This is a genomic window from Streptomyces poonensis (assembly GCF_014650915.1).
GTDB lineage: Bacteria > Actinomycetota > Actinomycetes > Streptomycetales > Streptomycetaceae > Streptomyces > Streptomyces poonensis.
This window is the reverse complement of record NZ_BMVW01000024.1, coordinates 1-57,671: the sequence shown is the minus strand read 5'-3', so window position 1 is coordinate 57,671 and position 57,671 is coordinate 1. Positions and strand designations below refer to the sequence as shown.

The 57,671-nt window shown below is 68.7% G+C and carries 40 protein-coding genes (1 of these 40 running past the window's edge); 31 read left to right on the top strand and 9 right to left on the bottom strand.

Annotated features, from left to right (window positions below; genetic code table 11):
- From IE242_RS34920 to IE242_RS39000, 7 genes are all read left to right on the top strand, one after another.
- A protein-coding gene (locus IE242_RS34920) for a VirB4 family type IV secretion system protein (protein WP_189866680.1) crosses the window boundary here: on the top strand, nt 1-861 show its 3' portion. The gene continues 654 nt to the left of window position 1, outside the view; only the last 861 of its 1,515 coding nucleotides appear in the window; its start codon lies off the left edge, out of view; the stop codon is at nt 859-861.
- A gap of 288 nt (nt 862-1,149) precedes the next feature.
- Nucleotides 1,150-1,608, top strand: coding sequence for a hypothetical protein (locus tag IE242_RS34915; protein WP_189866679.1), 459 nt, complete (start codon nt 1,150-1,152; stop codon nt 1,606-1,608).
- Nucleotides 1,605-2,012, top strand: a complete 408-nt coding sequence (locus tag IE242_RS34910; RefSeq protein WP_189866677.1) for a hypothetical protein — start codon at nt 1,605-1,607, stop codon at nt 2,010-2,012. Before IE242_RS34915 ends, IE242_RS34910 begins: the two co-directional genes overlap by 4 nt.
- Before the next feature lie 13 nt (nt 2,013-2,025).
- On the top strand, nt 2,026-2,280 hold the full coding sequence (locus IE242_RS34905; RefSeq protein WP_189866675.1) for a hypothetical protein: 255 nt from the start codon (nt 2,026-2,028) through the stop codon (nt 2,278-2,280).
- A 65-nt stretch (nt 2,281-2,345) separates the two neighbouring features.
- Nucleotides 2,346-2,795, top strand: coding sequence for a hypothetical protein (locus IE242_RS34900; RefSeq protein WP_189866728.1), 450 nt, complete (start codon nt 2,346-2,348; stop codon nt 2,793-2,795).
- Nucleotides 2,796-2,896: 101 nt separating this feature from the next.
- Nucleotides 2,897-3,334, top strand: a complete 438-nt coding sequence (locus IE242_RS34895; protein WP_189866673.1) for a hypothetical protein — start codon at nt 2,897-2,899, stop codon at nt 3,332-3,334.
- A gap of 805 nt (nt 3,335-4,139) precedes the next feature.
- A complete protein-coding gene (locus IE242_RS39000; RefSeq protein WP_308436810.1) occupies nt 4,140-5,537 on the top strand; it encodes a hypothetical protein in 1,398 nt (465 codons plus the stop codon).
- 38 nt (nt 5,538-5,575) lie between these two features.
- On the opposite strand, the gene IE242_RS34880 is transcribed toward IE242_RS39000, so the two are convergent.
- Complete coding sequence (locus tag IE242_RS34880; protein WP_189866669.1) at nt 5,576-5,980, bottom strand: nucleoside 2-deoxyribosyltransferase domain-containing protein; 405 nt, start codon at nt 5,978-5,980, stop codon at nt 5,576-5,578.
- Nucleotides 5,981-6,336: 356 nt separating this feature from the next.
- Here IE242_RS34880 and IE242_RS34875 point away from each other — a divergent pair, with 356 nt between their 5' ends.
- The 22 genes from IE242_RS34875 (at nt 6,337) to IE242_RS38315 (ending at nt 41,798) form a co-directional block, all read left to right on the top strand.
- Nucleotides 6,337-6,723 (top strand): hypothetical protein, encoded by a 387-nt coding sequence (locus tag IE242_RS34875; RefSeq protein WP_189866667.1) that lies wholly within the window; start codon nt 6,337-6,339, stop codon nt 6,721-6,723.
- On the top strand, nt 6,720-7,523 hold the full coding sequence (locus tag IE242_RS34870; RefSeq protein WP_189866666.1) for an SPDY domain-containing protein: 804 nt from the start codon (nt 6,720-6,722) through the stop codon (nt 7,521-7,523). Before IE242_RS34875 ends, IE242_RS34870 begins: the two co-directional genes overlap by 4 nt.
- 33 nt (nt 7,524-7,556) lie before the next feature.
- The gene (locus tag IE242_RS34865) at nt 7,557-7,901 is read left to right on the top strand and encodes a hypothetical protein (RefSeq protein WP_229859871.1); all 345 of its coding nucleotides are present in this window, start codon (nt 7,557-7,559) and stop codon (nt 7,899-7,901) included.
- Complete coding sequence (locus tag IE242_RS34860; RefSeq protein ID WP_189866662.1) at nt 7,892-8,716, top strand: SPDY domain-containing protein; 825 nt, start codon at nt 7,892-7,894, stop codon at nt 8,714-8,716. Before IE242_RS34865 ends, IE242_RS34860 begins: the two co-directional genes overlap by 10 nt.
- Nucleotides 8,717-9,002: 286 nt before the next feature.
- Entirely contained in the window at nt 9,003-9,314 is a 312-nt protein-coding gene (locus tag IE242_RS38325) for a hypothetical protein (RefSeq protein WP_229859862.1), read from the top strand.
- A 132-nt stretch (nt 9,315-9,446) separates the two neighbouring features.
- Complete coding sequence (locus IE242_RS38320; RefSeq protein WP_229859861.1) at nt 9,447-9,770, top strand: SPDY domain-containing protein; 324 nt, start codon at nt 9,447-9,449, stop codon at nt 9,768-9,770.
- Nucleotides 9,771-10,109: 339 nt separating this feature from the next.
- Nucleotides 10,110-11,897 carry a type IV secretory system conjugative DNA transfer family protein gene (locus IE242_RS34845; RefSeq protein WP_189866724.1) on the top strand — a complete coding sequence of 596 codons (1,788 nt, stop codon included), beginning with the start codon at nt 10,110-10,112 and terminating at the stop codon, nt 11,895-11,897.
- 130 nt (nt 11,898-12,027) lie between these two features.
- The gene (locus tag IE242_RS34840; RefSeq protein ID WP_229859869.1) at nt 12,028-13,299 is read left to right on the top strand and encodes a DNA cytosine methyltransferase; all 1,272 of its coding nucleotides are present in this window, start codon (nt 12,028-12,030) and stop codon (nt 13,297-13,299) included.
- Complete coding sequence (locus IE242_RS34835) at nt 13,299-14,426, top strand: DnaB-like helicase N-terminal domain-containing protein (protein WP_189866658.1); 1,128 nt, start codon at nt 13,299-13,301, stop codon at nt 14,424-14,426. The genes IE242_RS34840 and IE242_RS34835 overlap by 1 nt, the downstream gene beginning before the upstream one ends.
- 125 nt (nt 14,427-14,551) lie before the next feature.
- Entirely contained in the window at nt 14,552-14,938 is a 387-nt protein-coding gene (locus tag IE242_RS34830; protein ID WP_189866656.1) for a hypothetical protein, read from the top strand.
- Between the two features lie 36 nt (nt 14,939-14,974).
- Nucleotides 14,975-16,522, top strand: coding sequence for a hypothetical protein (locus IE242_RS34825; protein ID WP_189866654.1), 1,548 nt, complete (start codon nt 14,975-14,977; stop codon nt 16,520-16,522).
- Nucleotides 16,519-17,343: a hypothetical protein gene (locus IE242_RS34820; RefSeq protein WP_145870778.1), complete on the top strand. Its 825-nt coding sequence runs from the start codon at nt 16,519-16,521 to the stop codon at nt 17,341-17,343. The genes IE242_RS34825 and IE242_RS34820 overlap by 4 nt, the downstream gene beginning before the upstream one ends.
- Before the next feature lie 11 nt (nt 17,344-17,354).
- A complete protein-coding gene (locus IE242_RS34815; RefSeq protein WP_189866652.1) occupies nt 17,355-21,815 on the top strand; it encodes a coiled-coil domain-containing protein in 4,461 nt (1,486 codons plus the stop codon).
- On the top strand, nt 21,812-22,873 hold the full coding sequence (locus tag IE242_RS34810; protein WP_229859859.1) for a Wadjet anti-phage system protein JetD domain-containing protein: 1,062 nt from the start codon (nt 21,812-21,814) through the stop codon (nt 22,871-22,873). The genes IE242_RS34815 and IE242_RS34810 overlap by 4 nt, the downstream gene beginning before the upstream one ends.
- A gap of 339 nt (nt 22,874-23,212) precedes the next feature.
- Nucleotides 23,213-26,446, top strand: coding sequence for a DISARM system SNF2-like helicase DrmD (drmD, locus tag IE242_RS34805; protein ID WP_229859857.1), 3,234 nt, complete (start codon nt 23,213-23,215; stop codon nt 26,444-26,446).
- A complete protein-coding gene (locus IE242_RS34800; RefSeq protein WP_189866650.1) occupies nt 26,443-30,489 on the top strand; it encodes an Eco57I restriction-modification methylase domain-containing protein in 4,047 nt (1,348 codons plus the stop codon). The genes drmD and IE242_RS34800 overlap by 4 nt, the downstream gene beginning before the upstream one ends.
- Complete coding sequence (gene drmA, locus IE242_RS34795; protein WP_189866648.1) at nt 30,486-34,232, top strand: DISARM system helicase DrmA; 3,747 nt, start codon at nt 30,486-30,488, stop codon at nt 34,230-34,232. The genes IE242_RS34800 and drmA overlap by 4 nt, the downstream gene beginning before the upstream one ends.
- A complete protein-coding gene (drmB, locus tag IE242_RS34790) occupies nt 34,229-36,262 on the top strand; it encodes an MrfA Zn-binding domain-containing protein (RefSeq protein WP_189866646.1) in 2,034 nt (677 codons plus the stop codon). The genes drmA and drmB overlap by 4 nt, the downstream gene beginning before the upstream one ends.
- Entirely contained in the window at nt 36,255-36,989 is a 735-nt protein-coding gene (gene drmC / locus IE242_RS34785) for a DISARM system phospholipase D-like protein DrmC (RefSeq protein ID WP_189866644.1), read from the top strand. The genes drmB and drmC overlap by 8 nt, the downstream gene beginning before the upstream one ends.
- A 211-nt stretch (nt 36,990-37,200) precedes the next feature.
- Nucleotides 37,201-37,575 (top strand): hypothetical protein, encoded by a 375-nt coding sequence (locus tag IE242_RS34780; protein ID WP_145870772.1) that lies wholly within the window; start codon nt 37,201-37,203, stop codon nt 37,573-37,575.
- A gap of 220 nt (nt 37,576-37,795) precedes the next feature.
- On the top strand, nt 37,796-41,227 hold the full coding sequence (locus IE242_RS34775; RefSeq protein WP_189866642.1) for a type ISP restriction/modification enzyme: 3,432 nt from the start codon (nt 37,796-37,798) through the stop codon (nt 41,225-41,227).
- 388 nt (nt 41,228-41,615) lie between these two features.
- Nucleotides 41,616-41,798 (top strand): hypothetical protein, encoded by a 183-nt coding sequence (locus tag IE242_RS38315; RefSeq protein WP_229859855.1) that lies wholly within the window; start codon nt 41,616-41,618, stop codon nt 41,796-41,798.
- A gap of 150 nt (nt 41,799-41,948) precedes the next feature.
- Here the strand turns inward: IE242_RS38315 and IE242_RS34765 are convergent, their stop codons facing one another.
- Together IE242_RS34765 and IE242_RS34760 are read right to left on the bottom strand one after the other, a co-directional pair.
- Nucleotides 41,949-43,409, bottom strand: coding sequence for a hypothetical protein (locus tag IE242_RS34765; protein ID WP_229859854.1), 1,461 nt, complete (start codon nt 43,407-43,409; stop codon nt 41,949-41,951).
- 436 nt (nt 43,410-43,845) lie between these two features.
- Nucleotides 43,846-44,493, bottom strand: coding sequence for a hypothetical protein (locus IE242_RS34760; protein WP_189866640.1), 648 nt, complete (start codon nt 44,491-44,493; stop codon nt 43,846-43,848).
- A gap of 365 nt (nt 44,494-44,858) precedes the next feature.
- On the opposite strand from IE242_RS34760, the gene IE242_RS34755 reads away from it, so the two are divergent.
- Nucleotides 44,859-45,679, top strand: a protein-coding gene (locus IE242_RS34755) for an IS5 family transposase (RefSeq protein ID WP_373299667.1) whose coding sequence is annotated in 2 segments (ribosomal slippage) — nt 44,859-45,201 and nt 45,201-45,679 — 822 coding nt in all. Because the reading frame shifts where the segments join, the coding sequence is not laid out codon by codon here.
- Here IE242_RS34755 and IE242_RS34750 read toward each other — a convergent pair.
- The 4 genes from IE242_RS34750 to IE242_RS34735 all read right to left on the bottom strand — a co-directional run bounded on the left by IE242_RS34750 (nt 45,676) and on the right by IE242_RS34735 (nt 54,234).
- Nucleotides 45,676-47,187 carry an oxidoreductase gene (locus IE242_RS34750; protein ID WP_189866637.1) on the bottom strand — a complete coding sequence of 504 codons (1,512 nt, stop codon included), beginning with the start codon at nt 47,185-47,187 and terminating at the stop codon, nt 45,676-45,678. The two genes, IE242_RS34755 and IE242_RS34750, sit on opposite strands and share 4 nt — an antisense overlap.
- A gap of 137 nt (nt 47,188-47,324) precedes the next feature.
- On the bottom strand, nt 47,325-48,008 hold the full coding sequence (locus IE242_RS34745; RefSeq protein WP_189866635.1) for a DUF6308 family protein: 684 nt from the start codon (nt 48,006-48,008) through the stop codon (nt 47,325-47,327).
- 349 nt (nt 48,009-48,357) lie between these two features.
- Nucleotides 48,358-48,699 (bottom strand): hypothetical protein, encoded by a 342-nt coding sequence (locus IE242_RS34740; protein WP_145870761.1) that lies wholly within the window; start codon nt 48,697-48,699, stop codon nt 48,358-48,360.
- A 249-nt stretch (nt 48,700-48,948) separates the two neighbouring features.
- On the bottom strand, nt 48,949-54,234 hold the full coding sequence (locus tag IE242_RS34735) for a sacsin N-terminal ATP-binding-like domain-containing protein (RefSeq protein WP_189866633.1): 5,286 nt from the start codon (nt 54,232-54,234) through the stop codon (nt 48,949-48,951).
- A gap of 513 nt (nt 54,235-54,747) precedes the next feature.
- On the opposite strand from IE242_RS34735, the gene IE242_RS34730 reads away from it, so the two are divergent.
- Entirely contained in the window at nt 54,748-55,020 is a 273-nt protein-coding gene (locus tag IE242_RS34730; RefSeq protein WP_189866631.1) for a helix-turn-helix domain-containing protein, read from the top strand.
- A gap of 432 nt (nt 55,021-55,452) precedes the next feature.
- On the opposite strand, the gene IE242_RS38310 is transcribed toward IE242_RS34730, so the two are convergent.
- Together IE242_RS38310 and IE242_RS38305 are read right to left on the bottom strand one after the other, a co-directional pair.
- Complete coding sequence (locus IE242_RS38310) at nt 55,453-56,721, bottom strand: hypothetical protein (RefSeq protein ID WP_229859853.1); 1,269 nt, start codon at nt 56,719-56,721, stop codon at nt 55,453-55,455.
- A 3-nt stretch (nt 56,722-56,724) separates the two neighbouring features.
- Nucleotides 56,725-56,925, bottom strand: coding sequence for a hypothetical protein (locus IE242_RS38305; protein WP_229859852.1), 201 nt, complete (start codon nt 56,923-56,925; stop codon nt 56,725-56,727).
- Nucleotides 56,926-57,671: the final 746 nt, after the last annotated feature.

Here is a 57,671-nt window from a genome sequence, read left to right as displayed (position 1 = left end):
GTCGGCGAGATCCGCAAGCGTCGCCTGCTGCTGCTCGGCTCGCTCGCCCGTACCGTCCTGGGGCGGGACCTGCTGCCGATGGAGCACACCGCCCTTGACGTCGCCCTCGACGCCGCGGTCACCAGCACCGCCGCCAGCGGCCGCACCCCACTCCTCGGCGACGTCGCCACCGTCCTGAACGACCCCACCGCGCTCGACGAAGCCGCCGGAATGATGTCCGGCCGCCTCGGCGACGCGGCCCGCGACCTTGCGCACGCCATGCGCCGCCTGGTCCACGGCGACCTCGCCGGCATGTTCGACGCCCCCTCCACCGTGCGCTTCGATCCCAGCGTCCCCATGCTCACGATCGACCTGTCACGCCTGGGCGGCTCCGGCGACGACACCGCCCTCGTCCTCGCCATGGCCTGCGCTGCCGCCTGGATGGAATCCGCCCTCACCGACCCCCACGGCGGCCGACGGTGGATCGTCTACGACGAGGCATGGCGCCTGATGCGCCACGTAGGCCTGCTCCAACGCATGCAGGCCCAGTGGAAGCTCTCCCGCGGTCTGGGCATCGCCAACCTCATGGTCATCCACCGGCTGTCCGACCTGCTCACCGCCGGCGACGCCGGCTCCCAGGGCCGCGCCCTCGCCGAGGGCCTCCTGGCCGACTGCTCCACCCGCATCATCTACCGGCAGGAAACCGACCAGCTCCACGCTGCGGCCTCCCTGCTCGGCCTGACCTCTGTGGAGGTGGAGGCCATCGCGCACCTCAACCGCGGACGCGGACTGTGGAAGGTAGCCGGACGATCTTTCATCGTCCAACACCTGCTCCACTCGTATGAACTGGCGCTCTTCGATACAGATGCCCGCATGCATTGAAGAAGCGCCGAATTCACGAAAACTGAAGCGCCTTTGCTGCCGCTCCGGCTCCGTGAGGTGCAGTGATGAGTGCAGGTGAGGTCCTGGGTTCCTGTCAGCTGCTGCCCGGCGTCGCCTTCGGGGTCGGCTTGTGAGAGGACCAGGGTGTAGCGCATAGCCGCGCCGATTCCGATGGCCCCGCGCTCCGCCCTGCCCATCACGGCGCCGGCCCCAGCTGTGCCATCTCACCGGCAGGCCCCACACCCCACCGCTGACCTGCGGCGCCCCCACCATCAGGAGAACCGCTCTTTGGACCCTGGCACTCAATTCGCTTTCGGCACCCATCCCCAGCACGGCTTCGTCGCGGCCTTCACGTCCTCCATGCCGGTGCACCTGGCCCACTGGTTCCTCACCCGGGAGCAGTTCGAGCCCGTCCCCGGCACGCCGGGCCTGTTCCGGCTCACCGAGCCCGAGCGCGACGGGCCGCGCCGTACCCGCCAGGCCGTCCAAGACCTGCGCCGCCTCGGTTTCGCCGTCCAGGCAGATGTAGCCCTGGACCTGACGCCTTCAGCGCGTCCGCCGCGCCCTGCCTCCTCCGACAGGCTGCTGCAACGGCACAGTCGGATCGCGCAGGCCGCCGCCGCCCGGTCTACCCAACGCGGTGGGGCGCCCACCACCGCAGCACCGCCCGCACAGCCGGTACCCCCCAAGCCCACCTACGCGCCGACCGTACACCTCACCGCCTCCGCGACCGGGCGGTCCCGGTGAAGCCCACAACCGAGCCGATCACCATCACCCGGGGACAGGGCGGCCAGGTCGAAGTGGAAGGTGTGCTCGATTCCTTCGCCGCAGAGGTCCTGCGCCGTGCCGGGTTCCTGTTCGAGCCCACGCTGCGCGGGCACTGGATTCGGCTCCCGTTCGACCTGGGGCGCGACTGGGAGAACGAACACGCGACCTGGGCAGCAGGCATGCTCACCGCCGCCCGCTACCCGGTGCGTCTCGACCCCGACCTGCGCGCCGACGTCCCCGAGCAGGCCCCACCGCCCGGAGCCTCACGGCCGCCGGCCATGACCGCGCTCCTCCCTGGCGCCGCACAGGCCGCTGATCCACACTCCAGGAGAAGCGACTACCCACATCCCTACGGCCAACGAACTCGCCCGCCAAGCCGGTGACCCCCGCCTGCGCATGGCCGTCATCGACCACGAGAACGAGGCGGCGCTCGACGCCACCCGGGACCGCTACGGACGAACCATCCGCCGCCAGGCCGCCGCAGCCGCCATCGCCTGCTGGAACAACCCCTCCGCCGAGGCATACGCCACCTACCTCGCCGAACACGCCGGCCACCTGCTGGACGCGGCCCGCGCCCTGTCCTGGACACCACATCGCCGGCGGCCCCGCCGGGCACTGCCGCGGCAGTGCGCCGCCCCTAATGCCCCCTGATTCAAGGAGATTCATCTTTGGCTGTCCGTACACAGTGGAGCGTCCTCCACTCCTGTGGACACGAGATCACCCATGACCTGTCCGACCGCGCCGCAGACAAGCGTGCCGGGTTCACACGCTGGCTCGCTACCAAGGCCTGCACCGACTGCTGGAAGGCCACCCGTGACGCCGACTCCGAGTCCAAGGAGCAGTGGCTCGCCGCCAAGCGCGCCAAGGAGCAGCAGGCCGCAGCCGAGTGGGCCGCCCAGTTCGATATGCCGCCGCTGGAGGGCCCGGAGCGGGCCCTGGACTGGGGCGAGCGCTCCCGCCACCAACTGATGGTGGCTGCGCACACCGCACTCGTCGCCGAAGGCACCTGGGACGAGGCGGACTGGGCTCAGCTGGAGGAGAAGGTCCGCACCATCACCCGGGCCGGATGGTGGATCGACCAGCGGGATGCAGACGGCGCTGACCTGCTCGAACTCCTCGAAGCAGCCACCGAGGCGGATCGCGGGACGGAGAACCCCTTCCGCTGACATCGGCGGAACATAGCCGCCGATCGCCGGTTACCCAAACCGGCGATCCTGCGGACCATTGTTCCTCCCACCGCCACTCCGCCCCGCCTGGAAGGACCCGCATGCTCCCGCCGTCCTGGACCCCTGCGAATACCCCGGCGCTCAAGCCAATACCCGACCCGCTCACACTCGAGCGGGACATCACCCACCAGCACTTCGAGACCGGCGATCAGGTCGTCGTCCTCAAGGGCGTGGTCGGCGGCGACCTGTGGGGCGATGCCATGCAGGTGGTGACCCCCTCCTGGCACACCCCGACCGACGAGGACGGCTGGCGCCTGCGGGACCCGGACGGCGGTCGACAGACATACATCACCGCTCACCCCCGCTACCTGGTCCACCTCTCCCGCCGCTGCCCGGACTGCATCATCTACATGCGGGCGCTGAGCGACTACCTGCTGCCGAAGTTCCCCGCCACGGATGAGGTGACCGACTGCGGCTGGTACACCACTACCGCCTTGAACCAGCTCGTGCACATTTCCGACTCCCGGAGCGACCGGTGATCCCAGCGTCAACGAGCGCACCCGCATCCCGCACGACCCGCTCAGCGAGGCACTGGGATGCCCGGGGACACCGGAGGAAGGACTGACCGAGCACACGGTCATCGCCCACTGGCCGGGCTTGGACGGCTACACCCTGGACGACGAGCAGGCGACACGGACATCCCTGCAGTGAGCCGAGCACCTCGAAGATCCCCTTCGGCCCACCCGTTTTCACTGCCGGCCCCGGCGGGGACCGACGGACGATCTCCACCTCGACGCGCGGCTTCACCCCGACGACCGTGACCTATTCCCTGCAGAATGGGCCGAGGTCGCCCACCGCCTCCGCCTCCCCGCGCCGCCGGCTTCGAGATCCCCTGCGACGAGGACGGCTGCTCCTGGATCGCAGGCCAGAGGCAGCCGGGAGGACTCGCCCTGATCGTCAACCTCGTCCGGCTCGACGGCGCCTGGCAGCAGCCGCCCGCCGGCCTCCTACGGCGGATCTCCGACGAGGCCCACCGCATCGAGCAGGACCTGCGCCTCATCCCCGTATCCGCCGCGCCCAGGCAACCGACTGCTATCCCGGCCCGCGCCGACAGCGTCTACGCAGCTCGAGGCAGCCCTGGCGCAGCTCGCCGACGAGCACACCGGCCCACTCGCAGCGGCGCAGCGGACTCGTCGACCTCCGGTCGCCCCGGCATCGGCCGCCGCGCGGCACACCGCACGACGATCACTGTAGGAGAAACGTCCCTTTGCCCCTGGCCGACCGCTTCCTGACCATCCGCCGCGATCCCCACTCCCAGGAGGTCCTGGCCACGGCGGCGACACGGTGGCCCACAGCGTCCTCCAGCGCACCGGCTTCATCCCGGTAGTCCGCGTCCACAACGCGTACCACCGCGCCCCGACCGGCCTCGGCGAGGACGACGAAATCGCCCTCGCCACCGAGGCCGTGGCCCGATTGCGGGCCGTGGGATACCACGTCGACTGCGACGAGGACTTCGACACCAAGTACCGCCCGGTCCGCGACCTGCCGCTAGGCGCCTCGGTCACCCACCTCGCCGAGCGCATCCGCCAAGCCACCACCACCGAAGAGGTGGCCGCCGCCCTCACCGAGCTGACGGCCTCCCACGACGGCATCCTCGCAGCCATCAGGGAAGTGATCGTCGCGACAGCCGAGTTCCACGACAGTCTCGGCGCCACGACCGCCCCGTGCACCGCCCGCCGCCTGCGCTACCTCGCCGACGAGTACCTCCACATCGTCCAGACCGACCTCGCCCACACCCGCAACGCGATCGCCGACCGGCACGCCCCGCACCCCAGCCGCAGCACCTGCACCCAAGTAGTCCCGCCACTGAACGGGAACGGTCGGCCGTCTGCGCCTGCCCACCGCCTGCGCGCACGGTGCCGGCACCTCCCCCGGCCGTTGCCGGGCTGCGCCGCTGACCCCCTGATCCCGCCCAAGGAAACCATGCACGACCACGTTGACAAAGAGCGTCTCGTCTCCTTCGCCGACGTCCTCGCCGGCGAACTGCCCGACACCTGGGCCAGCGCCTACCACTCATTCGAGCACAAGGACGACCTCGCCGAACTCACCGACCGCATCTGGGACCTGGACCTCGTCGCCGAGTCCCTCGCCCAGCACCCGCTGCAGCACGCGGCCGTCCTGACCCGCAAGGACGGCGCCCAGCTCGCCATCCTCGACCGGCACGACGAGCGGGACGGATTCCTCATCGCGGCCGTCGCCCCCCGCAGCCTGTCCGCCGAGGCGTACCGCGGCATAGCCGAGCCAAACGGCATCGCCCTGAGCGACGATCCCTTCCTCGGCGCCGAGCTGGTCACCGGCGACCTGCTGGCGCGCTACGACGCAGCGCTTGCCCAGGCCCGCTACAACGCAGCCGCGACCGTCCATCCCTCCCATCCGGACCGGGTCGTCCTGACCTGGCAGTCCGACGGCAGCCTCGCTGCCGTCAACGTCGGTGACACCGCCTCGGCCGTGCTGACCCGTAACGGCTTCGTCCACGACGAACAGACCGGCATCTACCGCCTGATGGGCATCGACACCTTCGAGCAGGCCCGCGCCGTTCGAGAAGTGGGTCGGCAGCTCACCGCCCAGGGCATCGACGTCGCGCTCCAGCACCCCTCGGGCCGCATCGCGCCCACCGTCACCCCGTCGGCGGCACCACCGACCCCGGTCACAGTCCGGAGCACAGCCGCCAGGAGCCGGTGAGTCAGACCACGGAGCCGTGAGCCGCAGGAGGGGGCTGATCACTGCTGCTCGGCGGAATACGGATTGTCTTCCGCAGCGTCCACGGCCGTGTCGAGAACTGCCCGCACCTGGTGGATGGTGTCCTCCAGCCTGCTCTGCACCGTCAGGCCCGGCCGCGCAAGGCTGAGCTGGACCACGAGGTTGTTGCGTCGGACATACGCTGGGCCGACGCCGACAGCGAGCGGCGTCGGCTCGGCAGCCATCATGCCCAGCTCGTACGGGGCGATCAGCTGATGCGATTCCGACTCGGGAAACCAGAACAGCACCAGGGAAGCGCGGTGCACGTGCCGGTGCTCCCACCGCACCTGCTGCGCCTCCGCGTTCGGGTCCTCCACCAGGAAGCTGGAGCCACGCGGGGTGAGAACGGCCACCTCCGGGTCGGCGAAGCCAAGGGCCGCCAGCACACCGTCAGCCTGGCCCCCCCGGCCGGCCCGCCTGCGCATGCCTTCGTCCGGACCACAATCTCCTCATTCCTCAACGCCATGGAACGGCACGCCGGCGAGTCGATGCCCCGACACCTGGTGACCGTTCCAACCCCTCTCTGTCTTCTGGGAGTTCCCGTAACACCGCACACACCTCCGCCCATCTCCGGTCACCGCAAGCCCCGTCTTGCCGTCCTCCTCTTCCGCCGCTACCTGCGCGCCTGCGTGGTCACGGGCCCAGATCGCGTCGTCCCCTTGGCTGGCGGTCGCCCCGGGGCCGCCCTTGACGAGTCCCGGCGCCTCGCCCATCACCTCTGACCTTCCTCACCAGGAGGACCATGACCCTTCCCCCTCCGTACGCAGTCCGCCTCGCCGACGAGATCGCCCGTCAGCTTCAAGCGCTCAGCCATCACCTGGCTGAGCTTCCCACCGGCCAGGCAGCGCAAGTCCTTGGTCGCGTCCTGGACGCTGAGGACGGCCTCCTGGGCCGTGTTACCGCTCTGGTGATCACCGGTTCGCACTTCGCCAAGGACCAGGCCGAGCGCGGCGCCCTGCCCGCCGAGGTGTGGCTCGCGCTGGGCCGGGCTGCCAACCAGCTGGACGACATCGGTCTGGACCTCGACGAGCACGCGGACACCATCAGAGCGGTCGGCACAGGGCCGACCACCGGTCCGGCGGAGTCGCAACCGGCTGCCTCCGCGCTGGTGGTACGGCGCCGCCGGTGAAGGAGAAGCAGTGGACCGGCTGGGGGCCAGGCGAGCAGGCCGAGCAGCACTATCTGGTCGAGCCCCGAGCCCTTGCTGGCGGCGGCGATCTGCGTCACGTATCCGCGTTCCTGCGGGCGTCCGGGTGGAAGGACCAGTCCAAGTCCGGCGGCCCCCTGTCCCTGCAGAGCCCTGACCGCAAGATCCGCATCACCTACGATCCCTACACCCTGCCGGGCGGGTGGACCATCCACGGTCAGGCGAGCGGACACCAGGACGAGTGGTGGGTGACCCTGGGCCGGCAGACGCCGGTGGAGATCGTCGCCGGGCTGACCGACGCCCTCACCCGCCCCCGCTCCGCACACGCCCCCAACGTATGGACACCGCTCCACGAGCAGCGGTGGCGCACACAGCCCGACGCTGGGCACGTCACCGCGGTGAGTCCGGACGGATCGGCGTGGATGCAGTTCCAGCAGGACTCGAACGGCCGCGCGATGTGGTGGTCCGGCGCAGAGGACGAGCAGGGCCACGGCTGGACCGCAAGCTTCACCGCCACCACCCCGATGCACCTCGTGCAGAGCTTTTCCGCCGCGCTCGCCAGTCCGGAGCCCGCGATGCGTCCACGCGGACGCGTGCCGTACAGCGCGCGCATCCGGACCACCTCCGTGTCCGTCCTGCCCTCCCAGCTCAGCGCCTGGCAGCAGGCCCGCATCGCCGCAGCCCGCGCCGCTGCCTGGGCCCACAGCTCCGTTCGAAACAGTCGGCCTTACACCACCGCCCGTCCCCGTACCACCGTCGCCAGCGCCCGCTCCCGCCGCTGACCGACGCCACCGTCCTCAAGGAGACCCTTGACCGTGCTGACCGCGAACGACGTTCGCACCGCCACCGACATCTTGTCCCGGCTCACCGAGTACTTGCGCGACACGCCGGATCCCGGCCAGGTGCTCACCCTGATGGAGCCCCTGCTCGACGAGTACACGGGCCTACCCATCCAGCTCGGCGACACCCTGCGCGCCTTCGCCCGCGCCGTCCTCGACCACCCGGACACCCCCCACAGCGCCGCCCTGCACACCCTGATAGCGGAGCTGCGCACCGCCGCCTGGCAGCAGACCGATCAGTACGACCTGCACTACACCCTCGACGAGCTGAAGGCCCTCCTGGCCACGGCGCCCGAGCCGGAGGGCTGCTCGTGCCGGTGAGCGAACGGCAGCTCACCGCCTTCGCCGACACGCACGCCTGGCGGATCCCGTTCGACACCACCCCGCGCCACCTCGCCGGCCCCGGAGACGCCCGCCACGTCACCCATGGCCTGGCCGCTGCCGGATGGACCCGCACCTCCGATCCGCTGAGCCCCGAGATCGTCCTGCGCAGCCCCGACCACCGGTACACCCTCCAGTTCGACCCGCAGTCCGCCACCTCCGCCTGGTGGCGGCTGCGGGCCGAGCCCACCGGCACCGAGCCGGGCTGGCACGCCGAATTCGGCGCACTGGTGCCCGCCGAACTCATCGGTCAACTGACCGATAACCTGCTCGGCTCCGTGCCGACCGCGCAGCCGGATGTCCTCCAGGTGCTGCACGCGGCGAACTGGGAGACCGACGAGCAGGGCACAGCTCACTCCCCTGACGGCATGTGCCGCCTTGAGCTGCGGCACCTCGGCCGCCATGAGGCCCCGTCGCGGTGTATTGAGACCCGCGAGCGCGGACACGGCGGCCATGACGGGCCACTGATCTGGCGCGCCTATCTCGACGGCCGCACCCCGACCCACCTGGTGAACGCCTTCGTCACCGCGCTCGCCGACGGCGCCCCGCTCCAGCGCGGGATACACGACCCCACCGCCCACCACAGCGTCGTTCAGCAGCCCAGCCCGCTGACACCGCAGGAGGTCGTCGCGGCACACACCGCCCGGCTCCGCGCGATCCGCGCCCAGGCCCGCGCCGCCCGCCGGCGTCAACGGCTCACCACCACCGCCGCGGCGACGGCCGCGAGCAACCCCCGTCCGGCCGCACGTCGCTGACCCGAGAGGACCTCCGCCCATCTCCTTCGCCCCGCTTGCACACCGCGATTCCCTGCAGCACCTCGACGGCTACATTCGCAACAGCAAGAAGATCCTCGACGCCTGGGACGCCTACTCCGACGAGCACACCGACCTGGACGGCTGGCCGTACGACGACCACGCCTACGGACGGCGTCAGAGCCAGCGCGACACCGACACCGCCGCCGCGTTCGAAACCGTCCACGCCGGCGCCCATCACCTCCTCGCCACGGCCGACATCCAGCTGGCCGCCCTGCCGCCGTCCTCGGTGCAGACCCGCTGGGTGTACCAGCTCGGCGTCCTACGAGGCGCGATCGAGAAGCTGGACGCCCTGCACGAGGAGTGGCTGCGCACGCGCGACAGTCTCCCTGCCGACGCCAAACCCGGAACCCCCGCATTCGACGACGCCCTCGCCGCGCACTACGCCGAGTGCTGGAGCTACCTCGACGACTGGGCCATCCACGGCCATGCCCTGCAGGAGATCAACGCCGCTGCCCGGCACGCCCCTTCACCCCTGGCGCCGCACCCGACCACGCGGGCAACCCTCGCGGCAGGCCCGACCCACACGGTGCGGAGGTGACCATGCCCCAGAGCCCGGAAACCGTCGAGGTCGACTGCATCGCACCGCGGCACCTGGCCGGCGGGGGCGGTCCCGCCTGGTCACCGTGCCCCTGCACCGCGCCTGCGGCTGGAGCTACGGCCACGCCCCCTTGTGCCGCGCGTACTCCTCTCCAGCCCCGACCAGCAGGCGCTCCTGCGCCTGGAGCCCGCCCCAGACGGCCAGCGGTGGACCCTTCACCACGCCTCCGGGCCGGACCGGCCCGCCTGGTACGTGAGCTTCGGCGCCCACACCCCGGTCGAGATCACCGCCGGTTTCACCGACGCTCTCACCGATCCCACCGCCGACCCGGCGAACGCCGGCGGCGCGCTGGAACCACTCCTGGGTACCGGCTGGCCACCAGCCTCCAACCACAACCGGCTCGTCTCACCCGATGGCACGGTACGCGTCGACCTGCACGAGCCGACCGGCGCCTGATGGGCCACCACCCTCCTCAGCGACTTCCGGCCTCCCGGGTGGCAGGCCCGAGTCGGCGAGCACACACCGACACACCTGATCGCCGCACTCACCGACCCAAGCTCGCTACCGCGCACCGGCACTCCGCTCAGCCTCCCAACCCCGAACCCGGCCCTCGTCCCCCACACGCGCCAGGAAGTGCCCGCAGCACAGGTCGCCTTCGCCCTGGACGACCGCATCCGCACACTCACCGCCCGTCCCACAGCTCCGCCGGCACCACCCACCGTCGCACGACGACCGCCCGCCGGCCCCGGTCGCACCCGCTGCCCCCTCCGTCCCCGCACCGAAGCACAGAGCTCTTTGCCTCCTCCCTCGAACAACCCCACCGACGGGTACGACATAGCCTTCCGGGCCCTCCTCGGAGTCCTCGCCGTCCTCGTCCCCCTGTCCCACCTGGCCTGGCTGTCGGGCAACATCACCGCCTACCTCACCGCAGGCGCCTGGGCGCCGTATCAGCCGACCGCCGCCCTGCTCCACCCCGACCAGCTCTGGCCCCAGGCCAGCAAAACCTCCCTGCTGATTGGCGCACGGATCGTCCCGATCACTCTCCTCCTCGCGCTCGGCGCCGTGGCCGCCCTCCTGTGGGTCCGGCACAAGAACCGCAGCGGCGGCCGGAAGAAGATCACCGGCATGGCCAAGGCCCGGGACATCGAGCCGCTGATGGCCAAGGCGATCACCGAAAAGGCCCGTTCCCTGCGCCCGAGCCTGAAGAACGCCAAGCGCATCGACGCCAAGGACACCGGCGTCCTCCTCGGTAACCTGCAAGGCACCAGGCACGAAGTCCGCATGGGGTACGAGGACGTCGCCGTCGCGATCATGGCCCCGCGGTCCGGCAAGACCACGTCACTCGCCATCCCGTCCATCCTCAACGCGCCGGGCCCGGTCCTGCTGACCTCCAACAAGGCGGCCGGCGACGCGTACACCACCACCCTGGAGGCCCGCGCCGCGGTGGGACGAGTGTGGTCGATGGACCCGCAGCAGATCGCGCACGCCGAACGCTCGATGTGGTGGAACCCTCTCGCCGACGCCAAGACGCTGGACGGCGCCGGCCGTCTGGCCGGGCACTTCCTCGCCGCCTCGGTGGACGCCTCCCAGCAGGGTGACTTCTGGTCCAAGGCCGGCAGCAACATCCTGTCCCAGCTCTTCCTCGCTGCAGCCCTCGACGAACGGCCCATCACGGATGTCATGCAGTGGCTGGCCTTCCCCGCCGACCGCACCCCGCTGGACATCCTTCGCGACCACGGCTTCACCGCCGTCGCCGCGCAGCTGAAGGGCACCGTGGAAGGACCGCCGGAAACGAGAGACGGCATCTACGAGACGGCCCGCCAGTACGCCGCCGCCCTGCTCAACTCCGAGATCGCCGCCTGGGTCACCCCGCAGAAGGACGTCCCCGAATTCCGGCCCTCGGAGTTCGTCACCTCCACCGACACCCTCTACCTGCTGTCGAAGGACGGCGGAGGCGGCGCTTCCGCGCTGATCGCGGCGTGCGCGGACTCCGTGATGCGGGCCGCGACCGCCCAGGCCGAACGCGCCGGCGGCCGCCTCGACCCACCCGCCCTGGCCATCCTCGACGAGGCCGCCAACGTCTGCAAGATCAGCGACCTCCCGGACCTGTACTCCCACCTGGGCTCGCGCGGGATCATCCCGATCACCATCCTCCAGTCCTACCGCCAGGGCCAGAAGGTCTGGGGAGACGCGGGCATGGACGCCATGTGGTCGGCAGCCACAGTCAAGATCATCGGATCCGGCATCGACGATCCCGACTTCGCCGACAAGCTCTCCCGGCTGATCGGCGACCACGACGTCGAGACGACCTCCACCTCAACGTCCGAGTCCGGGAAGTCGACGTCCGTGTCGATGCGGCAGGAGCGGATCCTGCCCGCCGATGCGATCCGCGCCCTGCCCAAGGGCACCGCTCTGGTCTTCGCCACCGGCATGCGCGCCGCGATGCTCGACCTGCGCCCCTGGTACGCCGAGCCCGGAGCCGGCGAACTGGCCGCCGCCTCTGCCCGTGCCTCCACGGCGATCACTGCCCGTGCAATCACGAAGCACGCACCCAGCCAAGCCGACTTTGGATCGGCAGCATGAGCAGGACACGCCTGGACGAAGCCGATGAAGTGCAGACGGGCGCCGAGGACAGATGTTGGCCCGAGCATGGCCTCGTCACTTGCCGCGGGGATGCGGGTGCTTCGAAGCGGGACAAGTTGGGGCTGGCCACGTGATACTCGACCTCTTCGCGGGGCCGGGTGGCTGGAGCCGAGCACTGGGTGTCCTTGGAGTGCGCGATGTCGGCCTGGAGTGGGACGAGTGGGCCTGCAAGACCCGTGCGCGTGCTGGCCAGTTGACGATCCGGGCCGACGTGGCGATGTATCCGACGGGGCCCTTTATCGGCCGCACGAGTGGGCTGATCGCTTCCCCTCCGTGCCAGGCGTGGAGTATGGCTGGCAAACGCCTCGGTCTGGTGGACCAGCCGATGGTGCACGCGGCGGTCGAGGACTTGGCCGCCGGGCGGGACACCCGCGAACGCCTCCTCGCCGCCTGCCGTGACGAGCGGTCGCTGCTGGCGGCTGAGCCGATGCGCTACCTCCAGGCCCTGAACACGGTCGGCGAGCCTGAGTGGGTCGCTACGGAGGAGGTTCCGGACGTCCTGCCGTTGTGGAAGCAATACGCGGCCGTCCTGCGCGGATGGGGCTTCTCGGTCTGGTGCGGGATCCTCAACGCCGCCGACTTCGGCGTCCCGCAGACGAGAAGGCGGGCGATCCTGGTCGCCTCCCGGGTCCGTACGGCACAGCCTCCCACGCCGACGCACTCCCAGGTCGAGGAGCCGGAATCCCTGTTCGGTCCGGGCCGTGCCCGTTGGGTCAGCATGGCCGAGGCCCTGGGATGGGGCGCGACCGACCGACCCGTCCCGACCGTCTGCGCTGGCGGAGGGCCCGGCGGCGGACCCGAACCGTTCCCTTCCGGCTCGCGAAAGACGCTGTCCGACGCCCGGGAGCGCGGCACCTGGGTGCCCCAGCCGGACGGAGTGGTCCTGCAGTCCCGCCGCGAAGGAGCCGGTTGGGCTGCCAAGCACGGCACCCGTGAAAACCGCGCCGCCAGCGCCCCTGCGCCGACCTTCACCGCCGAAGCACAGCGATGGTCTTGGTCCCTACGCAGCAACAACCAGGCCAACGCCACCGTCCGCCCGCTGTCCGAGCCGGCAGGCACGCTGTTCTTCGGACACCGAGCGAACGAGTGCACCTGGGTTGCCGAACCAGTGTCGGCTCTGGCCAACGACACGGACGCGCCGGCGGTGCCGGAGCCGATCCGGATCACTGCCCGGGAGGCCGGCCTCCTGCAGACCTTTCCCGCCGACTACCCGTGGCAGGGCAACAAGGGCCAGCAGTTCTCCCAGATCGGCAACGCCGTCCCCCCGCAGATGGCCGCGCACCTGCTCGCTCCACTCCTCGACAAGCCCTTCAACCCCGACGACTTCACCCTCGCAGCCTGATGCCCTACACCACCCCCGATCCCGACGAGGAAGACGACCTCGACCGCGTCCCGGCGCCGAAGCCGGTCCATTACGCCGAACAGGCCCTGCTCGGCGCCCTCCTCCTCGAACCGGCACGTCTGGCCGACACCGGCACCCTGGCCGCCGACCACTTCGACAACCACGCCCACGCCAACCTGTTCACCGCGATCCGCACCCTTCCACCGCCCGGCCTCGACGACCATGCCAAGGACACCGCCTGGCTCAACCAAGTCCTGGAGCGTGCCCGCCCCCACGCCCCCGGCCTGAACGCCTCCTACCTCCACGCCCTCATCCAGTTCTGCCCACAGCCCAAGCACACCGCGGCCTACACTCGGATGATCCGCGCCGACCACGCCCGCCGAACCCTGCGCCTGCACGCCGAACGCCTCGCCCATACCGCCACCGACCCAGCCGGGCCCGACCCGGCAGCCGCCACCCTCATGCAGGCCGACGCCCTCGGCCATGTCCTGGACGACCTCGCCGGGCAGTTCGCCCCACACCCCGGCTCCCTCCCCCGCACCACACACAGCGGGGATGTCCCACGGCAGGCTGGCGAGGAGGAACTGGACGAAGAACGTCTCCTCCTGGCCACCGCCACCGCCTACCCGGCGAATGTGCAGCAGATGCGGTGGCTGGCCGCGGAGGACTTCATCCTTCCACTGCACGCCGCGCTCTGGCAGTCCGTCACGGCGCTGGTCCACCGCGGTGACGTGGTCGACCCGATCACCGTCCTCGGCGAGGCCCAGCACCACAAACTCCTCACCGACGCCCTCACCCCCCGCGACCTGATGGCGCTGGTCTCCACGCCCGCTGGCTCCCCCGAGTACTGGGGCGAGAAGATCCTCCAGCGCGCCCTCCTCGCCCGCGCCCACACGGTCGCCGACCGGATCACCGCCTACACCGACGATCCCGCCAACACCCCCTACCAGCTCATCACCGGCAGCCGCCGCGCCCTGGCCGACCTCAACGCCTTGCGTACCCGCTGGAACCGCGCCACCTCACCCACCCCCGCGTCCACCACAAGTGCACCCGCACGATCCGCGCCGCTTCCCCGGGCCGGCCCACCACACCGGCCAGCCCTGTCCGCCGCGCGCACCCACCGATGACCTCACCCTCCGGGCCCGGCCAACCCACGGCAGGGGCCCCGGGCTCGAATCGAGCACACCCCATGCACCAGAGCCCCCTCAAGGTCCACGTCCGCCTCGACACCCACCCCGCCCACCCCAGCGCCGTGACCGCCTCCCTCACGGGCACCCACCACCGAACCGCCCAAGCCATGCTCGCCGCGCGCGGCTTCGAGCAGTTCGACGAACACACCATGGCCCTGGCCCGGATCGACCACGAAAAGCCCTACGGGGCCGACCAGGCCACCCAAGCCCTCGACGCCGAAGGCATCACCACCGAGATCACCCCCGGCCTGTCCCGCATGCCGATCCCAGATCGCATCCACCGCGTGCGTACCCCCCGAGGCCGCCAGGCGATCAACCGGTCCGGGCGGGGAAGATCCGTGCAGATGCATGGCTCCTTTCGCACGGGAGCTGCGCGCCTCTCTCCCCTCTCACTGTCGGCCGTTCTGGTTCGGTCCCAGCGCAAATGTCAGTGCCGCGTTTTAGCGTGACCTCCAAGTGGAAAAAGGGCGATTGGAGCCTTCGGGGTGATCTTTGAGGAACCACGGGCGGTCTACGAGAGCATTACCTCACGCATGAAGGCGCTGGCGGTGGTGCGCCCGCTACTGGCGCTCGACAGCAGCAAGGCCAAGGCCGAGCGGGGGTGGGAGGGCTACCGCCTGGCTGAGCTGGCGCTGGCTGCGATCGATGTCGTCACGCTGCGCACGGACATGCGCACGGCGGTCCGCCAGGAGACGGTGGTGGACCATGTGTCCGAGTTCGCCGCGCTGCAGCTGCCGGGACGCCCGGCTGAGGAGTACCGGGCCGTCGCGCGCTGGGTGATCGAACGGCTGATCAACACCGAGGAGCGCGACCGGGCGTTCCGTCACGCGATCGGCAGCGTGATGGACGAGGGGTTCCAGACCCGTATGACGTCGTTCCAGATCCTCAAGGAGGTGCCTGACCATGTGGGGCAGGCGGCGCTGATTGCCACGGATGCGGCGATCACCGTGCTGGTGCATGCCATCGACGTGGACATCGCTTCCGAACAGATCGCTGCTGAAGCCAAGTTGGAGGCGCTGCTCAAGCGTGCCCGTATCGGCGAGGCGTGGCAGATCGCGCACACGGCCCGTCTGCAGAGCATCCGTTACGCCAAGGACATCCATGGGCGCATCGAGGCGATGAAGCGGAACGTGCGGGCGGTGGACTGGGATACTGAGGTCAAGGAGACCGTCGACGATGCCCTGGAGCACGTCCGCAGCCGCTCCGCGACTGAGCAGCAGCTCAAGGAGCGAGTCGACCAGCTGCTGGAGGTCACTGACGACGCGCACAAGCGTCGGCAGTTGGAGGGGCTGGGGGCGCTGATCGTCGAATGCATGCAACGGCATTCGGTGCTTATCGACATGCTGTTGAAGGTCGGCCCGGAGTACCGGCGCCAACAGGACCGCCAGGTGTTTGTGGCCCCGACGCTGCACGCCCGGGTGCACATGCACGAGCAGCTCCTGCAGCCGGTGATGGAATTTTCCCTGGATGCCTGCCTGGAGCCCTTGGAGGCGTTCACCAGGGCCGTCCTGGGCCCGCAGCAGCCCCGCGTGATGTATCTGCCGGACTATTTCGAGGCCCTGGCCCGCGTCAGCGAATCGGCCGCGGGGGACCTGGTACCGGTTGCACAGGACGACGACCCAGGCGACAGCGAGCACACGGCCCTGTTCACCGACGCGCAGCACGAGGCGGTGGACGCCCTGCTGGACACGGCCACCGACCAGGGAGTGCGGCTGTCCGCGCTGCTGGGCTCCGCCCGCCTGCCCGGCTCCGGCATGGGTCCTGAATCCGGCACGGACGCACTCCTGGCGATGCGCGTGCAACAGCTCTTCCGGCGGGTGCCGGTGCGTCAACTGGCCGTCGGTGAGCCTGCCGTCGTGGCTCTCGACGACGGCACCGAGCTGGTGGACGAACGCTTCGGCGGCAGCGACTTCCTGCTGATCCGCGCCCAATCGCAGCCCTCGGTCCCACCCGGACCATCCGATGCCCCCACCGACGACAACCGGCTGTCGTCGGTGACGCCCATCCCCGACCGTGACCAGGAGAGCGCGTGAGCCAGCACGAGGACATTGCGGACGCCGCCCGGATGGTCGCCTTGGCCCTGGCCCGTGGCAAGGCACCGGCCCGCTCCGGGGAGTACGCGCGGCTCGTCCGGCGCTTCGAGACCGAACCGGACTTCGCCCAGATCGTACGGAAGATCGCCCAGGGCTTCGACCTGACGGTGCTGGAGGTCCACCGCATGCCGGGCCTGGTTCTGGGGACCACCCCGGAGACCGACTTCGCCGTCTCGGTGGCCGACCTGGTCCCTCAGACCGCCGACCGGCCGCTGTATCTGCTGGCCCAGCTCGCCATCGCCGCCCTGGCCTTCCCCCGGCCCGAGGACCTCGACGACGACGAGTACGTCACCCGAGTCTCGGTCAAGCAGGTGGACGAGGAGGTCCGCTCCCTGGCCCGGGCCATCGAGCACCGGCTTGCGCAAACCGACGCCGACACCGATCCCCCGGCGGACCAGCCCGGCCTGGAGGGACTGTGGCGGGCCTATCTACGGCGCAACGCCACCGGCACCACTCGGGCGGACAAGACTCCCAGGACGGTGACCTACTCCCTGGTGCGCCGGGCCCTGACCCACCTGGCCGAGCACGGCTTCGTGCGCAAGGTGAGCGACGAGGACGCCGGCACCTACGCCACCAGCGTCAAGTACCGGCTGCAGATCCGCGACCAGGCCGCCGGCGACATGCTGCGGGAACTGGCGGCCCTGGGCGTGGCCGCCCTGCCCTCCCGCGACCAGGCCACCACCTCCGAGTCGGCGGCAGACAGCGCTCTGAGTGCCGATGACACCCTGCCGGGTTCGCCGCTGCCCACTGATCTGCCGTAAGGACGCCTGCCATGTATGAACTCAATCGGATTCTGCTGCGCAATTTCGGCCCGGTCGACGCACGGTACGAAGACGTCACCCTGGACTTCTCCGGCGCCGGCCCGGAGGTGGAAACCGCTTCGCTGATCCCGGCCGCCGGCCATGTCACCCACCGCCCGGCCCCGGCCAACCTGATCATGCTGCAAAACGGCGGCGGCAAGGGCGTACTGCTGACCGGCATCACCTGCACCACCATCCCGCACCGCCACCAGGATGTGGAGACGCTGCGCAACTTCACGGTGTCCCTGGCACAGCCCTCTCACGTGGTTCTCGAATGGGCCGACGCGAGGACCGGACGCCTGCTGGTCACCGCCCAGATCCTGGCGCCGGACCGCGAGGGGAAACTGCACCGCCGCTTTTACAGCTTCCACCCGGCCGCCGCCCTGGACGCCGACCGTCTGCCCTTCCACCGCGACGGGCACTGGCTGCCGTTCGAGGACTATTGCACCGAGTTGCGGGACGTACAGCGCCGCGTCGACGCCCTGGAGCTGCGCATCGAGGACGGCCAGGAACGATGGGAGAAACACCAGCGCACCCTGGGCCTGCAGCCCGATCTGTTCGACGTGCAGCGCCGGATGAACGCCAAGGAGAGCGACGCGGCGGCGGCATTCACCACCACCACATCCGACGCCTTTGTGGACTGGCTGCTGCGCAAGGCCACCGACGACGACCAGTACGCCGAGCTGGGCACCGCCTTCCACTCCTACGCCCATGCCCACGACCAGCGCGCCGCATGGGACAAGGAACGACAGTTCGCCCTGACCATGCAGCGAGCCTGTGGGGAGGTCGCCATCCTTCACCAGACCCGGCAGAAGACCGCCCACGCCGCCGAGAGCGCGCAGCAACGGCTCGTGCACCTGACCGCCACTGTCCAGCTCCGCGAGCAGCAACTGTCCGACGCGCTCACGGTCCACGCCGACGCCATCACGGACACCTACCGAGCGCACGAGGAGGCAAAGCGGGCAGCCGAGCGGGCTGAGCAGCGCGTGCACCACGTACGCCATCACGCCAGCGCCCTCGAACTGGCCACCGTCCGGGCAAAGCAGCGCGGCGCCGAGCAGGACAAGAAGGAGACCGAAGCCGAAAAGTCGGGCTGGGAGACGGTCCCGGTGGCGCTACGCCATGCGCATGCTGTGGACGATCACACCCGCGCCCAGGAAGCCCTCAGCCAGGCAGAGCGCACCGCCGCCCCCTACCTCCGGGCCGTCCACCAGGCAGCAGCCGACCTCCGTGCTGGGTACGCCCGCGCCGAGGCCGCCGCCCAGGACAAGGTCCGCCGACTGGCCGAGGCCAACCAGCAGTCCGAGACCGATATCGAGCAGTGGCAGCACCGCCGCGAACAGCTCCTTGAAGACACCGGCGCGGCCCAGGCCGATCTCCGCACGCTCCGCGAGCAGATCGACTCCTTCACCACCACGCTGGGTCGGGCACGCCATGACCGGCTCGTCGAGCCGGACGAACTAGCCGGGGACGCCGCGGCCCGCGCCGAGGCGCACACCCGCCACCTCGACCAGCTCATGGACGAGGCCAAACAAGCACGTCAGACTGCCCGCACCGGGCGGGACCATGCGCACCGGCACCTGGCCGACACGCAGCGGCAGGCGCTGTCCGACCGTGCCGCGGCTGATGCGGCGCTCGCCCAGACCGACCGGCTGCGCAAGCAGGCCACGGCGGTCCAGTCCCTGCCGCTGTGCGCCGACCTCCTCGAAGCCACGCCCGACGAGCTGCGCGCCGTCGACGCGTTGGAATGGCTCCATGAGCATGCCACCGTGCTGGGGGAGGCCGCCGGACGCCGCATCGCGAACCTGGAGACCACGCTCACCGGGACCCGCCTCGGCCTGCGCGAGGACCAGGACCTGCTCGACGTGCTCGATACGAGCGGGGGCCTGCACCCGGCCAGCGCTGCCGTGCGGCGCCTGTGTGAGGACCTTGTCACGCACGGCATCTCCGCCTGGCCCGGCTGGCGGTGGATGCACGACAACGTGCCCGCCGACGCCCATCCTCAGGTCATCCGCGCGCACCCCGACCTGGTCGGCGGGATCATCGTGGGCGGCGCCGATGGCCTGGACGCCGCTCGCCGCCACATGGAACAAACCCGTCCCCTCCCGGCCGCCGCCGTGACCGTGGGCACCGGCGAGCGCCTGCTGCGCCCGGGCTCCTGCGACGACGACCGCTTCGTAATCGAGCCCTCCCCCGCCCTGCACGACGAAGACGCCGCCGAACGCGAACGAGCCGAGGTCACCGCGCGCATCACGGCCGCCACCCGCCAGCTGCAGGACCTCGATGCGCGCCTGGCGGAGGCCCGGGAGCTGGAGCGGCACCTCGCCAACTGGCTTGACGCGTGCGCGCAGATGCCCGTCCCCGACCGCCTCGCCCAGCTGAACGACCTGCAGACCATCGCCGCCGCGTCCGAGACCGCCGCCCAGGAGGCCCGCGACGCGGCCGAGGACCACGACTCCGCCCTGCACGAGGCGGAGCAGGCGTACGAGGTCCTCGTCGACCGGGCCGGTCAAGCCCAGCGCGCCCTGCACGTCCTCCGGCAACTGGCCGGCGCCGAGACCGAGGCCGGCCAGGCCCGCGACCGCATCTCCGCCCTGACCGCGCAGTGCCAGGAGTGGCGGACCGAAACCGACGATTTGCGTGCCGCGTGCAAGCGGGCCGAAGCGGAGCTGCTGCGCCGCGCCCAGGCCATCGAAGCCGCCCGGCAGGAGGCTGACAGCCATGCCGAGAGCCGTCGGGCCGTCCCCGCCCCGCCCGGCGGCGACGCGGCTATCGAACCCGACGCACCGCACGAGCCTCTCCCCGTGCTCAAGCACCGCTACGAGCAGGCCCTGGACGAGCTGCGCGCCGTCCAGGTCGGGGAAGACCAGCAGCAGCGCGCCGCCCGCGCCGAAGAACACCTTCTGACGTGCCAGAGGGAATGGAACCAGGTGCCCGGGCCGATTCAGGCGCTCGCCCAGAAGTTCAGCGCGGACCCGCGGGCCACCGACGAGGTCCAACGCCACGCCATCCTGCGCGACCTGGACGGACAGCTCACCGACCTCGACGACCGGCTCAACGCACTGCGTGACAAGGAGAGCGAGCTGAAGGTCCGCACCGACCACCTTAAGTCCGCCGCCGCGGCAGCACCGCTGACCGGCGAGGAGGCCGCCGCCTGGACGCCGACCACCCTGGAGGATGCCACCGCCCTGAGTGCCCGCGCGGCACGGGAGCTGGAGGAAGCCCGTACCACGGAGCGCGCCGCGTCCGAACGCTACAACGGCGCCCGCCGCAACCAGGCCAACGGCAGCCGCGACCTTGCGGCGTTCCGGTCCGTCCTGCCGCGCCTGGAAAGCGCCGCCCACGGTCTCGGCCTGCCCGCCGCCGCGGAGCCCTATCCGGGCACCGCCGAGGCTGCCGAGACAGAGGCCCGGCAGGCCACCGAGGAATACCGCACCAGCCACCAGGCCGCCCGCGACGCCGACCGCGCTCTGGAAACCGGCGTCAGCCGCCTCAAAGAGGAAGCCGCCGACGTCCGCTTCGAAGGACTCGACATCCCGCTGCGCACGCAGATCTCCGCCCTGGGCGGCGCGAAGATCCCCGACCTGGCCGAGAACTGGACCCAGGCGCTCGGCTCCCGCATCGCCGCACTGACCAGCGACCTGGATGCCATGGCCAAGACCCGCGACGCCCTCGCCTCCCAGCTCGGCGCCCACGTCACCGATCTCCTGCACCGCCTCGACCAGGCCAGCCGCTTCTCCGCCTTCCCCGACGGCGACGCCCCCTGGGCCGGACAGAAATTCCTCACCATCCGCTACAAGAAACCCGACCAGCAGACCCTCGCCGCCTCGATGCGCGAAACCGTCGACGCCCTCGCCCAAAACCCCCGCACCCGCAAACTCAAAGGCATCGACGTCGTCCTGCGCTGCCTCAAGGAGGCCGTACCGCGCGGATTCACCGCCGAGGTCATGAAGCCCAACGCCGCCCAGCGGATCACCCGCGTGCCCGTGGAGAAGATGGGCACCACCTTCTCCGGCGGTCAGGAACTCACCGGCGCCATCCTCCTCTACTGCGCCCTGGCCGCGCTGCGCACCTCACCCGGCCCCCGCAGTCGTACCCGCAACGGCGGGCTCCTGCTCCTGGACAACCCCATCGGCCGCGCCAACGCCACCTACCTCGTCGACCTCCAGTTCGAGATGGCCGCCGCCCTGGGCATCCAGCTCATCTACACCACCGGCCTGAGCGACGAGGAGGTCACCGCCCGCTTCCCGATGTGCATCCCGTTGCGCAACGACGCGGAAGCCCGCGCTGGCCTGTCCCTGATCCGCCTCGACGATCGCGTCCGTCACGCCCTCGTCCCCTCCCCTCGCATCGTCCCCGACGACAGCGCCGCCGTCCCGTCCGGCTACCTCCACTCCGCGCGCCTGTACACGAAGGAGACCCCCGCTCAATGACCGCCGGTTCTCCCCCTCCGCTCCCGCCACTGTCACCCGCGGCGGCCAGCCTCAGCGCCGCGCTGCAGGCCCGGGCCGAGAAGGCCACCGTGTCCCGCGCCACCCTCGTCGAAGCATTCAGCGCAGCCCTGCCCGGCCTGGCCAGTGGCGAGCACGCGCGCACCGCGCTCGCCACACTCCTGCACGAACTCGCCGACCACCGCCTCCTCAACCTGCCCACCAGCAGAGCCCACTGGGACGCCGGCCGACCACGCCTGCCCGAACAAGTACGCCTGCCCGCCACCACCCAGGCGACGCCGCGTGCACCGCGTGAACCCGTCTCGTGGCGCCCGGAACTCGACTGGGCCTACACTGCCCGTCTCACCGCCGCACAGACCGAGGACCTCCTGGCGTGCAACCGCTGGTTCCGGGACAGCAGCAACGCCCCCGACCGGCGTACGCCGATCCCGCTGCGCGAGCGGTCCTACGAGATCTTCCGCGACGAGAAACGTCTCGACGCCCTCATCTCCGGCGCGCTGTTCGCCCCCGGACGCCTCACCCTCGATCAGCTGGCCACCTACCGCCAGCCGCCCCCGCTCGCCCACCACCAACTCGGCGACGGCGACACCCTTCTGGTCGTGGAGAACAGCGACACCTATGCCACCCTCCACGACCTGATCGCCAAGCAGCCCGGCCGCATCCGTTTCATCGCCTTCGGGGCCGGACGTTCCTTCGAAGCCTCTGTCAGCCGCCTCACAGAGCTATCCGGCATCCACCGCATTTTCTACTACGGCGACCTCGACGCCGACGGCCTGGCCATCCCTGCTCGCGCGTCCCTCACGGCCCTCCAGCACGGCCTCCCCCCGATTGAACCGGCAACTGACCTCTACCGACTCCTCCTCGGCCACACCCCCACGCCCTCCGCTCTCGTTGCCGACGACCGTGCCCAGACGCTCACTGCCTGGCTGCCCGCACCCCTGTCCACACAGGCCCACGATCTACTCACCGCCGGCCAGCGCCTCGCGCAGGAAGCGACCAACCACAACCAGCTTTCAGTCGACTCCAGTTGGCGCACTTGACGTCTTGTTGACGGCCGCCGCTGACCCCGGCGGCGTACACCACCGGAGGTCCCGCCCCATGGGTGAGGGATAGAAGGTGACGATCGAGGGCAGGGAGGCATCTATCCCACCAGGGGAACCCAGCCCGAGTGTGTCTTGATCGAGATCGCGCGGGGGTGCGGGCGGAAGCCCGCACTGACGAGCCCTGGCCAAGACGACCCTTCCGTAATCCGCTGACCACGGTGTTCGCGAGTCCTGAGGACTTGCAGCGGGCCGTAGCCAGGTCGGAGATACTGGTGTTTCTGTGACCCCCTGCGGCCTGACGCTATCTCCATGTGCCTGGGTGGTTACGCTCCGGCAGTGACGGCATTGGTGAAGGAGTCTGCCCAGGTGGCGACGGCGACGGAGTATCCGCAGGGATCGGCGAGCAGCACCCCAAATACGGCGGCCGTTCCGCCGGTCCCGGAGCCGGGACAGGTCGTCAAGGTGCGGGGCTCCACCTGGGCCGTGTCCGATATCCAGAAGCAGGGCCTTCCTCGTAGCCCCGCAGACGAGGGCATGCCGGGACTTACCCATGTGGTCAGCCTCCAGTCGCTGGACGAGGACCGGCTCGGGCAAGAGCTGACGGTGGTCTGGGAGCTGGAGGTCGGGCACACCGTCGCCCCGAACCAGGGCCTTCCGGAGACTGTGCGTGCGGAGGCGTTTGACGATCCGAACACACTCGCTGCGTTCGTGGACGCGGTCCGCTGGGGTGCGGTCACCTCGGCGGACGCGAACTCCTATCAGGCTCCCTTCCGCAGCGGCGCGAACGTGGAGGCGTACCAGCTGGTGCCGCTGAGCCGGGCCCTTCAGTCATCGCGTACGAACCTGCTGCTCGCCGACGACGTCGGCCTAGGCAAGACCATCGAGGCAGGGCTCGTCGTGCAGGAGCTGCTGTTGCGACACCGCGCGCGGTCCGTGGTGATCGTGTGCCCGCCGAGCCTGTCGCTGAAGTGGCAGGACGAGATGCGGGAGAAGTTCGGCCTCGATTTCGTCATCGTCAACAGCGAGCTGATGGCGAAAGTTCGGCGAAGCCACGGGCTGAACGCCAACCCGTTCCGGCTCTTCCCGCGCGTGATCGTGAGCATGGCATGGCTGCCGTCGCTGCGGGCACAGCGCCTGCTGCGCGACGTACTGGCCGATGTGCGCAGCTCGGGCACGGCCAGGCGGTACGCGTTCGACGTGCTGGTGGTCGACGAGGCACACCATGTGGCGCCGGCCAGCCCGACGACGGCGCCGGGACAGCGTGGCTACGCGGTGGACAGCAAGCGGACGACGGCGACGATGCGGCTCGCCGAGGCGTGCGAGCACAGACTGTTCCTGAGCGCGACGCCGCACAACGGCTATTCGGAGTCCTTCACCGCCCTCCTGGAGATGATCGACGGTCGCCGGTTCACCCGCGGCGCGAGCATCGACGAGCAGGCGCTGAAAGAGGTGATGGTGCGGTGGCTGAAGACCGATCTGCCGGACAAGGGGTTCAAGACCCGGAAGCTAAAGACGCTCCCATTCACGCCGTCGGAGGAGGAGCAGCAGCAGTTCGGGAGGTTGGAGCGGCTACTGGAGGACAGTGCCCGGGCGAACGGCAAGGGGTCGGGCGGCGACATCGTCGCGATGCTACTGAAGAAGCGTTTCCTGTCCAGCCCGTGGTCGTTCGCCCGCACCCTTGAGCTGTATGAGGGCGCGGACGGGAGCGACTGGCAGCTTCGGATGGACGACGAAGACCAGTACTACACAGAGGTGCTGGGCAGCGGCCAGTCCGACGAGGAGGAGGGCGCGGCCGAACACCCCGAGTTCACCGCGCTGCGCCACTCCAAGGGCTCGGACCCCCTGGTCGCGGCCACCAGCAGCGAGATCGCCTCGCTCATCGAGTGGGGGCGCCGCTATGAGCACAAGCCGGACTCCCGGCTGGAAGAACTCCTGAACTTCCTCGCCGCGATCTGCCGACCGGACGGCACCCACTGGACCAACGAACGTGTCGTGGTTTTCACGGAGTACGCGGCCACCCTCGAATGGATCGAGCGCGTCCTGCGGCAGCGCGGCTACAACGACGTACTGGAGGTCATCCAGGGCTCGACCCCGACCGAGGAGCGGGAGAAGATCCGCGCCCGGTTCACCGAGAGCCCGGACAAGCACCCGGTCCGCATCCTGCTCGCCACCGACTCCGCCGGCGAGGGCATCGACCTGCAGACCCACTGCCACCGCCTGGTCAACTTCGACATCCCCTTCAACCCGTCCCGCCTGGAGCAGCGCATCGGCCGGATCGACCGTTACGGGCAGACCAAGCACCCGGAGATCTTCCACTTCGTGCCGGTCTCCAGCTCCACGACGTACGACGCGGACATGAAGTTCATGGGGATCATCGCGACCAAGGTTGGGCAGGCCACCAAGGACCTCGGCAAGGTCAACCAGGTCATCGACGGCGAGGTGCAGGAACACTTCGCCCCCACCCGTACGGTGCGCAAGGCCCGGCTGTCCGCGCCGGACGACGGCAACGAGGTAATCACCCGCGTGCTGGCCGGCGGAATGGAGCTGAACCGCCAGCTCACCAAGCTCTCCGAGACGTACGACGAGCGCAAGGCGGCCATGCATCTCACGCCCGCGAACGCCCGCCGGGTGGTGGACACCGCGCTCACCCTGACCTCTCAGCCCCCGCTCGTAGAGATCGGCGACGACCGCACCGAGGCGCAGGTCTTCCAGATCCCGAACCTCGGCCGCTCCTGGCAGCCGGCCCTGCGCGGCCTGGACACCCGCCTGGAGCCAGGTGTCCCGCGTCCCATCACCTTCGACGACCAGGCCGCACAACAGCGCACCGACCTGGTGCACATCCACCTCGGGCACGCCCTCATGCAACGTGCCACCCGCACCCTGCGCTCCGCGCTGTTCAGCACGGACTCTCCGGTGCACCGGGTCACCGCCGTTATCGCCCCCGGCCTTCCCGAGTCCTGTGTCGCTGCCGTCTCCCGGCTCGTCCTGGTCGGACGCGGCGGGCTGCGCCTGCATGAGGAGGTGTTCCTTACCGGCGTCCGGCTGCGTGGTCAGGCCCTTGCCGAGTCCAAGGTCGAGCAGGTCCTCGACGAGACCCTCGACTCCGCCGATCTGCTCCTGGCCGATGAGAAGGTACGTGCTCACCTCGCCGAGCAGTGGAACGACGACGGCTCCCGGCTGCGCACACGCCTGCTGACCGCGATGGAACGCAAGAGCGCCAGCCGCCAGGACAAGGTCACCGAGGCGCTCACCCAGCGCCGGGACGCCGACATCAAGCGCGCCCACGAGATCTTCGGTGCCTTCCGGCTCAACCTGCGCGATTCCCGTGACCGCCTGGAGCAGGCCATCCGCGCCGAGGAAGAGCTGCTGTTCACTGATGACCAGCAGAAGCAGCGCCGCCGGGACCTGCACCACATGAACGAGCGCCTGGACAGCCTGGACGACGAGGAGACGCGCGAAATCGCCTCGATCCAGGAGCGCTACAGCGACATCAGGCCCTACGTATCCGCCGCCGCGGTCGTGTTCGCCCTCACCCCCGAAGACGCGAAGAACGGAATGGTCAAGGCATGAGCCGCCGCTACCCCCCGACCACCGCCGGCCTGCACCGCGCCTGGCTCGAACTCGTCGACGCCGACGGCCCCTTCCTCGCCGTTCCCGCCCTGGAACGCGTCTACCCTCAGGGCATCCCCCAGCCCGACTCCCGGGCGCTCGACGCCATCAAGGACGCCAAGCCCGCCTTCGAGAAGGCATGGGAGAACTGGGACGAGCACCCGGGCGACGAAGCCGCTCTCGCCCTGTACCGCGAGGCCCGCAACACCTGGGTCGACCTCGTCCTGCGCCAGGGCCTGCGCTGGGGCGCCTCCTTCACCGTCCCCGCCCCGGCCGCCGCCGAGATCCGCTCACCCGATTACACGGTCACCGTGCGCGCCGACGGCGCCCTCGTCCACGGCGGCACCACCGGGGCCCTCGTCCTGATCACCGACCCCACGGACTCCCTGCGCGACCCGCTCACCGACGGCTGGTCGGCCAGCCCCATCGACCGCATGGAGGAGCTGCTGCGCGCCTCCGGCGTCCCCATCGGCGTCGTTACCGACGGCCGCTGGTGGGCGATCGTCAGCGCCCGCCCGCAGACCATGGTCGCCTCTGGCATCGTCGACGCCCAGACCTGGATCGAAGAGCCCCAGACCCGCAACGCCTTCATCGAACTCCTCCAGCGCCGCCGCCTGGTCGGCGGCAAACAGCACGACCGACTGACGGAACTCTTCGGCGAGTCCGTCACCGCCGCCGAGAAGATCACCGAAGCGCTCGGCACCCAGGTCCGCCGCGCCGTCGAACTCATCGTCCAGGCCCTGTCCGAAGGCGCCCTGGACGCACAGCGACGCGGCGAGCCCGACCCGCTGCCGGCGGCAAGGGGCGAGGTCTACGAGGCCGCCGTCACCGTCATGATGCGCCTCGTCTTCCTCCTCTTCGCCGAAGAACGCGGACTGCTGCCCCAGAGCCGCCTCTTCGCGATGGGATACGGCATCAGCGACGAACTTGACCTCCTCGACGCCCGCGAGAAGGAGGAGGGCGAACAGGCCCTCGACGCCACGTTCCTGACCTGGCACCGGCTCCTGGCCACCTCCCAGGCCCTGTACCGGGGCGCAAGCTTCGAGGACCTGCGCCTGCCCGAGTACGGCGGCTCCCTCTTCGATCCAGCCCGCTTCCCCTTCCTCACCGCCTGCGACTCCCAGGACACCCTGGCCATCACGGTCAGCGACCGCGTCATGCTCGAAGTCCTGCGCGCCGTCCAGATCGCCCAGCTGCCCGGCGGAGCACGACGGATCTCCTTCCGCGACATCGACGTCGAACAGATCGGCTACATCTACGAGGGTCTGCTCGGCTACTCCTGCGAACCCGCCGAAGAGATCATCGTCGGACTTACCGGCAGCGCGGGATCCGAACCCGAGATCCCCCTCGCCACCCTCGAAGAACTCAGCCAGGCCAAGCACACCGAGACCGCGCTGGCCGACGCGATCCTCGCCTGGATAAAGCAGCACCAGCCAGCCGCGAAGCCGTCCAGCAAAGCCGCCCTCACCAAAGCACTGAAGACGGGCGACACCCTCGACGACACCGAGATCGCCCTGCGCGACGTCACCGACGACCCCGAACTGCGCAACCGACTACGCCCGTACATCGGAATCATCCGCCGAGACCTGCGCAACCGACCGCTGGTGGTCGAGCCCGGCGGCGTCCTGCTGGTGGAGACCCCCTCGCGCGCCTCGGCCGGCGCGCACTACACGCCCCGCTCGCTGGCCGAGGAAGTCGTCCGCTACGCGCTGGAACCCCTCGTCTACTCGCCCGGACCACACCAGACCGCCGACCAGGACGCCTGGCGGCCCATCGACTCCGACCAGATCCTCGACCTGCGCATCGCCGACATCGCCTGCGGCTCCGGCGCCTTCCTCGTCGCAGCCGCCCGCTACCTCGCCGACCGGCTCGTCGAAGCATGGCAGCGCCAAGGCGAAGCACGTGGAAGGACACCGCACGACCTGCACGTCCACGCAATAAGGACCGTCGTCGCCACCTGCCTGTACGGCGCCGACATCAACGGCATGGCCGTGGAGATGTGCAAGCTGTCGCTGTGGCTGGTGTCGCTGGACCCGAAGCTCCCGTTCTCGTTTGTCGACGACAAGGTGCTCCACGGCAACGCCCTGCTCGGCCTGACCAACGCCGACCAGCTACGTCGCCTCCACATCGACCCCGCCGCGGCCGGCAACCAGCTCAGCATCTTCGCCTTGGACGTGGACGACATCCTGGACCAGGCCAGCCGTCTGCGTCGCCAGCTCGCCACCGAGGTCGACGACAACGACCCACAGCGCTCGGCCGCCACCAAGCGGCGGCAGTGGCGCCGGTACCAGGAGCTGACCGCGCAGCTCACCGACGTCGCGGACGGTGTGATCGCGGCGGGGCTGCGGTGGGGCGGAAAGCCCGGGAAGGAGTTGAAGGCGGCTTACGAGAATCTCCGCATAGCGGTCGAGAGCGCTTACCCCGTCGACGGCGGAGAGGCTGACCAGGACCGGGCGATGCTCGATGGCATCAAGCAGGCTGGCCTCACGCCGACCGTGACGACGGACTACGAACGCTGGAAGCCGCTGCACTGGATTCTGGCCGTGCCAGATGTGATGGGGAGGGGCGGGTTCGATGCGGTGATCGGGAACCCACCATTCTTGGGCGGGAAGAAGCTCACCGGATCAGTGGGAACGAATGTCCGCGATTGGTTCGTCAACACGCTAGCAGGAGGCAGGAAGGGGAGCGCGGACCTGGTGGCGTACTTCTTCCTACGCGCGCATGAGCTTCTATCACGGCGGGGTGGGCTCGGGCTGATCGCAACGAACACGGTCGCTCAGGGAGACACCCGACAGGTCGGCCTCGACCAGCTGGTCTCGCAGGACTTCACCATCACCCGCGCCATCCAGAGCCGGTCATGGCCTGCGGCTAGCGCCAATCTGGAGTATTCGGCGGTGTGGGGCAGTCGGGCCGACATCAACTCGGCGGTGCCCCGGATCGTCGCCGAGGTTGAGGGGGACCTCGAGGTCAAGCGGGTCTCTACACTGCTGGAACCGGGCGGCCAGGTAGACGGTCATCCGGTCCAGTTGGTGGAGAATAAGGGAGTTGCGTACATCGGCTGCTACGTGCTGGGCATGGGATTCGTCCTGGAGCCCGACGAAGCCGCAGCGTGGATCGAGGTCGATCCACGGAACAAGGACGTTCTATTCCCCTACCTCAATGGTGAGGATCTCAATTCCCGTCCGGATAGCTCGCCGTCACGATGGGTTATCGACTTCTTCGACCGCACCGAAGAGAAGGCGAAGGAATACCCACTTCCCTATGAGCGTGTACTCCAGTCTGTTAAGGCTGATCGCCAGAAGGTCAACCGGAAGGTGCTGCGAGACCGGTGGTGGCAGTACGCAGACAAACGCCCTGCGATGCGCAAGGCGATCACAAACCTGGACGAAGTGCTCGTGATCGCTCTGGTAAGCAAGACAGTGATGCCGGTGCGTGTCTCAGCGAAACAAGTCTGTAGTCACATGTTGGGAGTGTTCGCTACGGAATCCTATGCAGTTCAGGCGGTGTTGTCGTCTTCGCTGCATCAAACTTGGGCCATCAAGTACGGGTCGGGCATGCGAAATGACCCTCGGTACACGCCGTCTGATGTGTTCGATACCTTCCCTCAGCCAAGAGCCACAGATGAGCTCGCCGATGCCGGCCGCACCCTCCACGCCGAGCGCCGCGAAATCATGCTCCGCCGCAACCTGGGCCTCACCAAGCTCTACAATCTGGTCAACGACCCCGCCATCTCCGACGCCGCAGACCCCGATGTAGCCCGCCTTCGCCAGATCCACGTCGAGCTCGACCAAGCAGTCATGGCGGCCTACGGCTGGGATGACGTCCCGCTGGAGCACGGCTTCCACACATACCGCCAAATGGAACGCTGGACGGTGTGCCCTGCCGCTCGGGTGGAGATCCTCGACCGCCTCCTCGAAGAGAATCATCGTCGTGCCGCCTCGCAGGGCGTTGTCAGCCCCACCGGCAACAATGAGGGCACCGAGGACGAGGAGGATGACGAGTGACGACCCCGGGGCACAACAGTGCCCAGCCCTCAGCCGGTGCCCCGCAGGCCCCGGCCTACCGTCTCGCCCGCGAACCCGACGACCGTTCCTGCACGGCCCGCGAGAATCTGGTCGACATTCTGGAGCGTGAGCTCCTCGGCCCGGCGAACGGCCCGGACGAGGTCCTTGACGGTGTCCCCGACTCGGCGTACCTGATCGGCCGGATCGCACCCGTGCGCCTCACTGCCGGCCAGGACGACCCAGGCGAGGCTGGATCGGACGACGCTGCGACCGACGTGGGTGACGCTGTGGACGCCGCCGAGAGCCGGGGTGTGCCGCTCACTGCCGTCGACGACAGCAGCGCGAGTTCGGACGAGGACGAGGTAGAGGACCAGCCGCAGAAGCGTGGGTTGATGATCCCGGCGTCGATGGGGCTGCGCTTCCAGATCCCTGACGATCTCGACGAGTTCACGGTGACCGCCTCGTGGGGTACGTACGAGCCGGTGAAGGAGAAGCGTGGCGAGGGCACCGAAGACGGCGAGGGCGCGGCACCGGCTCCGGCGCTCCGTCGTTTCCAGCGCACCCCGCACGCCATAGCGAAGGCGATCAAGGTTGCCGACCTGAAGCCGTCCCGTACGAGCGAGATCGTGCTCAAGGACAAGGTCCTGCTTCGGGTGGATCGATACGACGACTCCGAGCGTGACTGCCGACTGATCGAGGTGGCGTTGTGCAACGACCGGGAGACGCCTCGGATGATCCCGGTCGAGGCGTGGCTGTACCAGACCAAGCTGTCGGTGTCGGCTGGTGGAGCTGAGGCGTTCCTGCCGGTCAATGACGTACTCCTGGACACGCGCGAGGAGCCGGACGACGAAGTGCGGCGCCTGCGGCTTCAGTACCGCAACCGTCTGGAGTTCGCCCATGGCCGGACCTGCTCGGTGGACTGGAAGGTAGCCGAGGGGGCGCGCAGGGCCAGCGAGGTGTGGACGACGTGGCTGCCGGTGAGTGAGACGCCGCAGACGGCCGCCGAGGAGATCGGCGCGGCTCTGCTGGACATGCGGCGGCTCCAGGAGGTGTCGATCGACGAGCTGCGTACGGGTCTTGAGCCGATCGTCGCGGGTTACACGGCCTGGCTGGACGGCGAAGAGCAGCGGGCCAAGGCTCTTCCGGAGCATCTGCGGTCCGAGGGCCTGGACGCGGTCACCGAGGCGCGCCGGGTGCAACGCCAGCTTGAGGAGGGTCTGAAGCACCTCCTCGGGGACAAGGAGGCGTTGCGCTGCTTCCGGTTCATGAACCGGGTGATGGCCGATCAGCGCGTCCAATCCCAGGTCGCGGAAAGGCGGGCGAGTCGGCCGGAGGAGAGCATCGACGAGGCTCGCGAGGCGATCCTCGCGGAGAAGGGGGCCTTGGCGCATTCGTGGCGTACCTTCCAGCTCGCCTTCGTGCTCATGCAGTTGCCGTTGCTGTCCGACCCGGCGGCCGAGAAGCGGTCGGGGGATCTGGCCAAGGCGCAGCTGCTGTTCTTCCCGACTGGTGGTGGCAAGACGGAGGCGTATCTGGGTCTGGCCGCCTACACGTTCGCGATCCGGCGCCGCCAGGGCCTCGTGGATGCATTCGACGGTCCGCTGGACGGACGGTCCGGGGTCGCCGTCCTCATGCGGTACACGCTGCGCCTGCTCACCGCCCAGCAGTTCCAGCGCGCCACCGCCCTGGTGTGCGCGGCGGAGCTGGCGCGGCGCGATGATGTGGCGACGTGGGGTGAGGAGCCGTTCCGGATCGGGCTGTGGGTCGGCACCGATGTGAGCCCGAAACGGTACGACGAGGCCGCCGAGCAGTTGCAAAAGGCCCATGGGGGTCGTGGGTATCGCCTGACGGTGCTGCAGATCCAGCGCTGCCCGTGGTGCGGGACGCGGGTCGAGGCGCGCGATGTGCGCACGGAGCCCGCGCTGCGCCGGGTGTACGTGTACTGCGGGGACGAGCTGGCCGACTGCCCGTTCGCCGACGGCGGTGAGGTCCCGGACGGGCTGCCGGTGCTCACGGTCGACGAGGAGATCTACCGGCTCGCGCCGGCATTCGTCATCGCCACCGTGGACAAGTTTGCCCGCCTGGCGCGGGAGGGCGAGGCCGCCTCGCTGTTCGGGCATGTCTCGCGACGCTGTGAACGGCACGGATTCGTGCATCCCGACTATCAGCAGTGCGACATCAAGGACGGCAGCAAGCACCCCAAGAAGGACGGCTGGCCGGCGGCCGCCCTTCACCCGGCCACGCGGCTACGACCCCCGGACCTGGTCATCCAGGACGAGTTGCACCTGATCACCGGGGCACTCGGCACGACGGTGGGCCTATTCGAGGTGGCGATCGACGCGATGACCGACTGGCGGACCAAGGAGGGACGCCCGGTGCGTCCGCTGCTCGTCGCCTCCACGGCCACCGCCCGTAACGCTTCCGAGCAGGTGCGCGCGCTGTACGGACGCGACGTCACCATCTTCCCGCCACAGGTCCTGGACGCCGGGAACACCTACTTCTCCAAGGAGATCCCGGTCTCCGAGAAGCACCCGGGGCGCCGGTACGTCGGGATCAGCACCACCGGGGTGCGCTTGACCACAGCGGAGATCCGGGTCGCCGAGGTTCTCCTAGCCGCCGGGCAGCTGCTCCTCGACCGCTCCAGCCGCGCGGCCGATCCGTACATGACCCTGGTCGGCTACTTCAGCGCCACCCGTGAACTCGCCGGCATGGCCCGATACATGAGCGACGACATTCAAACCGCGCTCGCCAAGGGCCGCCCCTGGTCGAAGCTCCCCCGCCGCACCGGAACCGACTACGGTTCGCTGCACGTCGCCGAGCTGACCTCGCGCGTGGCCAGCGCGGACATCACCGCGACCCTGGACCAGATGGCGACGGCATTCGACCCGGGCTTCGACTCCACCGCGGGCAAGCGCAACCGGCGCGCGCTCAGGGAGGCGAAGAAGCCGGAGCCCACGCGCGAGGTCAATCCGTATGACGTGGTTCTGGCCACCTCCATGCTCCAGGTGGGTGTGGACGTGACTCGCCTTGGGCTGATGCTCGTGGTCGGGCAGCCGAAGAACACCGCGGAGTACATCCAGGCGTCCTCCCGTGTCGGCCGTACGGCGGACCGGCCGGGGCTGGTGGTCGCACTCGGGAACTGGGCGCGGCCGAGGGACCTCGCCCATTTCGAGCAGTTCCGCCACTACCACGAGACGTTCTACGCCCAGGTGGAGGCGCTGTCGGTGACCCCGTTCTCGGTGACCTCTCTGGAGCGCGGCCTGGATGGCGTGCTAGTGAGCGCCGCCCGGGTCCTGCAGGCAGCGAAGGCTGGCCAGGGGCTGTCCCCGGAGGACGGGGCGGCCCGTATCGAGGCCGAGCAGCACTTCGCGGGCGAACTCATCGACGCCCTCGTCCGACGCGTCGCGCGAGCCGGCGACGAGGATGCCGCCACCCGCGCCCGCCTACGCCTGGAGAACCGGCTCGACCAATGGGGCAAGCGACGCAAGAGCCTCATGGAGGACCGTAAGTCGCTGGTGTACGAGAGGGTTCTGGACGACGGTCGGCACGACGCGCTGATGATGAGCGCGGAGAACGCCAAGGCGGGCATCGACACCCGTGACGCCGCGCCGTTCATCGTGGCGAACTCGATGCGCGAGGTGCAGCCGGAGATCAACCTCCTGGTGAGCCCGATCAAGGAGCGGCTGGTGTACCGGGCACCTGACCATGCCCCTCAGTGGAAGATGCCGGAGGACAACTCGTGAGTGACGAGACGCGCTTCGTCTACGACGTCGCCCACGCCGTCGACCCGCTGGGCGACTTGGAACAGGAGGCGGAGAAGGCGACCAAGCACAACCGTGCCAAGGTCGGCTCCGCCCGCCCCTCCTCCCTGCTCTACACCTACGGCCCCGGCGCGATCATGGACTTGCCGCAGTTCACGATCATGCCCACCGGCCTGGACGACTGGGACCGCATCTGGCGGCGCCGCGACTCCGCACCCCCGCAGATCCACGCCCCACGCCTGCGTGACGTAGTCCGCATGATGCTGCGTTCCCCCGACGTGCAGCTACGGCCGTATCCCTGGCAGCCGAAGAAGCACAGCCGGTCCGCCGAAGGCAACGACCTCGGAGTCCCCTCCCGGGTCTTCCCGCAATGGCTGCGCTGCACGGGCTGCGACATGCTCGGACTACTCACCCAGTTCGACTACCGCAACACGCACCCCTTCCGCACCGACCTGGCCGTCTTCGAGCACGCCAAGTGCACGGGCCGCGCGGGCGCCGGCACCCGCAAGCCGATGCGCCGCACCGCCATCCCAGCCCGGTATCTGCTGGCCTGCGTCGACGGACACCTGGACGAGTTCCCGTACGACCTGTGGGTGCACCGCGGACAGCCGTGCACCCAGGCGGAGCTACCCGTCCTGAAGATGGTCGACCGGACCGCCGGCAAGGGCGCCTCGGCCGTCATCCACTGCGCGTCCTGCGACATGCGGCGGCCCATGAACGAGGCCCAGGGCGAGGTTGGCAGGGCGAAACTCCCGCAGTGCCGCGGACGCCACCCCCACTTGGACGCCTTCGAGCCCAAGGGCTGCCGCAACGAGACCCGGCTGATGCTCGTCGGCGCCTCCAACCTGTGGTTCCCGGCCACCCAGTCCATCATCGTGATGCCGGAATCCCAGGAGGAGAAAGCCAGCGACCTCGCCGACCGGGTCCGCACCGCGCTGGGCGACAAACTCGCCAAATACCGCGACAACCTCGACCTGATCAGAGACCTGCTCGGCATGGACGGCGGCGTCGACGTCACCAGCCTCTCCGACCACGGCCTGGAGCAGGTCCTGCAGGCCGCCTCCGCCCCCACCGACACCCCGGACGAGCAGGAGGAAAAGCTCCGCGACTGGGACCCAGTCGACCTCCTCGTCCCCGAATGGCGCTACCTGCTGCGTGACATCGTCGGCACCCGCGTCGAGGACCCCAAGAGCGGACTCACCCTCGCCACCCGCAACCGGGGCGACACCCTGCAGCCTGAGATCACCCGTGTGCTCGCGGTCGAACGCCTCCGCAAGGTAAATGCCTTGGTCGGCTTCACTCGCATCGACGACATGGACCGCGTCGGCGACCTCCCGCGCCGCCTGGCCCCACTGACGCGTACGTCCCGACCGACATGGACCGTGGCCACCGAGGACCGCGGCGAAGGCATCTTCCTCCAGCTCGACGAAAGCGCCGTCGCCGCATGGGAGAAGCGCGTCCTGGACACCGACCTGTGGAAGCTCCACCGCGAGGCACACCGCAGAAACTTCGAGCGCCGCTTCTCCGACACCGCTGGCCAGATCGACCCCGACAGCCGCCTGAAGCCCCCGCGCTACTGGCTCGTCCACACCCTTGCCCACATCCTCATCCGCGAGCTTGCCCTGACCTGCGGCTACTCAGCCGCCAGCCTCAGCGAACGCCTGTACGCATGGCCCGCCGACGAAGGCCGCAACCCCGCGGCTGGCCTTCTCATCTGCACCACCGCATCCGACAGTGACGGCACCCTCGGCGGCCTCGTACAGCTCAGCGAGCCAACACGCCTCCAGCGGGTCGTCAGCAGCGCGCTGCGCAAGGCCACGCGCTGCTCCTCCGACCCCATCTGCTCCAAGCGCACCCCACAGGATCCCGAGGACTTCCTCCACGGCGCCGCGTGCCACTGCTGCGTCATGGCCTCGGAAACCTCCTGCGAGCGCGCCAACCGCTTCCTCGACCGCCGCTTCCTGCTCGACCTGCCCGGCAGCGACCTCGGCTTCTTCCAGGCCCATGAGTGACGCGGACGCGCCGCGCCAGCTCGGGCGGCTCCTGACCGGAACCGAGGCCAAGGACATAGCCGACCGCCTGGCCGACGGCGACACCTTGACCACCGCACTCAAGGTCGTCGCGGTCGGCCAGCGAGCAGAGATCCGGCGGCTACTAGAGGCGGTGGCCCGAGACGCCGGAGCGACGTATCAGCAGGTTCTAGTCCTGCGGGCAATCGAGGGGGCACGGGCACTTCCGACCACACTGTCACCGCTGTGGACCATGCCCGGACATCTCGCCCAGAGCGGGCCGCTCACCACCTCAGTCACCCGCCTCGTGGACAGCGCCCGCCACGCGATCACCTGCTCCACCTTCAACTTCCAGCGCAGCTCGGCACTCTGGGTGTCACTGCGGACGGCCGCACAGCGCGACGGCGTCGCCGTTCGCGTCTACATGGACACCCGGGCCGCCGACGGCAGCGGACAACACTGGGCTCCTTCGACCACAGAGGTAGCCGCCCACCTGGCTCCGGCCGAGGTATGGCGGACCAAGGAATTCGACGGCGGATACGTCCGCAATCACGCCAAGTTCCTCGCCATCGACCACCACCTCCTCCTGGTCACCAGCGCGAACTTCTCCTGGAGCGCAGAGAACAACAACGTCGAATTCGGCGTCCTCATCGACAACCCGAACCTCACCGAAGCCGTCGAGCGCGAGCTACGGGAGGCAGAGGGGGCCCTATACGAACAGATCTCCTGACAGGCCGGCGCCGGGCACCAGCCAGCCCCGACCGTCACATCCGCGCCAACCGTGGTTCCCGATAGCCTCCGCCCGTCCGGCCTTGTGCTGCAGGTGGGCGAACGGGAACGGCGCAGGACAGCGGGCGGTTTCCCGACGCCCTTCATGGTCGTTGTCCATGGGGACGGAACCCCTGCGGTCCTGCTGACCGCACCGCAGCAAGGAGTGTGCCGTGGGCCGGGAGAAAGCGCGCAAGCCGCGCAAGCCTCACAAGGAGACGCCGCGCATCGTCGACATGGCGGCCGTCTCCACGAAGACGAAGACGAACGTGGTGCTCAGCTACATCATGTCGGCGGAGGACCAGACCTGGCGGATGGTCCAGGCGGCGACCCAGCGTCGCTACGGGGAGTTCACAGTCGCCGAGCGCGACTTGCTCGACCTCCCCCCGCAGGCGCGCACCGAAGCACTGAACGAATTGAAGTCTTACGCGGCTGCGCAGATTCCCGCGCAGGCGCCCATGGGGGCACAGGAGGCAGCTGCTCGGACCGCAGCGAACTGCCGTCAGGCTTTGGCCCGGCTGCTTCCGCTCGTCGAGGAGACCGAGTAGTCCCCCGGCAGCGGCCGGAGGGGCCGTTCACCTCGTTCGGGACGGCCCCTTCGCCGCGTTCGGCTTGCCTCTGAGTCGGCGATGGCAGTGACGTGGCTGGTGTCGGCACGCCGCTATCGGTATCGTCGGCCAGGTTGCAACTGGGTAATGGTGGTGTTACTCAAGGTGACGCCCCCTGGATGCCCCGCCTGGTTGGTCGGTTCCTGATTAAGATCAGGACGTGGGTGCGCTTCGGGATTATCTACAGGGTCTGGCCAGGATTCACGCGACGGGCGAGGCTGTTGAGGAGACCTCTTACTACGGGCAGATGGAGAGGTTGCTCAACGCTATCGGTGGTCGATTGTCACCGAAGATCGTCTGTGTCTTGACGACTCGCAATCGCGGCGCAGGGGTCCCGGATGGCGGCCTGTTCATCGGCAGTCGTGCTGTCGAGCAGGCTGGACGCGAAGTCATGGTCGCACGGGTTCCCGAGCGGGGCGTGATGGAGGTCAAGGGGCCCGGCAAGGATGTACGTCGAATCGCACGTAGCCAGCAGGTGCGCAGGTACCTCACGCGGTATGGGAAGGTCCTGGTCACGACCTACCGTGAGTTCTTGGTGGTGGGGCTTGGCGAGGATGGCCAGCCTGTCGTGGGCGAGGCGTTCTCCCTCGCGCACGACGAGGAGGGCTTCTGGGCACTGGTTCACGCAGCCAGGCAGGTGGCTCCGGAACTAGAAACCGATCTTGAAGACTACCTGAGGCGGGCGCTCCTGGGCGATGCACCCCTGTCGCAACCAGCCGACTTGGCCTGGTTTCTGGCAGCCTACGCACGCGAGGGGCGAAAGCGGCTGGACTCGGCTGACGCCAGGCATATGAATGCCTTGGCTACGCTACGCGAGGCAATGGAAGATGGCCTCGGCTTGCGTTTCGAGGGCGAAGAGGGCGAGAGGTTCTTTCGTTCTGCGCTTGTCCAGACGCTCTTCTATGGGGTTTTCGCTGCATGGGTTGTGTGGAGCGAGTCGCAGCTGCCTGGCAGTCAGCAGCGGTTCAGCTGGAAGTCTGCGCAGTGGACCCTCAAGGTGCCAATGGTCCGTGTGCTCTTTCAGCAGTTGGCGACGCCGGCGACCTTGCCGGTGGGCCTTGACGAGGTGCTCGACTGGACTGAGGACACCCTCGCTCGCGTCGACCGCACACTTTTCTTCAACAGCTTCGAGTCGGGCAACGCCGTTCAGTACTTCTACGAGCCCTTCCTTGAAGCCTATGACCCGGACCTGCGCCGTCAGCTCGGTGTCTGGTACACCCCGCCCGAAGTTGTGCGGTACATGGTCATGCGCGTCCACCAATCCCTCCAGCAGGACCTCGGCCTCGAACTCGGCTTGGCCGATGAGAACGTTCACGTGCTCGACCCCTGTACGGGTACGGGGTCATTCCTCGTCGAGACCATCGAGACCATCGCCCGGGTACTGGAAGATCGGCATGGCGATGCCCTGGTAGCTCAGGACGCCAAAGCAGCCGCTCTAAGTCGGGTGTACGGGTTCGAGCTGCTGCCAGCGCCGTTTGTCATCGCCCACCTCAATATTGCTCTGACCCTCGATCGACTCGGTGCACCGCTGTCTTCCGACGAGCGGGCGAAGGTCTATCTGACCAACGCTCTAACGGGATGGGTGGAGACTGACGAGCATCCCAGGCTTCCCTTCCCGGAGTTCGAGGAGGAGCGGGACGCGGCAATAGATGTGAAGCGTTCCCAACCCGTTCTCGTCGTCCTCGGAAATCCGCCCTACAACGGTTTTGCAGGCGTCAGCGGACGAGAGGAGGGTGGTCTGGTCGAGCCATACAAGCAGGGCCTATCCGAAAAGTGGGACATCACCAAGAACAAGCTCGACGATCTCTACATTCGCTTCTTTCGTGTTGCCGAACGGCGTATCGCGGAGCAGACCGGAAAGGGCATCGTATGCTTCATCTCTAACTTCTCGTGGCTCGGCGATCCTTCAGCGGTCGTCATGCGGCAGGAACTCGTCTCCAAGTTCGACCGTCTCTACGTGGACAACCTCAACGGAGACAGCAGGGAAACCGGGAAGAAGACGCCCGATGGGCTAAAGGACCCGAGTATCTTCTCTACCAAGCTGAATCCCGCTGGCATCCAAGTTGGGACAGCAGTCACACTCTTGGTGCGCCAGGATGCACATGATGCTAGCGCCTTCGAGGGTAGCTATCGTGACTTCTGGGGGGCGGACAAGCGAAGGGAACTCCTGGAGTCGCTGAGTGAGTCAACTAATGCTCCCCACTACGCTCCATTGCTGCCGACCAAGGAGAACTGGTACCGCCTCCGCCGGTGGTCACCGCGGCAGGGTTATGAACAGTGGCCTGCTATCCCTGATCTTGCTCTGGCTGATCCGCTCCTCGGTCTCAATGAGAATCGAGGAGATGCACTGATCTCCACGGACCGGGAGCAGTTGCTGGACCGCTTGTGTCATTTTCTTGACTCAGACACAGGGTTCACAGATCTCGATGATCGGGTCGCGGGACTTACCCAGACCTGGGCTCGCTACGACCCGCAGAGGGTTAGGGCGAAGTTGCTGGCTGAGTCCCCTTATGATCAATCCAAAGCAGTCCGCTTCTGCGTTAAGCCCTTTGACGTGCGTTGGGCATATGTCGACACCACGGGAAAACTATGGAATGAATCCCGTGATGAGTTGGTCAAGGCCGCCACCATCGGCAGCGACTTCCTGCTGTTGCGACGCCGGGCTCCACGCGCACTCGATGGGGCGGCATTCCTACTCTCGCGCTGCCTCATCGATCAGCACGTGATGCACAAGGACGCCTATGTGGTGCCCTTCTATCTCGCGACCGACGAAACAGAGTCCAGCGACAACCTCTCGCTGTTCGACCTCCACGAGGAGTCGCCCAGCGCGTCGGGCTGGCGGCCGAACCTGTCCCCGTTTGCATTGGACTACCTATCCGGCCTTGGTATCACCGACGCCCAGACCTCACAGCTGAGCGCCCAGCTCCTCTGGCAGCACGTCCTTGCTGTTGGATATTCGCCGCTGTACCTCGAAGAAAACGGTGATGCGATCCGCAATGACTGGCCCCGCGTGCCGCTACCGTCCACATACGAACAGCTGGCAACCTCGGCTCAGCTTGGGCAACAGATTGCTGACCTACTGGACATCGACGCCACCAACACGTTGACGACACGTGCCTGGCGGACGATCGCCCAGGTGACACGTGATGACGGCGAGCGCCTGTCACCCGAAGCCGGTGACCTTGCCATCTCCGTTGGCTGGGCAATAGAGCAGAGACGAAAGCAGAAGAGCGGCGCTACCTCCCGTATTGTTATGCCTGGACGCGGTCGTATTACGCTGCGCGAAAGGACCGACAACGAGCGGCACGCATTCACCAACGAAGAGCTGGAGCTCTTGGGTGCCGAAGTTGTCGACGTCTATCTGAACGACAAAGTGTACTGGCGCGGTGTTCCGGAGGCGGTTTGGGACTTTAAGATCGGCGGTTTTCAGGTACTACGCAAGTGGCTTTCCTATCGAGACAAGAACATCCTCGGCCGCGACTTGACCATAGCCGAGGTGCGGCAGTTCACCAGCATCTGCCTCCGGCTCACCGAACTGGTTCTCCTCGGTCCGCAGCTCGACGAAAACTACAAAGCCGCGGCAGGCTCGTGATCTTGGCGACGAAGGTGCGGCCGCGCCCGGACATCATCTGCAGGTTGTGATCTGTGACGGCTCTGCGCGGCTCGATGCGCTGCCAACTAACGAGCTCGTGCACGTAGGCAGTGAGACGTCGAGGACCTCGACGTGGCTCGTTGTTCACGTCTGCCGTGTCGGGATCAGGTCTGCGGTCCGCTGATGGGAGAGCAGGCCGACGACGGCTTGGACGATGTCGCTCATGCGCTCGCCGCGGCCGAGATGGCGGGCCAGAGCCCGCCAGTTCTTGGGATGGGCGATGCCGTGCTCGACCCGGATGCGTCGCGAGGAGTGCGCTTTTTGCGCTGTTGGTCGCGCATCTCTTCGTACCAGTCAGGGGCGTTCCTCTTGAACTTGCGGTGCGGTGGTGTCACCACGCGCCCGCCGCCCCCAGGCCCTGGTAGCCGGCATCGGCGAGGATCTCCACTGCGGGCCCGACCCACTCCCGGTCCGTCAGGACCTCGCCCCCACCGACTGGAAGACCGCCCGCGTCGAACTCCCCGACTGCCTCACCCTGCCACCGTCGACCCACGAGCCGTCCGCGGCCTGAAATTCTCGGCGGCACTCCCCATCCGCATCGCCACCACCACCCTCGCCGAACGCCTCGCCGACTTCGACAGCGCCCTCGCTGTGACCCGTGAACCCGTACGGGTCGAATGGGGAGCCTGAACCAGGTTAAGCCAGTGGCCCCCACGTGCCCCTACTGGTGCCGTCCGCCGCTCCACCACCGGCGCCGCTGAGCGGATGGCGGTTGCGGCGGGTTCACTGGCGTCGCCGACTGTGCGGTCGCGGCCGCGTCGCCCAGCACTGCGGTGCGGATCGCCGTCCAGTCTGCGGCCCGCCACCAGTTGAACAGCTCCACTGTGCTGATGACCGTCACCGGTAGTGAGTCGAGCGAGGCGACGAACTCGGGCCGCGCGTACACCGCCGCCGTCCGCTCCGACGGATGCAGCTTGTGCTGGTGGTTGACGATCAGTACGCCGTCGGAGACCGTTTCGTCGGGCCGCAGCTGCGGCCAGGTCTCCAGATGCCGCTGGAGATGCCCGACTAGATGCTCCTGTGCGGGACCGGAGGCGCCCTTGACCTCGACCAGGCGCGATGCCATACCGTCTGCGCCAACGAGCAGGTCGGCTGACTTCGTCCCGCCGAGTTCCTCGTCCAGGTCCACGGCGTGCATTCCCGCCACGGTCAGCACCCGCGCGACCGCATGGACCAGCTCGGTGCCGCTGCCGTACAGCAGCCCATACCGCACCGGCTCCGCCGTCTCCTTGGCCCGTCGCAGTTCATCCTCCAAACGCTGCTTCTCGGCCGCGTACCGCGCCTCCAGGTCCTCCAGCGCGTCGCGAGCGCTCTGCTCACCGACGGTCTGCAGATCGGGGTCGATGAAGAACGGCGACCGAGCCCGGCGCAGTGCTGCGGGCACGTACTCCGGCAGCGCCCGGTGCACCAGCCAGCCCAGGACGCTCTCCCAGTGGGTGGCATCGGGGATGAGATACCACCGCTGGTCTCCCTCCGGCGACGTCCAGGCCGCGACCACCGGCTCCCCGAGCGAGTCGACGAGGATGGGATGCAGCTCGCCCGCAGCGGGGTGGTCTACCCTGCCGGAACCGTCGCCGTTGTACGACTGAGAGCCATACAACTTCAGGCTCCACCACGGCGCGCCTTCGGGGCGGGTCAGCAGCCGGATCGCCAGATCACGGTCAGCACCCTCCAGGCCCGGCGGGATCTCGGGCCGCATCCCCTTAGGCAGTCGCCGACCACCGGCGCTGGTGGACTGGTCACCGAGGCGTACGGAGGCGTCCACTGACGACAGCGGGTTACGCGGGCGGTCGCCGTCCGCGTGGCCGACGACGGCGAAGACCAGAGCGACCTCGCCGCGCTGCTGTGCACCGCCGAGGAAGCGCTGGAACTCCTCATGGCCCTGCCCGGAGAAGAAGCCCGGCTCCACGGCCGCCGGACAGTCGCTGCTCTCCATGCCCCACCATCGCGGCACGAGGCCGTGCCGCTCCCAGGGCACGTCGCCGGGGACAAGCAGCGGCTCTGGCGGGCCCATCCGGTTCAGAGCTCGCTCCCTGCGGAACAGCAGCCCCTGCTCTTCTTCGGAGCCGGGCTCAGGCTGGCCAATGTGCACCGGCACCAGGCCGGTGGTTGAGCTGCTCATCGCCGCAGGCTAGCACCCCTGTTGACACCCCGTCGGCGTACGGTCGACTCACCAGGCAGCCCGCCTGTGATCAGCTGATGAGTAGCCGAACCGTCACCAATAAGAGCTCACCGCTCGGCCCTCAATCGGCTACGCGGGCGCCCGGCGGATCATGAACACACTTTCCAGACGTTTGGGGTCGACGACACGGTCGGCGGGGCTGGCTGTCCGTAGCTGGTGGCTTCCTACGCCAGGACGGGGCTGCGAGAGGCCGATCACGGCTGTTCCTTGCTGCATGGGTATGGCTGTGCTCGTACTGCCCGGCGTTGCTCGTGAACTCCTTGCTGTGCAGGCTCTGCTGGTGATGCGCACAGTCCACACCTGTCCAACCGTTACGGAGCGTACGGTCGACCGAGGTGATGAACAGACGCGGAACTGCTCGCCGGGCGGGGTGAGGTCAGCCACTTGTTGCGGAGTTGATGGCGCCGCGGATGGCCATGTCCACTGTGCGCTCTCGCGTCAGATCGGCGAAGTGCCCCGCGCTGTCTGGGTACTCACGCAGGACGGGGGCGAGGATCTGAGCGGCCTGCCCGCGCAGTTGGCGCAGCCAGTCCCGGATGGCGTCGTGCTGGTCCCACTCGTTGGACGCCGCGTCCCAGGTGCACATACCGCGGGCCGCTTCCTCTAGCAGTTCCCACTGCTTTTCCCGGGCGGCGCGGACGGCGACGCCGCGAAGCCACGCGATGGCCCTCTTGGACTCGTTCCAGTGAGGCTGGCCGTTGCCGTCGCCCTGGACGTGCCCGGTCATCGCGTGCACGAGTGTGAGGGCCTGCTCGGGGTTGGCGAGGAGGAGCGGAGCGGCGGCCTTCATCTCCAGGTTCGGCAGGACGTCCAGGTAGAGCTCGTAGTCGTCGCTGTGGTCGGCAGCCAGCGCGAGCAGCCGGCCGGCGGCGTTGGTGTCCCCCTCTTGGGCGGCCGTCATGAGTTGCTGGGCACGTGCGATCGGCAAGTCGATGTGAGGCGAGGTCTCCCGCTCGACGAGGTAGAGGGACTCGGCGATGGTCTGCGGACGCTGGAGCGGGTCCCGGTACGTGCACTGCCTCACGACGCTGCGCCAGGGGCCCGGTGCCGGCAGAAGGGGCACGTTCGCCTCGGGCTCGATGCCCGTCAGCAGCCAGCCGATGACCTTTGACTCTGCATAGAACCGAAAGAGTGGCTCCGGGCAGTGGGAGTACTCAGGGACTTTTCTAGGAGTTCCGGCTGCATCAACGGGCATGAGCGTGAAACAGCCGAAAGTTCATTCACCAGGTCAGGAGCGCGTAACCACCCATCAGAGCAGCTCACGGGGCTGCCTGGTCTCTTCCGGGACATCTGCCCGCTAGGGCTCAATATGTCTGCGCTTAGAACTCCTAACGGAATGATCTTCAAGATGGTTGGATCACTCCGGGACGGATTATCCGGGGGTGCGGGGTGGCACGGCCGAAGCCATGGGAAGTCGACGACGAGCTGTGGGCGGTGGTCGAGCCACTGCTGCCGAAGGTCGAGCGTCGGGCCCGGCACCCCGGGCGTAAGCGGCATCCTGACCGGCTGGTGTTCCAAGGCATCCTGTTCGTGCTGCACACCGGGATCGCCTGGGAGCAGTTACCGCAGGAACTCGGCTTCGGCTCGGGCATGACCTGCTGGCGCCGTCTGGCCGAGTGGACCAAGGCCGGGGTGTGGCCTCGGCTGCACGAGCTCCTTCTTGCCGAGCTCCGCAGCGCGAACGTCCTGGACTTCTCCCGTGCGACGGTCGACGGCTCCCACATCCGGGCGTTAAAGGGGGCTCCAAGACAGGACGAAGCCCCGTCGACCGGGGCAGGACGGGCAGCAAGCACCACCTGATCACCGACGCCACCGGCATCCCGCTCGCCGTCACCTTGACCGGCGGCAACCGCAACGATGTCACCCAGCTGATACCGCTCCTCCAGGCCGTGCCGCCCGTGCGGGGTAAGCGCGGCCGGCCCCGGCGCCGTCCGGACGTGGTGCTGGCCGACCGCGGCTATGACCACGACAAGTACCGCCGCCTGGTCTGGGATCTCGGCGTGAAGCCACTGATCGCCCGCCGGGGCACCGAGCACGGCTCCGGACTCGGCACCCAACGCTGGGTCGTGGAGCGCGCGTTCGCCCATCTGCACTGGTTCCGCCGCCTACGGATCCGCTGGGAGATCCGCGACGACATCCACGAAGCCTTCCTCACCCTCGGATGCGCACTGATCTGCTGGCGACGGCTGAACTCAACTATTGTTCACTAGTTTTTCTGCAGGGTGCGGGTGATACCGGCGATGATGGCGGTCGTCAGCATCCAGCCGAAGGCGATCAGCAGGTAGGCCAGCCACTGGAGGCTACTGTTTGGCCAATACCACCCCGTGCGCTGACCCAGACCACCGAGGGGGATCAAAAGGTCGAGCGTGTAGACGAGGGGCTGGAACGGGCTGCCTTCGTCTCGTTTGACCGGGCTGGGAGAGTGAGTGCTAAAGGCCAGCGTGCCCAGTAGGGTCAGCGCGAGGAGCCAGACGCCAGCCAGCCAGGGCCGATAGCCATAGCCCACGGTCACGTCCAGCAGGTGCCCCCACGCCCGGGCCGGCGGGGACAGGGTGAGACGCCGGTGGCGCTGCTTGGCCAGGAGCACGCGGCGGGCGTCATCGTCATGGCCAATTTGCCGGTACCAGCCCGCGAGTTGCTCGTACGGCTGCGGGACATAGCCAGGATTCCGGCGGACCCAGGCCAGGCGACGGGCCACCTCGTCCCTCGCAGGCGGTCCGCCGTCGCCTGCCGCGGACGGGGCGTCCCCGAATCGGATGGACCCGTAGGTGAACCCTTCCAGGAGCACCTTCCTCGGCCAGCTCTGCTCGCTGTCCTGACACCAGGTGGCCTGGGCGGACCGGAGATCCACCAGTCCTGAGAGCGGTGCTGCGGTTCTGTAGTCGAAGTCGCCCACGTGCATGGATACGCAGTCCAGGGCTACGCCATCCCCGTTCAGATGGGCTCCTTCGAAGGTCAGCAGACCTTCTATTCGGGCCCTTCGCAGCAGTACGCCTCCTTGCGCGGCGAACCCCTGGGAGCAGTCCACCGTCGAAGCGGCCATACCTCCTGCGGCAAGTGCGACGCCCGCGGTGTTCCCCAGCCGTGCGCCTTGCAGGAACAGGCCGCTGAGCAGCTGTGCGCCGGGCAGCCGCAGTCCGCCTTGCGTGGTGAGCCGCTGGCCGAAGACGCCGCCATCCAGGACGAGGCCGCCCGCGCGCACTGCCCACTCTTCCGGGCCCGAGATCCTGGCATCCGAGATCAGCAGATTCCCGGCCATGCGAGCGTTGACGAGTATGAGGGAGCCGCCTTCGAGGGTCGACCGCCTCAGGTCCAGGTCACCCTCGATTCGGGCGAGCTCGGCGTTGATCCCCGGCACCCAGCTGTCCGTTATCTCGATCGTCCGAGTCGTCGCACCGTGCAGTTGCACCGCCTCGTCCAGCCGACAGCCCTGCAGCGAGAACGTGTAACAGATCTCCGCCCCGGACAGGTCGAGACGACCGGTGATACGCGCCCCGGTGAGTCGCAAGGCGGCTACGGTGCCAGACCGGTCGTCGTTCGCGCCGAGCAACAGCGTCGCCACGACGGCCGCGCGGACAGTGCGGTCGGGGCCCCACCGGTCACCCGCAGAGGGAGCGTCCGCGTCGGGTACTCCTGTGCGCAGGTCAACGCGACGCCCCTCAGGGAAGGCATCCCACAGCTCGCGCTCCGGCGGGGTCAACTCGTCATAAGACAGCACCCATGCAGAGTAATGATCTACTCACTCAGGCGCGCCAAGCGGGTCACCGGTTCATTCCGTTAGGAGTTCTTAGCCCCGCCCGCCCTCGGTGCCCCATCGGCCTCCGCATGTGTCTTCCCACCACTCCACCTCAGGGCTCAGCTCGTCGCAACCTGGCCCTGCCGACCTTGGAGCATCCAGGCGATGACGTCGAACACGCGCAGGACGCCGATGTCCTCACCGATACCCGCCTTGCCGCGGAGGTGGATCAACTGATCATGGAAGGCACCGTTGTCCACCCGCAGGGCCGCAGACAGCGCGGCCCAGAAGGAGTGGTCCACCTTCGGTCGCTCGAATAGCTGCTTGATGCGGATGTCGTAGATGGGGATGAGGTGCGGCCGCTTGCGGGCCAGCAATTTACCTGCCACAACCGGGCCGCTGCCGTCGGGTTTCCCTGGGTAGTGCTTGGTGCCAGCTAGGCGTTCCCACAACTCCCACGCGGGTCCACCCTCCTCCATGAGCGCATCGCTTCCAGGATTCTCCAGGCGCGCGTCACGAGGGATTAGCGACAGCAGGCGCGCCCAGTGCCCGTCGGGGTCGGTCAGCAAGTTGATCGCCCCATGCGGCTCCAGGGAGACGTTGAGCATGGTGATGGCTAACAGGTCGTTGCTGTCGAAGCGGTCTGCGACATGCTCGGCGTCGCCGCCCCCGCCCAGGCGCTCGAAGTGCGCGCCGGAATAGAACAGGTCACCGCTTGACCGTCGTCGGGTGAAGTACTCGACCAGCAGACTCACGGCGTTCTCGTCGTCCCAGTAGATCTCCGGGATCTGCAATCCGATCACTAGAGGCCCCCAACTCCCTCGCGCGCAGTGATACGTCGGCGGACTCTACAGCAGTGAGATCAGACGGTGGCTCGGGCGGAATGCGCCCCCGACGCGCGTGCCTGCGCTACACCGTTTTGAGGTGTGGGATGGCTTCTTGCACCGATCCCACCCATGCGGCGGCCGCGACAGCCAGCCGCGAATAGGCTCGCATGCGGCTGGCCCATGCCAACCAAGTGCAGTGCGAGCAACGGGGTTTGGATACCTATGACCGCATCCTCGGCGTCATCGACGGCGGGCTTTCCTCCGATGAGAGAGTCGCCTGATGGCCAGCAAGCAGACCACGAAGGGCCGGGACCCTGCGGCTCACTCACTTCGGCACCTCCGGCAGCGCCGGCACCGTCGAGATGGACTGGATGGTGGACTCCCACTCCCCGGTCCGCGTGTTCTTGAACCGAAGATGCAGCACCTCGAACTCGTCCGGCACCCAGTCGAACTCGCCGACCTCGTCCTGGTCGAAGATCTGGTGCTCCGCGAACAGCTTGGCGAGCTCGATGTCCGTGGACGCCTGCATGATGAACTTGCCAACCTTAACGACGTGCATCACCGGACGACCCTGCGCCTCCGCCACCCGGACGCTCTCCCAAAACGGCTCGTACCTCCTGGCGGACTTGGTCATCCCAACCCACTCGTCGCGCCTGATCTCGCTCACTTCGGCCCCTCCAGCTTGCTCGTCATCACCGGCGTCCAGCTCTGCACATACTCCACCTTCGGCGGCTTTACGACCGCCAGGCGGTTGGCCTCCTACACGGGCTCCGCTTCCGCCTCCACGCGCAGCGCCGCGTGACCGTGCAGAGCCACCGGCTCGGATCGGCCGTGCCCATTCAGTGTCCAACCCATGCTTGCCAAGCTCGTCAACAAGGCCGACGTCTCACAGCCAGCCGGGCCCGAACTTATTGATTCAGCCAATGTTGAAGCGGAGCCTCAGCTGGGTGCTAACCAGTTCGTAGCCTGCGAGGTCCGGAGCGCCGAATGGGTTGGGCAGGACAGTGATGGCGCGGCGATCGCGGTCGAAGACATGGGAGACGTACACGATGAAGTACGTCTCGCCCGGGGCCAGCCGGGAAGCGCGTCGTACCTCCGACTCGCCCAGGATGATCTCTCCGCTGTCGCCCGTGGACGCCTTGACCTCGTAGAGGTAGGCCGCGTCGCCGTCGTGGATGAGGAAGTCGTAGCCGAGCCGGTCGTCCCCCGGCTGTGCTCCGGCGAGTCCGTGCACGCGCAGGCTGGACTTCCATGAGTCCTGTGGTTCGACGCCGAACTGCTTGTGCAGCCAGGCGGCCACCGCCGCCTCCCCCGCTACACCCACCGGCACGGTGCGGTCCTGGTCGTTGCCCGTGGCCTGGTAGGAACCGCCCTGCGATCCCGTTCCGGGCTGTGACGGGGTGCGCGGCCGGGGAATGCGGGGAGCGAGCGTGGTCACGGCCGTGGCCGAAGTGGCGCGTTGTTCCGGTGTCAGGTCCGCGGCCACCTCACGGGCCAGTGCGGCCAGGTCGTCTTGGCCCGCCGGGACGAGCCTGCCGTTCAGGGCCACTTGGGGGCCGGGCACGGGTGCTCCGGACTGGCCTGTGCCCGCGGCCATGCCGCTGTTCCCGGCAGGCGCCGACGAGCGCGTCGGGGACAGCCCGAGTTGGGCGCGCCGGTCCGACAGGGGCATGTCCGTCGGCCAGTGGCCGTGGTGGCTGAGCCAGGTGATCAACGCCTTCGTGGATAGGACCTCGAAGTCCAGCAGCCCTTCGTCGTCCAGCGCTCGCAGCACCTCCTGCGAGGGCGGCGGCACCGCGGTGTGGCTCGTCGGGTGCAGACGCTGCCATTCCTGGATCAGCTGCCGTAGACGCGGCAGGTGCTGGTGGACGGCGGTGGTGGATGCTTCGCGGACCTCGGTGAGCGGCGGCAACGCGCGGGACGTCGGCGGTTGCGCGGGGAGCGATCGGGTCAGCCAGGCGTCCGCGTGAGCTTGGAGGAGCTGGTCGGTGAGGTCCCAGAGTGTCGTGTGCCAGGTCGGGTCCGGCGCGAGTGTGGGCAGGCCCCGCAGGCGCACGTAGGCGGCCAGGGACCGGCCGGAGCGGTGGACGTCGGCGTGGGCGTCCCTGATCCGCTCGGCGAGTGCGGGACGGTTTCGCTGCAGCCAGGTCGCGAACTGCCGTTCGTGCCGGTCGGTGTTGTCGATCTGCGGCAGACTCAGTGCGCGCCAGGCGCGGTTGGCCGCGGCCAGGGTTACGGACAGGGCCCTCAGCTGCCGTTCCGGATCGTCGTCGAGGAGCCGCATGAGGCGTTCCGCGTCGGGTGCGCCGGTGCGGGCGGTGAGCCAGGCCAGGAGGGCTGCACGGTCGGGGAATTCCTCGATGCGCTGTTGGAGTTCCTCCGCGAGGTCGAGGTCGAGGCAGGCGAGGAGCGGCACGAGCCGCGCGCTGCCGGAGCGCTGCGAGGCCCGCTCGGCGAGGACGGCGCGCAGCTGGTGCTGCCGTAGCTCCAGGACGTCCGCGAGATCCTCCTCGGACACGTCGTCCGTCTTCAGGCCCCGCTCCTCCAGCCGGGTCAGGGCCTTCCACAGGATGTCCGCGAGGTAGGGCGCACGGATGAGAGCGGCCAGGGCGGGGGCGGCGGTACGGAGCACCCGCCAGCCGGTGCGCGGCCCGCTGTGCACGACGACGACACAGGGCCGGTCGGGGTGCGGGTGAAGCAGGGCGCGGTCCGTGCCGTTCTCGGTGAGACGGTGTCCGGCGATCCAGACGACGGCCTCGTCGGCTACGGTCACCTCGCAGCGGCGCAGCAGCCCGGTCGACTCGACCACGGTCACAGGCTCCGTCCGGGACGCGCGCTCCTCGTCGAACTCCACCAGGGCCGCAACCAGAGTGAGCAGCCAGGGGCCCGCGTACTGGGTCAACGGCAGGCGCATCGCCTCACGGACGGGCAGCCCGTCGACCTGGATGTCGTGTGCGGCGTCGCTGCACCATTGGACGTCGAACGTCGCCCCATGGTCGAGGAAGGCGTGGACCCGGGCGCCCAGCGCCCTGTCCCTGATCGGGATCACAGGTACCGGGACGCGGTCCAGGAGGGCCCGGTTCTGGGCGCCGTCCGGGTCCGGGACGAAGACCGTCTCGTCCGTCTCCGTCAGGTCCAGCGGTTCGAGGGCACCGGCCCGGTGGACCAGCAGCCGGTGCTGTGGCGTGGCGGGCCCGCCGTCGGCGGTACGTGTGCCGCCATCCGCGGGCAGCAGCTGGGCCCATGCCTTCTCATATTCCTGCCCGATCTCGTGCGCGTGCCTGCCTTCACGCAGGTGCGGGACGGCCTGCACCAGGTTGGGCAGATGGCCGAGCCGGTCAAGCGCGGTGCCGGGGTCGTCCCAGGCGCGGATGCCGATCAGGCCGAGGCGTGCCACGAGCTTGGCGGACCGCCTGCTGCGCAAGGTCGCGGGCACCACGCCGAGGAACGGCGGCGGGGACTGAGCGCCCTGCCACCACCAGGTCCGGCCCGCCGTGGCGAACACGATCCCCTCAGCGGGGGCGCCCGGGGCGGTGGTCTGCGGGATCCACGGCGCGTGAGCGAGGAAGGCGGCCAGCGGAGTGGGCCAGGGGGTACCCGCGGAGTCGGTGTGGCGTACGAAATGCATCTCCAGCGCGGAGTCCGGCCACGAGAAAGCGAGGCCGTGCACAATGAGTTCCGCGTAAAGCCTGCGGCCCTCCTCACCGAAGGCGGCGTAGTCGTCCTGTCCGGGCAGCACGTCCGTGGAACGGGCGCGTGAGTGGTAGGCCACCTTGAGGTAACCGACCCGCCGCCGGTTCGGCCAGCGCTCGGCGGTCGTCCGCCACTGCGGCAGCAGATCCCGCCGGTTCGGAACCCAGAAACGAGCGGGCCAGTTGAGATCCTGGCCTCGCACTTCGGTGCGGAAGACCTCGTGCCGGGGACGCAGGCCGTGAGCGACGCCGTGCCGTTCAAGGAAGCGCCCCATGGCCTCGACGGGGAGCGTGTCCCCGCACAGCTCCTCGGGGCGCGGGAGGAGACGCTGCTCCGTCTGGGTGAGTACGGACGACAGTCCCCGGACGCGCTCCAGGAACCGGGTCAGAGTGTCATCGATGGAAGAGTGCTCACCGGGCCATCCCGGCCCGAACATGGCACGGCTCGCCTCCTGCCAGCCGCCCCGGGTCGGTACGCGGAGATCCTTCAGCTGCGGAGCCCCGCGCCCCTCGGTCTCCAGCGCGTGGGAGACCGCGCAGGCGTAGCGAAGGCAGGCCAGGCGCACGCCGTCCTCGACTCCGCCCTCTCCGTCCGCCCTCAGTGCCGCGGCCACGACCTCGAGCACCCGGTCGGCTCCGTACTCATGGACGAGGCCGGCGGTCCTGAGCCAGGTGCGGCCCTGCGCTCTGCGCTTGCGGCCCTTGCCGGTCCAGGCGATGCCCTCGTGCACGAAGTGCAGACGGCCGGACAGCCCGTCGGGCAGGGCCGGAAGGGAGCCGCCCCGCGGGGACTCGCGGTCGAAGAAGACGCCTTCCCCGCCAGCCGGTGCCGGCGACGCCGACCCGGATGTGAGAACGATCCGCTTGCCGGTCAGGTCCGAGCCGTCGGGGAACTCCTGCGAGAGGTCGTAGTAGAAGTCCGCCCACCATCCAGGGTCGAAGGGGCCACTGGCGGCGGCCTCGGCGAGCCGCTCCGCCCAGGAGGCGAGGCGCTCCGGCGGCGGTTCGAGGCGCGTGCCCACACTCCTCGCGAGAGACACCAGCCGTCGCAGCCGTACGGAATGCAGCTGCGGGTCGAGGAGATCGGTGACCCCACTGGCGGCGACCGCGTGCGGGGTGAAGGCCGTGGCGTGCTCCTTGCCTTCCCACAGCACTGCCCGGTGCAGGGAGGTGCGCGTGCCGGACGCCGTGGCGATCACAGGGATGAACGGGACCTGGGCGATGCCGTGGCCCAGCCGCAGGAAGGCGGAAGTGAGCCGGGTCAGTGCCGTGGGCGACCGCCAGCACATCAGGTCGACCAGCGCTCCGGCGGGAACGGGGGCCCGTCCCTCGGCCGTGGCGAGCACCGCGCGGGCACACGTCTCGGCCACGGTGTCGAGCAGCAGGCCATTCCACGGCACGGCCTCGTTGAATGAGCGCCGGTTCATTTCGGCGAAGAACGGGGCGTGTACGAAGCCGCGCAGGGGCGCCGGGATCTGCTCGCCCATCGGCAGGAAGGTGTACAGCCGCCCCTCCCGCAGGGGATCGGCGACCGGTACGGCGACGCGAACCTCGGCCTTCTTCTCCCAGGCCATCCAGTCGCGTCGCATCCCGCTCTTCTCGATCGACGCGGTGAGCGCCTCCCGGGCGCGGTCCGGGTCGACCTTCCCGCAGACGACGATCAGTCGCATCCGCCGGCGCAAGGTGACCAGCTGCACCTTCAGGCCGCGGGTCTGGTGCAGCACCTCCACCTGGCGGTCATACGTCTTGCCCCGGGTTTTCCCTGCGACCCGCCGCTCCAGCCGGACACGTTCCAGGCGGTCAAGAAACAGCTCGAACGGGGTGCTGTCGTCCATGAGTTCCCGCACCTGCGCCCCGGCGGCCGAGCGCGCGTCGGCCGACTTCAGCGGCAGACGGACGACGGTGACGAAGCCCCGGCGCACGAAGCTGTGGACGCTCTTCGGTGCCTCCTCCAGGAAGACCGGCACCTTCAACGTGAGCTGGTTCTCCTTCAAGTAGTCGTCGAAACCGGCGCGTTCGGGTGCCACCTCCCGGGCGAGCGCGTCGTAGTCATCGAGCCGGGCGAACCGGAAGGTGAACCCGTCGGGGACCCGGGATTCCTCCCTGGCCACGCTGTAGATCTCGGGCGCGTCGCACAGGTGCAGCACGCTCTTGAAGCCCACGCCCTTGTGGCCGATCCCGGCGTCGGCACGCTTGCTGGACAGGGCGATGCTGCACAGGTCCTTGAAGTTCTTGCCGCCGAACGGCTTGCCGCCATTGGCCACATAGAGGGTGCCGTGCTCACCCTCGTCCTCGTCCAGCCGGATCTCGATACGTCCGTCGGCGGCGCCGGCCAGGTGCGCGTCGTGCGCGTTCTGCAACAACTCGATGAGCACCCGGCCCTCGTACTCGGGCGCGATGATCGTCTCGGCCACCGCCTTGGCCTCGCGTGCCGCGTCCCGGCCGTCATCCCAGTCCCGCAGACAGCCCCGCACCTCGACCAGTGCCTTGTCGTGAACGCGCTTGCGCACCGCGGCCCTACGGCGCTCCCGAACCCGCTCCGCCGACCCCCGCCGACCCCCCGCTGCCATACCGCTGCTCCCCACCCCCGCGCGCCTCCGCCCCGCTCTGCCGGTGATCCTACTGACCGGGAAGGAGCCCTGAAGGGCGTTTGACACGAGCGGCCCTGTGACTCCGCAGCAACCTGCAAAGCGGCGCAACATAGCGCGGGATTGCCGGTTAGCCAAACCGGCAATCCCGCGGATCATTAATGGCCCACCGCCAACACCTGCTCGCATGTCGGAAGGAATCGTGAAGATGACACCAGATCGACTCCGAGAGCCAAGATCCCTGGTCCCCCTTCAGCTCTCTGCAGCACGCAACGACCCCATCACCGATCGGCGCGCTCTCTCAGCTGGTATCGGTGTAACCGCTACCGGCCCTTGCCGCTGTGCCGTTTTTGCCAGCTGACTCCGCAGTACGGGGCCCCAGCCACCGACTCTAAAAATAGCGATACCGCCTGAGCAAGGAGAAACACTTCGAGAATGCATCAAGAAAGCAAAGCGCCGTCAGGCCCCCGCTACAGCCCTATCCGCATTCGGGCTACCTGGGACGGAACAGGGAGCGTGGAAGATGCATCAAGGGCACTGGGATTCTCACGAGCGAAGGGCTACGACCTTATTCGTCGCGGAGAGTTCCCCTGCCGCGTGCTGCGCATCGGCCGTACGACACGTGTCGTCACCGCGTCCCTGCTCCGCGTGCTCGAGAGCGGGGTGCCTGAATACAACGGTACCCACGCCGACCGCGACACGTCGTAGCACGATTCGCGCAGAAGCCCCGATGGGGTGCTTCCCGAACGGCTTCGTCGTATCAAGGGCTCCGAACGCTCGAGAGAGGTGAAGTCGACAGTTGTGCCCATCGGGGACGCCCCACTCCCTTGTGCGCTCTCTGCAGAAGCCCCGTCGGGTATGGATCCCCGACGGGGCTTCGCCGTATCACCGACATCTCACAGCGCGCTCGCCCATACAGGCTGCGGCCCCCTGGGCGCCGGGGCTCCTTAATCAGTGTCGGCAAATCGCTGCCGGACGAGGAGAAGAAGTACAGGGCGTAACCGTAGCCTGGGCCCACGTTGCCGTCGAGATCCCTACTCCCTACCAGCGCTCCTCGGGAAGCGGGCGGCCGCTCAGACCTCACCGAGGAGTTACCTCCCGCACAAACGCTGCCTCTGCTGACCGAGTTCGGGAGGAGAGTCAGCGGTGACCGGGCATGATCGGATCGGTGGGTTCGACGGCCATGTATGTCTCGGCCGTCCTCGCCTCCAGCACCCCGCCTCTGGCTTCGGGCCCTTCCACCACGAGGGGAGCACCGCGCAGGAGTCCGGCCGGCACCTCTTGGGTCCTGTACGCGTTGGCCATCTCCCGCCTGACCGTCACCAGTCGCTCGTCCTCGCGCTCGTAGAAGGTGCGCCGCGCTTTGCGGCTCATCTCCTCACGTTCCTCGTCCGCCCCGCGCCGCACGAGGAACGGAGCCGCAGGGAACAGGGGCTCCTCCGCTGGGATCTCCGTCTGCATCTGGTGCAGATGGGCGCAGGCCGCGTACAAGCCACGCGACAGGCCAAGGTGGAGGCCAATACCGGGGATATGCCCGACCACGAACTCCTGCACGGTCGAGTGCTGTTCCTGCCGAAGCCGCTCGTAAGGCACCCCTTCGGCCAGCACACGCCGGCGTAGATCGCGGGTCCCGGCATCTAGTTCAAGCGGCCCTATGGCGCTCTTCCGCCTGGATGGTCCGCCAGGTCCCGGCCCCGTTTCCGCAAGCGGGACGACCCGCAGGTCCTGGACTGCCCCGAACGCCAAGGCTCTGAAGACGAGAAGTTGGTCCCGCGCGACACTGAGCAGAGCGTCCGGGGTCTCGTCCAGTGAGGGTTCGCCTCCGTCACTCGGGGGGTCTGGTAGGGAGTGGACGCCGCCGACCGGGGACGGGCCCACGAGAGTGGTGTGCACCATCATGACGAGGTGGTCGTCCTCCCAGCGGCCGGGCTCCGGCAGTACCGTTCCGCAGAGCACCTGCCGGTGCGCGACGGCGATCTCCGCCGTCGCCTGGTCCAGCTGCCACTGTCCGTCGCGCATGTCGCCGACTCCCAGTGACTTGCGCGCCTTGGCTTCGATCAGCCACGGCAGCGCCTCGACCGCGTGATTGCCGTAGAGATCTGGGAGCTTCTTCGTCGGATCCACCAGCTCGGGTATGCCGCAAGCCTCCAGGTGCACGGTGGCCGGCAGCCCCGCCATACCGACCGTCAGCCACTGGGCCATCGTCATGCCCAGGTGGTATCCGAAGGCGGCATGGGCGCTGCGTTCTGTGCCGTGGCGGTAGACGGCGTTCACGAACAGCCGCCGCTCCGCCGCTCCAGCGGGCGCCTTGAAATCCTTGAGTGTGAGATACGCCTGCAGTGGGGCAACGCGGGCGATTTTCCGAAGCCAGGGTGCCAGGTCGCGGCCCGCGCTGGTCGCCGCCGTCACGAGTTACCGCCAAGTGGTGGTGGCCAGGTATTCACCGTCTGCCGGGAGCGCGTCGGTCACCGGCCATGGCTGCGCGGCCTTCGGCACCTGGCGTCGGTCCCACTTCGCCAGGTCTCCGTCGGAGCGCACGCGGACAGGTATGTCGAGAGCGTCGGCCAGCGTGAAGGTGAAGGCCGAAGCCTCGGGAGGAGGGGTGAACGCCATGAAGGGAGCCTGCCAGAGCGCGCGACTCCACCTCCACCAGTGACCGGAATGGACGGTCCGCGTTCAGCACCACATCGGCCAGTTCGAAGAGCGCGTCCGCACGTCTGGTCAGGAGAACTCGTCCCGAAGGAGTGACCTGGTCGGCGTGGTGGCTCTCGTAGAGGTGACTGCGGTGTTCGGCGGCCAGGCCGAGCCAGGCGGTGACCTCGGCGTCGGCGTCCCATCCGCGCATGGCCTTCCCCACGGCCTCGCAGACCTCTTCGGGCGTCGAGTCGCCGTTCGGCTCGGGAGTAGGGCCGGACCGGCTCGGACGACGGACGTTGCCCGGCCGCGGGCAGGGCCGACCGCGCGGGCCGGGTCAGGCGGGCTGCTTCGGGCGGTGTTGTCCGACCCCGGCGGGTTGACGTCGGGCGCTGGTGGGCAGGACGCGAGACGGTGCGCCGATGGCCCTCCTGCACGCTCCGCGCGCCGGTCGTCGGCGTGCCGGACCTACCGTCCAGGAGGTTCTGGGGTTCGTTGGTGAGCCAGGAGGGCAGTCACGTTGGGGGTGGCCGCCGTCGAAGAAGTCGCCAGCCAGGTCAATGTAGTACGCGTACCGCTCCCACCTGTAGTGGCGCGCGTGCTCCTGACCGAGCGTGCGCAGCGCCGACCGCATCCGCGCATACGGCACCGTCTGGCCAGCTAAGCGCGTATCCAGAAGTCTTGCGCGTATCGGAGGGCGGCGCCGTTCAGGGCGGCAGGTGTTG

Bases quoted from the DNA above. Each gene is read 5' to 3' on its own strand.
- IE242_RS34895 (WP_189866673.1), top strand. From the start codon at position 2,897: ATGCTCCCGCCGTCCTGGACCCCTGCGAATACCCCGGCGCTCAAGCCA.
- IE242_RS34835 (WP_189866658.1), top strand. From the start codon at position 13,299: ATGCCCTACACCACCCCCGATCCCGACGAGGAAGACGACCTCGACCGC.
- IE242_RS34765 (WP_229859854.1), bottom strand. From the start codon at position 43,409: ATGAGCAGCTCAACCACCGGCCTGGTGCCGGTGCACATTGGCCAGCCT.
- IE242_RS34815 (WP_189866652.1), top strand. From the start codon at position 17,355: ATGTATGAACTCAATCGGATTCTGCTGCGCAATTTCGGCCCGGTCGAC.
- IE242_RS34730 (WP_189866631.1), top strand. From the start codon at position 54,748: ATGCATCAAGAAAGCAAAGCGCCGTCAGGCCCCCGCTACAGCCCTATC.
- IE242_RS34905 (WP_189866675.1), top strand. From the start codon at position 2,026: ATGGCCGTCATCGACCACGAGAACGAGGCGGCGCTCGACGCCACCCGG.
- IE242_RS38305 (WP_229859852.1), bottom strand. From the start codon at position 56,925: ATGGCGTTCACCCCTCCTCCCGAGGCTTCGGCCTTCACCTTCACGCTG.
- drmC (WP_189866644.1), top strand. From the start codon at position 36,255: ATGAGTGACGCGGACGCGCCGCGCCAGCTCGGGCGGCTCCTGACCGGA.
- IE242_RS34810 (WP_229859859.1), top strand. From the start codon at position 21,812: ATGACCGCCGGTTCTCCCCCTCCGCTCCCGCCACTGTCACCCGCGGCG.
- IE242_RS34800 (WP_189866650.1), top strand. From the start codon at position 26,443: ATGAGCCGCCGCTACCCCCCGACCACCGCCGGCCTGCACCGCGCCTGG.
- IE242_RS34875 (WP_189866667.1), top strand. From the start codon at position 6,337: ATGACCCTTCCCCCTCCGTACGCAGTCCGCCTCGCCGACGAGATCGCC.